A 55139-nucleotide genomic window follows, 5' to 3' on the forward strand; every position below is an offset into this window, starting at 1 on the left:
GTCCCCCCCGGGCTGGCGGGGGGCGTCGTCCTGCGTCTCGTCGTGGACGACCCCCCCCGGCGCGATGCCCTGCGTCGGCCGCCCGACCGTCTGGGACGGCGGCGGAGCAGGCGTGGGCGTGGGCGTCCCGGTCGCGGGCACACTCGTGGACGTCGTGGGTGTCTCAGGGCCCGCGCTGGTGCCCGCCGGGGCGCCGACGCCGGAATTCGCAGCGCAGGCCGTCGCCGAGAGCAGCATCAGGCCCGCGCCCAGCAGTTTCACCGTGGTACGCATACCTGCCAGACGGAATGAACGCGCGCCGGGTTGCATCGCGGCTCAGTCGGCCCGGCCGAGGCGGGTCGTGAAGCTGAGCCGGTCGCCGCGGTACAGCGAACGCACCCGTTCGAACGGCGCCCCGTCCGGGCCCCAGGAAATCCGGTGCAGCAACAGCATCGGCAGCGCCGGGTTCGTCCCGATCAGCAACGCCTCGCGCGGCGTGGCCAGCACCGTCTCGACCCGCTCCTCCGCCTCCTCGAACGCCGCGCCGAGCTTCTCGCTCAGGCACGCATACAGCGACTGTTCCGGGTCGAACACGTCGAGGAAGTCCGGGAACCGCGAAGCCAGGAGATATGTCGACTCGAGCCCGACGCGCTCCTCGTCGGCCAGCAGGACCCGCTCGAGGTGGAACACTTCGGCGTCCGACGTCACTTGGAGGTCGGCGGCCAGTGCGCTGCCCGCCAGGCGCCGCTCCAGGGTGATCACACTGCGGCCCGGCCGGATGCCCTGGCGCCGCAGCCCCTCGGTGTAGCTCACCAGTGCCAGCGGCTGGACGAGCTTCGGGCCGGCGACGTACGTCCCGCTTCCCTGGCGGCGGCTGAGCTTGCCCTCGAGCACCAGCTCGCCGACGGCTTGCCGTACGGTCGCCCTCGACACTTCGAACCGTTCGCACAATTCCCGTTCCGTGGGCAGCGTCGCACCTTCGCCGAGTTCCGCGATCACCGCCAGCAGTTCGACCTTGACCGCGTAGTAGCGCGGCACACGGCCGTGTTCGGGAATCCCGTCGAGAACGGGGCCGTCGGCGGACAGGCGGGAATGGTACGCAGGGGCGGGCACGGAATCGACCCTATTCGGTTCGCCGCACGCCGTGGTTCGCTGTGGTGCGCAACACGGCCGGCAACAGGAGGATCACCCGGATGCGTCCGACCCCGTTGGTCCGCAGGCTCGGCCTCGCCGACGCCGTTTTCCTCGGCCTCGGCTCGATGATCGGCGCCGGCGTGTTCGCGGCGTTCGGCCCGGCGGCGCGCGCCGCGGGGGCCGGGCTGCTGCTCGCGCTGGTCGTCGCGGCCGTCGTCGCCTACTGCAATGCGGCTTCTTCGGCGCGGCTGGCCGCGATTCATCCCGAATCCGGCGGCACCTACATTTACGGCCGGGAAAGGCTCGGTGAATTCTGGGGCTACCTCGCGGGCTGGGGATTCATCACCGGGAAGACGGCGAGCTGCGCCGCGATGACGCTGACCGTCGTCGCTTACGCCGCGCCGGGGCTCGGGCAGCCGTGGCGGAGCGGGTTCGCCGTCGCGGTGGTCGCCGCGCTCACCACCGTCAACTACTTCGGTGTCCACCGCTCGGCGCTGGCGACGCGGGTCATCGTGTCGGGCACCCTGCTCGTGCTCACCGCCGCGGCGGTGGCGATGGCCGCCGGGCCGTCCGCCGGCGGCCCGCTCGTCGCCTGGCCCGGCGGCGGAGGTGTCCTGGAGGCGGCCGGGCTGCTCTTCTTCGCCTTCGCCGGGTACGCCCGGCTCGCGACGCTCGGCGAGGAGGTCCGCGACCCGGCCCGCACCATCCCCCGCGCCATCCCGCTGGCCCTGGGCATCACCCTCGTGGTCTACGCCGCGCTGGCGGTGCTGCTGCTCGTCCGGCTCGGCCCGGCCGCGCTGGCCGCGAGCCCGGACCCGATCGCCGCCGCCGTCCCGGGGTGGCTCGCCCCGGCCGTCCGGGTGGGCGCGACACTGGCGGCGACGGGCTCGCTGCTGGCGCTCATCCTCGGCGTCTCGCGCACGACACTGGCGATGAGCCGCGACGGCCACCTCCCCCGGTTCCTGGCCGCCGTCCACCCGCGCTACCAGGTGCCGCACCGGGCCGAACTCGCCGTCGGGCTCGTGGTCGCCGTGCTCGCCGCGTCGCTCGACCTGCGCGCCGCGATCGGCTTCTCGTCCTTCGCCGTCCTGGCCTACTACGCGATCGCCAATGCCGCCGCGCTCACGCTGCCGGGGAAGACGCGGGCGGTCGCCGTCCTGGGCCTCGCCGGGTGCGTGGTGCTCGCCTTCAGCCTGCCGCTCCCGTCGGTGCTGGCCGGCTGCGCCGCGCTCGTGCTGGGCGGTCTGGCCTACGGCGTTCGTCGGCTCCGCCGGTGAGAAATCACCCAACCGCCCGAAAGATCCGAAGAAAGTCGGTTGTCCCGTCTGTGACCACCTGGTGTAGTCATGGGGCCGCTGACGGCAACGGCTTCCACTGTGGACACTGGAAGGACTGATCCCCTTGGCTCCCAAGCGCTGGTTCACCCTGCTCAGAAACGCCACCACCGCACTGGCCGCGGTCGCCGCGGCCGCGGCGTTCGCGACCCCCGCGATCGCCACCGCCGCCCAGCCGCCGTCCACCGACGTCGTCGGCGGCACCCGCGCCGCCCAGGGCGAATTCCCGTTCATGGTCCGGCTTTCCATGGGCTGCGGCGGGGCGCTCTACACCAAGCAGATCGTCCTGACCGCGGCGCACTGCGTGAGCCGGACCGGGTCGAACACCTCGATCACCGCGACCGTCGGCGTGGTCGACCTGCAGGGCTCCGGCGCGCAGAAGATCCGCTCGACGTACGTCTACCAGTCCCCCACCTACGGCTCCTCGACCGGCGGTGACTGGGCGCTGATCAAGCTCGCCAGCCCGGTGAGCGGGCTCTCGACGCTGCCGATCGCGTCGACCTCGGCGTACAACACCGGCACGTTCACCGTGGCCGGCTGGGGCGCGGCCCGCGAAGGCGGCGCGCAGCAGCGGTACCTGCTCAAGGCGACGGTCCCGTTCGTCGACGACGCCACCTGCGCCGCCCAGGGCGGCAGCTATCCCGACCTGATTCCGAGCGCCGAGATCTGCGCGGGCAACCTCGCCTCCGGCGGCGTCGACACCTGCCAGGGCGACTCCGGCGGCCCGATGTTCCGCCGCGACAACGCCGGCGCGTGGATCCAGGTCGGCATCGTCAGCTGGGGTGACGGCTGCGCCCGCGCCCACGCTCCCGGCGTCTACACCGAGGTGAGCACGTTCGCGGCGAAGATCGCCGCGGCCGCCTCCACGCTGTAACCGGTTACGCAAGAAGAAAGGGCCCCCGCCGCGGCGGGGGCCCTTTCGCTCGCGTTCAGCGGGTCTTGTCCAACCGGGACAGTGCTTCTTCGTAACCGGAAACCAGGTCGGCGACGACTTCGGCGACCGGGCGGACCCGGTTCATCCGGCCGACGATCTGCCCGACCGGCATCGAGACCACGCTCGGGTCGTTCGCCGCGTGGATCCGGTTGTGCGCCGGGGAAACCAGCAGGTTCTGCAGCGGCATCGGCAGCGGCTCGGGCGCGTCCGGCGCGGCCCACGCCTCGGTCCACCGGGTCTTGAGCAGCCGGGCCGGCTTGCCGGTGTAGATCCGGGTCCGCACGGTGTCCGACGACGACGCCGCGACGAGCGCCTGCTGCATCGCCACCGACTCGCCCATCGTCTGCAGGTACTCCTCGGTGGCGAGCCACATCGACCCCATCCAGACGCCGGCCGCGCCGAGCGCGAGCGCCGCGGCCATCTGGCGGCCGGAACCGATCCCGCCCGCGGCGAGCACCGGCACGTCGACGGCGTCGACGATCTCCGGCACCAGCACCATGGACGCGATCTCACCGGTGTGCCCGCCGGCTTCGTAGCCCTGCGCCACCACGAAGTCGACGCCGTTTTCGACGTGCCGGACCGCGTGTTCGGCCTTGCCGGCCAGCGCCGCCACCGGCACCCCGCGATCGTGGCACTGCGCGATGACGTCCGCCGGCGGTGAGCCGAGCGCGTTGGCGATCAGCTTGATCGGGTGGTTCAGCGCGACCTCGACGTGCGACCGCGCGACCGAGTGCAGCCAGCCGAGGACGCCGGCGCGCTCGTCGGTGTCGTCCGGCAGCGGCGGCACCGAAAGCTCCTTCAGCACGCGGTCGACGAACGCGCGGTGGCCGTCCGGGATCAGCTTCGCCAGATCGACCTGGGTGCCCTCGGCGGGCACCTTCGCCGGCATCACGATGTCGACGCCGTACGGTTTCCCGCCGGTGTTCTCGTCCATCCAGGTGAGCACCCGGTCGAGCTCGGCGGCGTCATTGAACCGCACGCAGCCGAGCACGCCGAGCCCGCCGGCGCGGCTGAGCGCCGCGGCGACGTGCTCCGACGGGGTGAACCCGATGATCGGCAGGTCGATGCCGAGCCGGTCGCACAGGGGTGTCCGCACTGTGTTGTCCTCCTCCCAGAAACGTCGCTTTCACGTGAAAGCGACGCTTCTGGATCAGTAGTCAGTGGGCTCAGACGGGCTGGGCCGCGGCCGGTTCGTGCCCAGCGGCGTAGCGCTGGGCCCACGGGTAGTCCGGCTTGCCGCTGGGCGAGCGGCCGATCTCGCCGGCCAGCCAGACCGTGCGCGGCACCTTGTACCCGGCGATCAAGCCGCGGACGTGCTCCTCGAGCGCGGCCAAGTCCGCTTCGGCCCCTTCGCGCAACTGGACGACGGCGGCGACGCGCTGGCCGAGCCGCTCGTCCGGGACGCCGATGACGAGCGCGTCGAAGACGTCGGGGTGGGACTTGAGCGCCCCTTCGACCTCTTCCGGGTAGACCTTCTCGCCGCCGGTGTTGACGCACTGCGAGCCGCGGCCGAGCAGCGTGACGGTGCCGTCCTCCTCGTAGCGGGCGTAGTCGCCCGGGACGACGTACCGGACGCCGTCGACCTCGACGAAGATCTTCTTGCTCTTCTCGGGATCGCCGTAGTAGCCGAGCGGGACGTGCCCGCGGCGGCCGATCAGGCCGATCGCGCCGGGCTTCTTCTCGACGACGTTGCCGTCCTCGTCGAGCAGGATGGCGTCCAGGCCGAAGGTCACCCGCGGGCCCGCGCTGTGGTCGGACCCCTTGGCCACCACGCCGATCCCGGTGAACCCGCTCTCCGACGAGCCGATCGCGTCGGTGATGAAGGCGTGCGGCACGAGCTCGACGAACTCCTGCTTCACCGACTGGGAGAACAACGCGGCGTGGCTCGAGATCGAGACGATCGACGACGCGTCGTAGCCACCCTCGCGGAGGGCCTCGATGAGCGGCCGGGCCATCGCGTCGCCGACGATCGTGAGGACCTGGACCTTGTGCTCCTGCACGGCCTTCCAGATCTCGTGGGCGTCGAACCGCGGCACGAACACCACCGGGCTGCCGGTGAACAGCGCGCCGAACGCGGCCCACTGCGCGGCGCCGTGGATCAGCGGCGCGGCGGGCAGCCTGCTCAGGCTCCCGGCCTTGCCCTGCTCGGCGAGCGTCCATTCGTCCGGGACGTACTCGCCGGTGACGAAGTTGATCCCGCCGCCGAGCGCGCGCCAGACGTCCTCCTGCCGCCAGAGCACGCCCTTCGGGTAGCCCGTGGTGCCGCCGGTGTAGAGGATGTAGAGGTCGTCGCCGGAACGCTCTTCGAAGTCGCGTTCGGGGGACTGCTCGGCGAGCGCGGTTTCGTAGTCGACGCCGCCGTAGCGTTCGTAGTCACCGTCACTGCCGTCGTCGATCACGACAACGTGTTTCAGTTTCGGCGTCTCCGGCAGCGCCGCGGCGACCTTGTCCGCGTAGCTGCGTTCGTGCACGAGGGCGACGAGCTCGGCGTCGTTGAAGAGGTAGACGAGCTCGCCGTGCACGTAGCGGTAGTTGACGTTGACGGCGATCGCGCGCAGCTTGTACGCCGCGATCATCGCCTCCAAGGCCTCGATCGAGTTGCGGGAGTAGACCCCGATGTGGGATCCGCGTCCCACGCCGTGCGCGGCGAGGTGGTGGGCGAGCCGGTTGGCCCGCGCATCCAGTTCGGCGAAGGTGACTCGCCGGTCGCCGCACACGACCGCGACGCGCTCCGGCACGGCGTCGACGGCGTGCTCCAGAAGATCCGCGATGTTGAGTGCCACGCCCTCAAAGTAGAACATGTTATCGTTCCGGGCAATGGCACTGCTCCTTCAGGAGGTCTTTCGTGGGCGAACCGCACGCGCTGGTCGAGCAGGACGGGCAGACCCTCGTCGTCACGATGAACCGGCCCGAGGCGCGCAACGCGATCACCGGCGAGATGATGTCGATCATGGTCGACGCCTGGGACCGGGTCGACGCCGACGACTCGATCCGCAGCTGCATCCTGACCGGGGCGGGCGGCGCGTTCTGCGCGGGCGCGGACCTGAAGTCGATGTCCCGCAACTCCCCGTCGGAGTCGTTCGCGTCGGGCAAGTTCGACCCCGCGCGCATCCCGGGTCTGCTGAAGGGCCGTCGCCTGACGAAGCCGCTGATCGCCGCGGTCGAGGGGCCGGCGATCGCGGGCGGGACCGAGATCCTCCAGGGCACCGACATCCGGGTGGCGGGCGAGTCGGCCCGGTTCGGGGTCTCGGAGGCCCGCTGGGGCCTGTTCCCGATGGGTGGCTCGGCGGTGCGGCTACCGCGTCAGATCCCGTACACGGTCGCCGCGGACATCCTGCTGACCGGCCGCCACCTCACGGCTTCGGAGGCGCTGGCCGTCGGCCTGATCGGCCACGTCGTCCCGGACGGCACCGCCCTCTCGAAGGCCCTGGAGCTGGCCGCGCTGATCAACGCGAACGGCCCCCTGGCCGTCCGGGCCATCCTCCGGACGATCCGGGACACCGAAGGCCTCCACGAGGAAGAAGCCTTCAAGCTCGACTCGCAGTACGGCATCGAGGTCTTCGCGTCGGAAGACGCCAAGGAGGGCCCGCGAGCGTTCTCGGAGAAGCGGAAGCCGGACTTCCACGGCCGCTGACCCACCCCGAAGACCGCCCAAGCCGTGACCCGGGCCGTAACTCGCGTGACCAGAGCCGTAACTCGCGTGATCCGAGCCGGAACTCGCGTGATCAGGGCCGGAACTCGCGAGTTACGGCTTCAATCACGCGAGTTACGGGTCCAGTCACGCGAGTTACGGCTTCCATCACGCGCGATCCGGTGCAGGCTTGCGCGGTGATGCCCGTGCGTGCACGGGATATCTAGAACGTGTTTCAGTTTTTGTCGGACCAGTCTGCTGGGGAATCTTGCCGCCGAATCGAGAACGTGTTTCACTCAAGGACGTGACCGAGACACCGTTAGCGGCACCGCTGAACGTCGGCTTCGACTACACCCGCTCGACCGGGCCGGTCCTCGGCCGGTTCGTCAACGGGCTGCGGGACCACCGCATCGAAGGCATCCGCGGCAGCGACGGCCGCGTGCACGTCCCGCCGGTCGAGTACGACCCCGTGACCGCCGAACAGCTCGGCGAGTTCGTCCCGGTGAGCGAAGAGGGCACCGTCGTCTCCTGGTCGTGGTGCCCGCGCCCGCTGGAGGGCCAGCCGCTGAACCGCCCCTTCGCCTGGGCGCTGATCCGCCTCGACGGCGCCGACACCGCCATGCTGCACGCGGTCGACGCCGGCTCGCCGGAGAACATCCACAGTGGACAGCGGGTGCGCGTGCGCTGGGCCGAGGAGGCCGTCGGGCACATCCGGGACATCGCCTACTTCCTGCCCGTGGACGCCGAGGACACCACGCCGACCGAGCCCGCGCCCCCGGTCGCCGAACGCGAAGAGGGCGCACCGGTCAGCGTCGTCATCACGCCGGTGCACCTGAAGTACATGCACTCCGCGTCGCCCGAGGAGAGCACCTACCTGCGCGGGCTCGCCGAGGGGAAGCTGATCGGCCAGCGCTGCCCCGCCTGCGGCAAGGTCTACATCCCGCCGCGCGGCGCCTGCCCGACCGACGGCGTGCCGACCACCGAAGAGGTCGAGCTCCCCGACACCGGCATCGTCACCACGTTCTGCATCGTCAACGTCCCGTTCCTCGGCCAGCGGCTCAAGCCGCCGTACGTCGCCGCGTACATCCTGCTCGACGGCGCCGACATCGCCTTCCTGCACCTCGTCCTCGGCTGCGCCGCCGAAGACGTCAAGATGGGCATGCGCGTGCGCGCCGCGTGGAAGCCGCGCGAGGAGTGGTGGACGTCGCTGGAGAACATCAGCCACTTCCAGCCGACCGGCGAGCCCGACGCGGCTTACGAAACCTTCGCCCACCACCTGTGAGGTCCTGATGCCAGACGTCGCGATCGCGGGCTTCGCGAAGGCCCCGAACGTCCGCGAAACCGCAGGTACCACCAACGGCGTGGAGATGCTCGTCCCGATCTTCGCCGAGGTCTTCGCGCAGACCGGCCTGTCCAAACAGGACATCGGGTTCTGGTGCTCCGGCTCGTCGGACTACCTGGCCGGCCGCGCGTTCTCCTTCATCGCCGCCGTCGACGCGATCGGCGCGTTCCCGCCGATCCACGAGTCGCACGTCGAGATGGACGCCGCCTGGGCGCTGTACGAGGCGTGGCTGAAGATCAAGATGGGCGAGGTCGAAACCGCGCTCGTCTACGGCTTCGGCAAGTCCAGCGCCGGGCAGCTGCGCCGGGTGCTGGCCCTGCAGCTCGACCCGTACGTCGTCACCCCCCTGTGGCCGGATTCGATCTCGATCGCCGGGATCCAGGCACGCATGGGCCTGGAGGCCGGGCGCTGGTCCGAAAAGGACCTCGCCGAGGTCGCCGCCCGCGGCACCGACCGGGACGTCACCGAACTGCTCGATGCACCGTACTTCGCGGACCCGTTGCGGCGGCACGACATCGCGCCGATCACGGACGGCGCCGCGGTGATCGTGCTGTCCACTGTGGAACGCGCCCGCGACATCGTCGAACGCCCGGCGGTGCTCACCGGGATCGAGCACCGCGTCGACTCCCCCGTGCTCGGGGCCCGCGACCTCACCCGGAGCCCGTCCACCGAGGCCGCGGCGAAGGCCCTCGACCTCGACGGCGTCGACCTCGCCGAGCTGCACGCGCCGTTCACGCACCAGGAACTCATCCTGCGGGCCGCGCTGGGCCTCGGCGCCGAAGTGAAGATCAACCCGTCGGGCGGGGCACTGGCCGCGAACCCGATGTTCTCCGCCGGGCTCGCCCGGATCGGCGAAGCCGCGATCCGGATCCACCGCGGCGAATCCCGCAAGGCCGTGGCGCACGCGACGAGCGGGCCTGCCCTGCAACAGAACCTGGTGACCGTGCTGGAGGCCCGATGACCAAGCAGCTCACCGCCGTGCTCGGCACCGGCCAGACGCACCACCGCGCCAAGCGCGCCGACGTCTCCATGCCCGGTCTGCTGCGCGAGGCGATCGACCGCGCGATGACCGACGCCCAGGTCGAATGGGCCGACATCGACGCCGTGGTGCTCGGCAAGGCGCCGGACCTGTTCGAGGGCGTGATGATGCCCGAACTGTTCCTCGCCGACGCGCTCGGCGCGACCGGGAAGCCGTTGCTGCGCGTGCACACCGCCGGGTCGGTCGGCGGGTCGACGGCGCTGGTCGCGGCTTCGCTGATCCAGTCCGGCGTCCATCGGCGCGTACTCACCGTGGCGTACGAGAAACAGTCCGAGTCGAACGCGATGTGGGGCCTGTCGATCCTGCCGCCGTTCCAGATGCCGGTCGGCGCCGGGGCGGGCGGCTACTTCGCCCCGCACGTGCGCTCCTACATCCGCCGCTCGGGCGCACCCGAGCACGTCGGGGCGATCGTCGCGGCGAAGGACCGGCGCAACGGCGCCCTGAACCCCTTCGCGCACCTGCGGCAGCCGGACATCACCGTCGAATCGGTGCGCAAGTCGCAGATGCTGTGGGACCCGATCCGCTACGACGAGACGTGCCCGTCGTCCGACGGCGCGTGCGCGATGGTGCTCGGCGACGAAGCCGCCGGGGACGCCGTCGAGGGCGGGGCCGCCTGGCTGCACGCGACGGCGATGCGCACCGAGCCGACCACGTTCGCCGGCCGCGACCAGGTGAACCCCCGGGCCGGGCGCGAGGCCGCGGCCGCGCTGTGGGCCGAGGCGGGCATCACCGATCCGATGTCCGAAGTGGACGTCGCCGAGATCTACGTGCCGTTTTCGTGGTTCGAGCCGATGTGGCTGGAAAACCTCGGCTTCGCCCCCGAGGGCGAGGGCTGGAAGGTCACCGAGAAGGGCGAGACGGCGATCGGCGGACGGCTGCCGTGCAACCCCTCCGGCGGGGTGCTGTCCTCCAACCCGATCGGCGCGTCCGGCATGCTCCGGTTCTCCGAAGCGGCGAAGCAGGTCATGGGCCGGGCCGGGGACTACCAGGTGGACGGTGCGCGCATCGCGCTCGGGCACGCCTACGGCGGCGGGTCGCAGTACTTCTCGATGTGGCTGGTGGGTTCGGAGAAACCCGCCTGAGCGTCACTTTCACGTGAAAGCTACGCCTCCAGGTCGGCACTTTCACGTGAAAGTGCCGCTTTGCGGCGCAAAGCGTAGCTTTCACGTGAAAGCGGCGGGTCAGCGGCGGGAGCGGCGCCAGCGGACGGCCAGCAGCGTGCCGATCACCCCGGTGACCACGCCGACCGCGGTGGGCACCGCGACCGGCGGGTCCACCACGACCACCGGCTTCAGCACCACCGGGGCCGGGGGCTGGACCGGCTTCGGGGGCGCGTCCGAGCCGGTCGCGGTCCACGCCGTGACGAACACGAGCAGCCGCGCGACGAGCGAGATGAAGAAGATCAGGCCGATGATCGAGCCGAACGCGATCCCGGTCGGCGAGTCGCCGATGAGGCGGAGGTAGAACCCGCCGGCCAGCTTCAGCGCCTCGAACCCGACGGCCAGGGCGACCGCGCCGCGGATCGCGCTGCGCACGCCCACCTTCTGCCGCGGCAGCCGGGTCAGCACCCAGAGGAACACCAGCCAGTCGGCGGCCAGCGCCAGCGGCACCGAGGACGCGGACACGAGCTGGTGCCCCCAGCTCGTGTCGTCGAGACCGGCGAGCCGGAGCAGGTAGCCGCCGAGCGCGGTGCCGGAGATGGTGAGCGTGAACGACACCAGCAGCGCCACGCTGAGGCCGAGCAGCGCGAGCAGGTCGACGAGGATGAGCCGCAGCAGCGACTGGTCGGACCGGTTCTGCCCCCACAGCGCCGTCAGCGAGTCCCGCAGCGCGTTCATCCAGTTCCAGCCGGAGTAGAGGCCGATGACCAGCCCGAACGCCCCGATGCTCGTCCGCTGCTCGACGAAGCCGGTCAGCAGGTCGGTGGCCTTGTCGCCGAGCCCTCCGGGCAGCGTGCTGACGATGGCGTCCACCAGCGTGTCGCGCAGGTGGGGCTGGGTGGCCAGCACGAACCCGGCGACCGACGAGGCGACCATCAGCAGCGGCACCAGCGACAGCAGGCTGAAGTAGGTGATCGAAGCGACGTAGTGGTACCCGCCGGAGTCGATGTAGCGGTTGGTCGCGCGGGCGATGTGGTCCAGCCACCGGTACCGGGCGCGCGCCCGGGCCCAGGGGCTCGGGGCCGTGGGGGAACTCTTCACGGACACTGTCTACCCAGCCCGCGGCCTGATGGCGCGGCCAACACGCGGGCTTGACACCTGATCACGGACCTGGCCGAATGTGAGTGAGTCCCCCTCGGCTCGCCGGGGGCGCTGACAACGATGTCACCTCTGGGAGGACAGCTCCATGCGCGCTCGCCTGCTCCTCGCTCCCGTCCTGGCCCTGTCCCTGGCCACCGCGGTGCCCGCGGACGCGCACCCGCGCGCCTCGAACGTCGACCTCGTCAACCCGCTGATCGGCACCACCGGCACCGATCCCAGCGAGTACGGCGGGATGATCCCGAGCACCGCGCCGCCGTTCGCGATGACGCGGTGGTCGCCGCAGACGCGGGTGAACTACGTCAGCCGGCTCCCCTACCACCACGACGACACCGCGATCACCGGGTTCATCGGCACGCACCAGCCGGCGATCTGGATGGGCGACTACGGCTACGTCTCGGGGATGCCGGGGCTCGGCGACGTCCGGGTCGGGCGGTCGATGCCGTTCACGCACGCCGACGAGCACGCGTCACCGTCCCGGTACTCGGTGAAGATGTCCACGGGTGTCGGCGCCGAGCTGACCGGGACCTCCCGGGTCGGGGTCATGCGGTTCACGTTCCCCGCGGACGCCTCGCCGAACTTCGTCCTCACCGCGACGCGCGCGGGCATCACCGGCGGGGTGCACGTCGACCCCGCGCGGCGCGAGATCTCCGGCTACAACCCGGATCGCCAGGACTCGAAGCTCGGTCCGTTCAAGGCGCCCGGCTTCAAGGGCTACTTCGTGGCGAGCTTCGACACGCCGGTCACCGGCTTCGGGACGGCGACCGGGACCGCCCTGCACGAGGGCGAGCGCGACCGCACCGACGCCGCCCTCGGCGCGTACGTCCGCTTCCCCGCCCGGACCCGGACCGTGCAGGTGCGGATCGCGACGTCGTTCATCTCCGTCGACCAGGCCCGCGAGAACCTGCGGCGCGAGGTGCCCGAGCCGCGCGGCTTCGACCGCGTCGCCGCGCAGACCAAGGCCGCGTGGAGCGAGAAACTCGACCGTGTCGACGTCGAAGGCGCGACGCCGGACCAGCTCGCGACGTTCTACACGAGCATGGTCCACGCGCTGCAGTACCCGTCGGAGATGTCGGAGTACGGCCGCTACTACAGCGCCTACGACGACCGTGTCCACAATGGAGTGAGCTACACCAGCTACTCCCTGTGGGACACCTTCCGGGCCGAGAACGCCTTCCTGACGCTGTTCGCGCCCGAGCGGATCGACGACATGGTGACGTCGATGCTGCACGACTACCGCGAAGGCGGCCGGCTGCCGATGTGGAAGAACCCGGCGGAGACCAACATCATGGTCGGCACCAACGCGGACTCGATCATCGCCGAGGACATCGCGAAGGGCTTCACCGGCTTCGACCGCCGGCTGGCTTACGAGGCCGTGTACAAGGACGCGATGACCCCGCCCGAGCGCGATACCGAGCTGCGCTTCGCCGACCGTGAGGAGGGGACACCGGTCGAAGCGCGGGCCGGCCTGACGACGTACAAGCAGAACGGCTGGGTCGCCGCCGACCGGACCGCCGAAGCCGCGTCGCGGGCCTTGGACTACGCCTACGAGGACTGGGCGGTGGCGCAGGTCGCCGCCGCGGTGGGCAAGCCCGACGACGCAGCCTTCTTCCGCAAGCGAAGCGAGAACTACCGGAATCTGTACAACCCGGCGACCGGCTTCATGCAGGCCCGGAACTTCGACGGCGCGTGGACGTCCGGCGGCTGGACCGAGGGTGACCAGTGGGTCTACACCTTCGACGTCATGCACGACGTGCCCGGCCTGATCTCGCTGATGGGGCGGGACCGGTTCGTCGCGCTGCTCGACCGGCACTTCGCCGAGGGCCACAACAACCACACCAACGAGCCCAGCCACCACATCGGCTACCTCTACGACTACGCCGGGCAGCCGTGGAAGACCCAGGCGCAGGTGCGCTCGCTCGCCGCGGCGAACTACGCGAACCGGCCGGACGGGCTGACCGGCAACGACGACTGCGGCCAGATGTCGTCGTGGTACCTGCTGTCGTCGATCGGGATCTACCCGGTCACGCCGGCGTCGGACACCTACGCGGTGGGCAGCCCGTTCTTCTCGAAGGTGACCCTGCGGCTGCCCGGGGCGCGGCGGCCGCTGGTCGTGTCCTCCCCCGGCAACTCGGCTTCGACGCCGTACGTGTCTTCGCTTTCGCTGAACGGAAAGCCGGTGACCCGGCCGGTGCTGACCCAGCGCGACCTGACCGGCGGCGGCGTCCTGCGGTTCGGGATGAGCGCGACGCCGTCCGCATGGGGCGTCAGCTGAGCACGACCAGCTCGGTCCAGTCTTCCTGGGGCAGTGCGGTGTCCGTCGTCGCGAACACCGTGCTGCCCAGGAAGTCGAGCTCGCAGCCGAGGGTGGCGAGGAACGCCGTGTCCGCGGCGTCCCGGCCGGTCGAGATCCGCAGCATCGTCCGCCGCGGGGCGAGGTGGGTGGCGTCGAAGACGTACCAGTGGCCGTCGATCGCGGCCTCGAAGACGGCGTGGAAGTCCATCGGGGACAGCCCGGGCGCGTAGACGCCGGCGTAGCGGGCGGGGATGTCGAGGAACCGGCACAGGGAAATGCAGACGTGCGCGAAGTCGCGGCAGACTCCCTGACCGGCCAGCAGGGTGTCGATCGCGTCGTCGGTCCCCCGGCTGGATCCGACCACATAGGACAGCCGCTCGTGGACGTGCCGGACGATGGTGTCCACCCGGGTCCTGCTGTCCTGGCCGGCGAACAGCTCCGGCGGGACCAGCCCGGCGATGCGGTCGGAGGGGCAGTACCGGCTCGGCCGGGTGAACACGGCGGCGTCGGCGAGGGTGACCGGCTCGGGTTCGGGCTCGGTCAGCGCGCGTTCGGCGTGGTAGGTGACGCGGTGCTCACCGGTGGGCAGCTCGAAGACCTCGGCGCGGGTCCCGTGCTCGAACTCGACGGACTCGCTCTCGCCGTGCCAGGAGACCTTGAGTTCCTCGGTGTCCGCCTGCGCCGCGGCGATCGAGATCGCCGCCGGCCCGGGCTCGGTGACGCGGACGGAGAACTCGACGTCGACGGTCGCTCGCGGGGCCATCGGCCCATGATGTCATGGTCCGGTGACCACCATCGCGCTCTTCCACTCCGTGCTGGGGCTGCGCGCCGCCGAACTCGGTGGCACCGAGCGGTTGCGGGCCGCCGGCCACCACGTCGTCACCCCCGACCTCTACGACGGCGTGACCGCTTCGACCCTCGACGAGGGCTTCGCGGTGAAGGACGCCGTCGGCTGGGAGACGATCGTCCGCCGGGCCCGGGACGCCGTGCGGGCGATGCCCGCGGACGCCGTCCTCGTGGGGGTTTCGATGGGTGCGGGCGTGGTCCACGAGCTGCTGCCCGGCCGGCCGCACACCGCGGGCGTCCTGCTGCTGCACGGCCTCGCGGGGCTGCCCGCGTCAGTCCGCGACGGGCTTCCGGTGGACGTGCACGTCGCCGACCCGGACGACCTCTTCGCACCGCCGGCCGAGGTCGCCGCGTGGCGCGCGGCGGCGGCCCGCGCGGGGGCCGACGCCCGGGTGTTCACCTACCCGGGCGCCGGCCACTTCTACACCGACGCGGACGGTCCCGACCACGACGAGCCCGCGGCGGAGCTCACCTGGGCACGCGTCGCGGACTTCCTCAGGCGTAGCGCACGGGGTAGTGCTTGATCCCGTTCAACCAGCTCGACCGCAGCCGGACCGGGGGCGCGACCTCGGTGATGTTCGGCATCACGTCGGCGATGGCGTTGAAGATCAGGTCGATCTGCAGCCGGGCCAGGTTCGCCCCGATGCAGTAGTGCGAACCGGTGCCGCCGAACCCGACGTGCGGGTTGTCCTCGCGGAGGACGTCGAACTTCTCCGGCTCGTCGAACACCTCGGGGTCGAAGTTGGCGGAGCTGTAGAACATGCCGACGCGGTCGCCCTTGCGGATGTGCGCGCCGCCGAGCTCGGTGTCCCGGGTGGCGGTGCGCTGGAAGGCGATCACCGGGGTGGCCCAGCGGACGATCTCGTCGGGCGCGGTCTTCGGCCGCTGGTCCTTGAAGATCTCCCACTGCTCCGGGTGGTCCAGGAGCGCCTTCATGCCGTGGGTGATGGAGTTGCGGGTCGTCTCGTTGCCGGCGACGGCGAGGAGGATGACGAAGAAGCCGAACTCGTCGGAGCCGAGCTCTTCGCCGTCGACGTCGGCCTGGATCAGCTTCGTGACGATGTCGTCCATCGGGCACTTGCGGCGGTCCTCGGCCATGTTCCAGGCGTAGCCGATGAGCTGGGTGGACGCCTCGAGCGGCTCGAGCTCGTACTCGGGGTCGTCGTAGGCGACCATCTGGTTGGACCAGTCGAAGATCTTGAGCCGATCTTCCTGGGGGATGCCGATCAGCTCGGCGATCGCCTGCAGCGGCAGCTCGCACGCGACATCGGTGACGAAGTCGCCGGTCCCCTTCTTGCGGGCCTCGGTGACGATCCGCTCCGCGCGGTCGCGGAGGGTGTCCTCGAGCTTGGAGATCGAGCGCGGGGTGAAGCCCTTCGACACGATCCGCCGCAGCTTGGTGTGCTGCGGGGCGTCCATGTTGAGCAGCACCAGGCGGTTCGCCTCGAGGTTGTCCTCGGTCATGTTCTCGTCGAAGCGGATGATGGCGGTCTTCTCGCGGGACGAGTAGAGCGTGCTGTCGCGCGAGACTTCCTTGACGTCCGCGTGGCGCGAGACGACCCAGTACCCGTCGTCGCGGAAGCCCGCGGTGTTGTGCTTCTGGGGGTTCCACCAGACCGGAGCGGTCCGCCGGAGTTCGGCGAACTCGGCGACGGGGAGTCGCTCGGCCAAGAGATCGGGATCGGTGAAGTCGAACCCGGCGGGGATGAGCGGAGCGGCCACGTTGCCTCCCACAGTTCGTGTTGGAACACGTTCTAGGTGGGATTAGAACATACGGTGTTAACCAGCGGAAGACCGCAAGTGAAACCCGTTTACTTGACCGATGGCGCCAGGTGAGCATGCGCTCACCTGGCAAAGATCAAGAAGTGTCCAAGCCTGCGCAGACTTGCCAGAAACAATAACTTGTTCTAGTTTTTGGTCAGTGAACAGTGTTTCCCGACGAAAGGGACGACATGGGCGTGCCGGTCATCGTCGAAGCCGTGCGGACCCCGATCGGCAAGCGGGGCGGGCTGCTGGCCGGCCTGCACGCGGCTGAGCTGCTGGGCATCGCGCAGCTCGCCCTGCTGGACCGCGCCGGGATCGACCCGGCCCTCGTCGAGCAGCTCGTCGGCGGCTGCGTCACCCAGGCCGGCGAACAGTCGAACAACGTCACGCGCACGGCGTGGCTGCACGCGGGCCTGCCCGAGACGGCGGGCGCGACGACGATCGACGCCCAGTGCGGCTCGGCGCAGCAGGCCACCCACCTGATCGCCGGCCTGATCGCGGCGGACGCCATCGAGGCCGGCGTCGCGTGCGGGGTCGAGGCGATGAGCCGGGTGCCGCTGGGCACGAACCGCGCCGGCGCGTCGCCGCGGCCGTCGTCGTGGTCGATCGACCTGCCCAACCAGTACGGCGCGGCCGAGCGGATCGCGGTCCGGCGCGGGTTGACGCGGGACGACGTCGACGCGTTCGGCGCCGCGTCACAGCAGAAGGCCGCGGCCGCCTGGGCAGCGGGTCACTTCGATCGTGAAGTGGTCCCGGTGAAGGCCCCGGTCCTCGCCGCCGACGGTGCGTTGACCGGGGAAACGCGCTTGGTCGCCCGCGACCAGGGCCTGCGCGAGACGACCGTGGAAGGCCTCGCCCGGCTCAAGCCGGTGGTCGAGGACGGGATCCACACGGCGGGCACGTCGTCCCAGATCTCCGACGGCGCGGCGGCGCTGCTCCTGCTGGACGCGGACCGGGCGGCGGCGCTGGGCCTGCGTCCCCGCGCCCGGATCGTCGCGCAAGCCCTGGTCGGCGCCGAACCCTACTACCACCTGGACGGCCCGATCCGCGCCACGGAACGCGTGCTCGCCCGGACCGGGATGACCGTGGCCGACCTGGATCTGTTCGAGGTCAACGAGGCGTTCGCTTCGGTCGCGTTGTCGTGGCAGCAGGTCGTTTCGCCGGATCCGTCCCGGGTCAACGTCAACGGCGGCGCCATCGCCCTCGGTCACCCGGTCGGCAGCACGGGAGCCCGGCTGCTGACGACGGCGTTGCACGAGCTGGAGCGCCGGGACGCGTCGACGGCGTTGGTGACGATGTGCGCGGGCGGCGCGCTGGCCACCGCGACGATCATCGAGCGGCTCTAGCCCGGCAGGTGGGCGTCGACCTCGATTTCGATCTTCATCCGCGGGTCCGCCAGGCCGCACTCCAGCATCGTCGCGGCCGGGCGGACGTCCGCGAACGCCTTGCGCAGCACCGGCCAGCACGGCTCGAAGTCCGCGCGCGAGGGCAGCAGGTAGCGGACGCGGACCACGTCCGCGAACGTGCAGCCCGCCTCGGCGAGCGCCGCCTCGATGTTCCGCAGGCACTGGGCCGCCTGCTCGACGACGTCGCCGGAGATGGTCATGGCCGCGTAGTCGAAGCCGGTCGTGCCCGAGACGTACACCCGATCGCCGTGCACGACAGCCCGGGCGTAGCCGATCCGTTCCTCGAAGGCAGACCCGCTGAGGATCGCCCGTCGTTCCGTCATACCGCGCACATTAGCTTGCGGCCCTTGTGCTTCACTTCGATGCATGATCTCGGAAAGCCGTTGCCCGGTGGAGGACGGTGAGCTCCTCGTCCGCCGCGGCGGCGAGGGCCCGGCGCTGCTGCTGATCGCGGGCGGCACCGGATCGGGCGATTCCTACCGCGCGCTGGCGAAGCAGCTGTCCGCGGACTACACCGTGATCACCTACGACCGGCGCGGCCACTTCGGCAGCACCGACACCACCACGGGCCCGGTCCCGGTTGCGCTGCAGGCCGACGACGCGCTCGCGGTGCTGCACCACGCGGCCGGCGGCCCCGCGCTGGTGTTCGGGTCGAGCGCGGGCGCGCTGATCGGCCTCGACCTCACCGCCCGCCACCCGGACCGCGTCACGACGCTGGTCGCGCACGAACCCCCGGCGGTGCACCTGATGCCGGACGCGGGCGGCTGGCTCGAAGCGGCGGCGGAACAGGTGCGGCTGGCCCGTTCGGGTGAGCTGATGACCGCGGTGACGCGGTTCGCCGAAGCGATCGCGGGCGCGGCGCTGCCCAACCTGCCGAACCTCCGCCTCCCGCACCAGACCGACTGGATCCGGCTGTTCGACCGCGAGCTGACGGAGTTCTTCGACTACCTCCCGGACCTGCGCGCGCTGCGCCGGTCGAGCACGGAGATCATCCCGGTGGCTGGCGAAGGCAGCCGGGGGCGCTACCACTACCAGCCGGCGAAGATCCTGGCGCTGGAGCTGGGCTTGCCGTTCACCGAGATGCCCGGCGCGCACCTGGCGCCGCAGCGGAACCCGGTGAAGTTCGCCGCGGCGCTGAAGGACCTGCTGACCCCGGAGCTCTGAGCGTCAGACGACCCGGATGCCGTCCTTCCAGACCTCCCGGATGTTCGACGCCAGCGCCGGGAAGTCGTACGGATTCCCGTCCACCACCACGACGTCCGCCCGCAGTCCCGGCTCGATCCGCCCCAGCTCCCCGTCGAGCCCCATCAGCCGCGCCGCCGACGAGGTCGTCGCCTCCAGGACGTCCCCCGGCGTCATCCCGCACGCCGCCATCAGCGCCAGTTCCTCGAGGTTCGTCCCGTGGGGCCCCACTCCGCTGTCGGTGCCCATGGCGATCCGGACCCCCGCCGCATACGCCCGGCGGACCGAGTCGCGGTGCGCCTCGACGACTTCGCGAGCTTTCGCCACCACCGCCGCCGGGAGATCGACGCCGGCGTCGGCCGCGCGGACCACGTTGACCGGGGCGATCAGCGTCGGCACCAGCCACGTGCCGTGGCCGAGCATCAGCTCGATCGCTTCGTCGTCGAGGTAGATGCCGTGTTCGATCGACCGCACGCCCGCGCGGACCGCGTTCTTGATGCCCGCCGCGCCCTGGGCGTGCGCCATCACCGGACGGCCCTGCATCGCCGCCTCGGTGACCAGGACCTCCAGTTCCTCCGGCGTGAACTGCGCGTGCCGCGGGTCGTCGCGCGGAGACAGCACGCCGCCGGTCGTGCACACCTTGAGCACGTCGGCGCCCGCGCGCAGCAGTGTCCTGGCCACGCGCCGCATTTCGTCGGGGCCGTCGGCCGTCGTGTCGGGCCGGCCGGGGTGCGGCACCAGCAGCGGCACGCACAGGCCCGACGGGTGCCAGCCGTCGCCGTGGCCGCCGGTCGGGCTGATCAGCCCGATCGAGATCTGCAGCCGCGGCCCCGGGATCAGCCCGTCGTCCACCGCCTGCTTGATGCCGAGGTCCGCGCCCGCGGCGTCGCGGACCGTCGTGATGCCCAGCCCGAGCGTCGCCCACAGGTTCCGCGCGGCTTCGTAGAACTGGTAGGAGAACGGCTTCTGCACGCGGGCCAGCAGCCCGATCTCCGACACCGTGACGTGCACGTGGCAGTCGAACAGCCCGGGCAGCAGCACCGCGCCGGCGCAGTCGACGCCCTCGTCGCCGTCCAGGTCCGTGCCGACGTCGACGATCCGGCCGTGCTCGACGACGACGTCGGCCGGGGCCGGATCCGCGCCGGAGCCGTCGAACACCGAACCGCCGGTGAACACCGTGCGCGTCACGCTGCCTCCCGCGAAGGTTCCGGAACCGCCCGCCGTCCGGCCCGGCGACAAGCGGATCCGGCCGGAAGATGCCGAGCACGAGGGCAAGGGTACTCGCGAGCACAACCGTCCCGGGGTTGATCCAGAACCGCCGGCGGCCCGTGCTCGGCACGAACCAGACGTGATCATCCATTCCACTGTGGACGATCGGCCCGCGCCCGGTGGTGGCCGCGTACGGCGTCACCCGGCCAGGAGCCCGAGCCGGCGGACGGCGAGTTCGGCCAGCAGCGCGGCGCCGTCGCCGAGCACCTGATCGTCGAACCGGGCGCGCGGCGAGTGGTTGTCCGGGGCGGTCGCCGGGTCCCCCGGGCACGCGCCGAGGAAGAGGTACGCGCCGGGAACCCGGTCGAGGACCCGGGAAAAGTCCTCCGACCCGGTGATCGGAACCGCCATCTCGGTGAAGCGCTCCTCGCCGAAGACGTCACGGACCGTGTCGGCCACGAAGTCGTAGGCCTCGGCGTCGTTGACCGTCGGCGGGTATTCGGGTTCGTAGGTGACGTCGATGTCGAGGCCGTGCGCTTGGGCGACGCCGCGGCAGACCTGCTCCGCCCGCTCGCCCACCCGCGCGGCAACTTCCGGCGAGAACGACCGCAGCGTCGCGTCGAACACCGCGTCGTCGGGGATGATGTTGGCCCGGGTGCCGGCGTGGAACGAGCCGACGGTGATCACGACCGGGTCGAAGACGTCGAAGGTGCGCGTGACCATCGTCTGCAGCGCGGTCACCATCTCGCAGGCAGCCGGAATGGGGTCGCGGGCGTCGTGCGGGGACGAGCCGTGACCGCCGTCGCCCCGCACGCGGACCGCGAGGGTCCCCGACGCCGCCATCAGCGTGCCCGGCCGGCTGGCGAACTGGCCCTTCGCGTAGCTCGCGGCCGAGACGTGCAGGCCGTAGGCGGCGTCGACGGGCCGGCCGGACGCCGTCAGCACGCCTTCGTCGATCATGTGGCCGGCGCCGTCGCAGCCCTCTTCGCCGGGCTGGAACATGAACACGACGTCACCGGACAGCTCGTCGCGCCGGGCGGCGAGGAGCCGGGCCGCGCCGACCAGGCCCGCGGTGTGCAGGTCGTGGCCGCAGGCGTGCATCGCGCCGTCGAGCGTCGAGGTGAAGTCCTCGCCGCTGGCTTCGGTGACCGGGAGCGCGTCCATGTCGCCGCGCAGCAGCACGGTGCCGCCCGGCTTCCCGCCGCGCAGGACCGCGGTGATCGACGACAGGTTCCTGCCGAGACCGAGTTCGAGATCGAGCCCGTCCAGCGCCGCGAGGACCCGTTGCTGGGTGCGCGGCAGGTGGAGACCGATCTCGGGGATGCGGTGCAGGTCGCGGCGCAGGGCGACCAGCTCGTCGAGGATGGCGGCGGCATCGGAGCGCAGGGTCATCCACCGATCATGCGCCCATGGTGACCGAACTGCAGGCGTGCCGCGGGTGTCTTGGTCGCCACCCGGCCACGCGCTCGGCCTGGGCGCGGTGGCCGCCGCCCGTCGCTGGGACGCCCGGTGTGCGCGGCACTGTCCGGACGGCGCTGTGGCTGCCTTGGGTGACGTGGGAAGCGGCGACGATGCCATGGCTGGAGATCACCGGCCGCGAGGTGACGCTGCGGAGCAGCAAGCCGACGGGCTGGTTGCTCGACGCGGCGGGGGTGCGGCACCAGGCGGCGGCCGCTGCTCGGCTTCCGGGCCGCGGTCCCCGTGCCGGAGCACGGGGACCGCAGCGTTGACCGGCCCGGAGGATGAGGGGGGTGAGGTGGAGGGAAGCATCCCCCGGGACCGGTGTTTCGGGGAGCGCCGCCGCCGAGGCCGGCCCGGTGACCGAGGGGCGGCCACCGGCCGGGGCTTCGGGACGGGTCTCGCGTCGATCCGGGACGTGACTCGCGTGATCAGCCGCGGATCTCGTGTGTCTGGCGACGGATCTCGTGTGTCTGGGGCCGGATCTCGTGTGTCTGGCGACGGATCTCGTGTGTCTGGGGCCGGATCTCGTGTGCTGGAACGGGCATCTCGCCTGATTGGACGGCTGGCTCGGGGGTTGGAGGTCGGGTTGGTGGTGGGGGAGGGTTCCGGCCGGTGGATGGGGGTGAGGTGGAGGAAGCGTCCACCGGACCGGAACTCGCGGGCGGGCGACTCCCGCCGTCTCCTCCTTCGCTGATCCGGCGGGGCCGGATCGGTGGGGGTGAGGAATCCCGGTCCGGCGGACTTGGGGTGAGGTGGAGGAAGCGTCCACCGGACCGGGACTTCAGTACGGGACCACGTCCCGCGATTTCCTGCAGTAAAACAACCGGCCCAGCAGACTGGGGGTGAGGTGGAGGGAAGCATCCACCAGGCCGGGACTTGAGTGCGGAACGAAAGCCCCGCGATTTCCTGCGGTAAAACAACCGGCCCAGCAGACTGGGGGGTGAGGTGGAGGGAAGCGTCCACCAGGCCGGGACTTGAGTGCGGAACGAAAGCCCCGCGATTTCCTGCGGTAAAGCAACCGGCCCGGCGAACGGGGGGGGTGAGGTGGAGGGAAGTGTCCGCCGGGCCGGGGTTCGTGGGGCGGGTCAGTACCCGCCGGGGGCCGAAGAGGTGGCGAGCGCCTGCCGGACTTCGGGCCGGCGCTGCGGGTCCGCCTTGCAGCCGTTGGGTTCCATGGCGTACCAGGTGCTGCCCGCGCCGTGGCCGTTCGCCTCGCCGGGCGTGGTGTCCTGGGCGTAGGTGTAGACCGGCCAGCCGCCGACCGTCACCTGGCTCGTGCCGTCCGGGCGGCGGATCCGGCCGATCAGCTTGGAGTCGATGTCGTCGGCGACGGTGACCCGGCCGTCGGCGGGCACCGGCGGCCACTTCTGCGCGCAGGTTCCGTCGCATGTGGACGTTCCGGAATCCTTGCCGTCCTTGGTGAAGAGGTAGAGCGTGCGGCCGTCGGCGTCCGTGAGGACGGGCCCGAGGCCGTCGACTTCGCCGGTGTCGACGGTGGCCGGCTCCACGCCCGCCTTCTCCCCCGCCGGCGTGATCGCCGCCCAGTCCGCGCTGACGTTCCGGCCGAGCGCGACGCCCGGCCCGGTGTCCTTCGCGTACCGGTAGACCGGCCGGCCGCCGACCGTCACCTGCTTGCGGCCGTCGGGCCGGGTGACCAGGCCGACCAGCCGGGCGTCGACCCCGGCGGCGAGCGCCGGGACGTCGGAAGTCAGCGGCGGCCAGGTTTCCGCGCAAGCGCCGGCGCAGGTGGCCTTCGGCGGCTCGGCCGTGTCCTTGGCGTAGCGGTAGAGCGTGTGGCCTTCGGCGTCGGCCAGCACCGCGCCCAGACCTTCCACAGTGGACGCGACCAGCTGGGCCTGTCCGGTCGCGGAGCCGGCCGGAACCGCGCTCGCCGGCTGCTGCTGCGCGCCGAGCACCACCGGCTGGACGGCTCCGGTCTTGGCGTACGGGTTGGTCCCGCAGGCCGCGACCAGCGCGAGTCCGGCGATGGCGAGCGGCAGAGCAGCGGCCGGGCGAGCACGGTTCATCGGAAGTTCTCCTTCCTGCGTTTCAGGTGGCCGGGTGCGATTATTCGGCGCAGGCCTGGCCGGAGTTGACGCAGTTGACCAGGCGGCCCATGATCTGGTTGCTCATCACGTTCGCAAAGTCGTCGTGGTCGGACTTCGGGTTGTGCTTTTCCTGGGCGAAGGCGTCCACTTTGTACTGCTTGTTCTGCTGGACGTCCAGCGGGACGTCGTACACCAGGGTGACCTGCAGCTGGGGCACGTTCTTGAACCCCTGGGGGCACTTGCCCTGCTTGTCGGCGAACACGATGTGCGTGCGGTGGTTCGCGCTGTCGGTGTTCTTGCCGTCCCAGCAGTTCGGGAAGGCGTGGATGCGCTCCACCTTGCTGCCCGCCGGGCAGATCGGGTAGAGGTCGGTCAGCCGGTCCTCGAACCCGGTGCAGGTCCAGCTCGGCCGCGCGTTCGCCGGGCCGTTGGTGCTCTGCTTGGCGTCACCGTAGAGGATCTTCAGGCCGAGCGGCATCGCGACGACGTTCTGCGCGCCGCCGCCGATGAACTTCAGCGTCGCGGACTCCGGCTCGATGATCGTGCCGTCGTTGTCGCCGACCTCCTTGTTCGCACCCTGGATGCCACCGAGCGCGTCCTGCTGGGCCTGGGCGGCCTGATCCTGGGCGGCCTGGTTCTGCTGGCCGTTCTGGTTCTGGCCGTTCTGGTTCTGGCCCTGCTGGTTGTTCTGATTCTGGTTCTGCTGCTGCTGGTTCTTGTTCTGGCCTTGCTTGGCCTGGTTGTTCTGGCCCTGCTGGTTGTTCTGGCCCTGCTGGTTGTTCTGGTCCTGACTGCGCTGACGCTGCTGCTGGCCGGCCTGGTTCTGGCCGGTCTGCTGCTGGCCGGCCTGGTTCTGGCCGGTCTGCTGCTGCCGCTGCTGCAGTCCGCTCTTGCCCGAGCGGCCGCCACCCTGGGCCTGGCTGCTGCGCTGCTCCTGGGCGTCCTTGGCGTCCTGGGCGGTCTTGTCCTGCTGGACGTCGCCCGTCTTGCCCTTCTGCTGCTGCTGGGCCTGCTGGTTCTTCTGCTGCGCAGCCTCCGCGTCTCCCCGGTCGATGCGGATGACGGGCCAGAAGTAGGCGGACTTGTCACCGTTTTTGCAGGTGGTACCGCCGGCGAGGAGGCTCTTGAGACTCGAGTCGGCATTGGTGGTCAGGTTGCCGACGTAGTCGTGCAGGTGCTGGGCACCGTTCTTGATCCCGGGCTGGGCGATGAAGTTGTCCGGGTTCTGGTGTCCACCGTCCGCGTCGGTTCCACAGTCGACGGTGAAGGAACCCTGGGCACCCTTCTGCTGCAAGGCCGCGTTGACGTTGGTACCGGCGGCAACCTTGTTGATGTCGATGAAAAGCGACGGGTCCGCCGGGTCCGCGCTGGCTTCGCCCGTGCGGCCCGCACTGACCGCGACGGCGAGTGCGCCGACGGCGATCGCCAGGCCGATCGCACCCATTGCGATCTTGGTTCGACGGGCAATACGGTGCTTGCCCGTCGCGGGGGGCCGAGAATTCCGGGCCATAGACTAGTTCACCTCGTTCGTTATTCCGGGCGCGCCGAACAGCGCCGCAGCCCGGGCAAGAACTACCGTTGATTGAGCTTGAGATCGCACGGAACCTGTGGGGGAGGCTTGCGGTTCCGGCTGTCGGATGCATCGGGGGATGCATTGGGGGATACGGACATGAGTGGCGCGAGGTTCAAAAGCGACCGGCCCGTTATCTGTTCGTTATCAAACGGAACGCAACCGGACGGCATTCACCCAGGTCACGGCGTTCCGCCGGAAAGGGGAAACTTCAGCGCTGAACGACGACGAGGACCGTGCCGTCGTCGCCGCGGACCTCGAACCGGCTGATCCGGTCCATCGCCAGGGAGATGGAACCCTGCAGCCGCAACGGTTCGGGCGAGCCGGGGATGCCGAACCCCTTGGGCGGCACCGACCAGCTGGAGACCACGCGTTCGTCACCGGCCGTCGGGATGGCGACCAGCTGGCAGTTCACCGGTCCGACGATCCCGCGCAGCTCGAGGTCGACGCGGCTGCCCCACTCCACCGGCGAGACGGTGACCAGCGCGCTGACCGCGGACCCACCACTGCCGCGGCCGTAGGTCTGGCCGCCGCCGGGCACCGGGGTGCCCGCGGACGGCGGTGCGGTGGACGTCGCCGGGACGCTCGTCGCCGGCGGCGGCTGCTTGCTGCTCGGGGCGGCGAGCGAAGCGGGCGGCACGGCGTCGGCCGGCCGGACCGCGAGGGTCACCAGCGGGCCCGCGATCACGGCGGCAGCGGCCGCGGCCCCGGCGAGGATGCCGATGCGCCGGCGGCGGCGGCGCTTGACGGAGGCCTCTTCCATGAGGCCACGAAGCACCCGGGGACCCGGCGAGAGGGTGCGCGGGCTGGGCGCGGGCATCGGGGGCTCCGGCCAGCTGCGCTTCACCAGGTCGAGGACGTCCGGCAGCTGGTAGAGCTCGATCAGGTCGAGCTGGCAGTGCGGGCAGTTCATCAGGTGGGCTTCGAACTGGGTGCTCTCGGCCTCGCTGAGGACGCCGAGCACGTACGCGGCGACGTCGGTGTGTGCGGATCCGGCCACGCTCAGTTCACCCCCGCTCGCGCAGGGCCCGGCGCAGCGCGCGGACGGCGTGGTGGATACGGGACTTGACGGTGCCCGGGGGCACGCCGAGGGTCGCCGCGACCTCGTTCACGGTCCGATCGCGCAGGTAGGTCTGCTGGATGGCCTCGCGTTGCTCGGGCGACAGGCCCTGCAACGCCTCGTAAACGATCATCGCGGCGAGCGTCCGGTCCGACTCGTCGGACACCGCGATCGCGTCGGATTCGATCTCCTCGATCTCCTGGGGCCGGACGCTGCGGCTGCGCCAGCCGTCGATGACGGTACGCCGGGCGACCGTGAACAACCAGGCACGCAGCATCTCGGGCTGGCGGTCGAGCTTGTCGGCGTTCCGCCACGCCTTGATCAGGGTCTCCTGCACGACGTCCTCGGCCCACTGCCGGTCGTGGCCGGTCAGCCGCAGCGCGAACGCCATCAGCGACCCGCCGAACTCCTGGTAGAGCGCCTTCGCCAGATCGTCATGGGCGTCGTTGGGCTCATCAACGACTTCCTGATCTTCGAGGGGTCTCAGCGCTCGAGTGTGCCGTCCCACGCGGGACATCCTGGTGGGCCGGACGGCCTACGTCCAGTACTTCGGGCACGCAAACCGGGAGCAAAACTTTTTTGAACCGTTTCCGGACCGTGTCCGTATCCCCTACCGAAGACCCCCGACCAGGCGTTGTCCCCCGCAACGCTCCACATCCACTCCGGACCGATGTCCACTGTGGATCTTTCGCGCCCTTTTCCGTTGCACTACCGGCAACAGCGCGTAGTCATGCCCCACGGAGGAGCAGTGATCCGCATTCCCCGACCGGTGGTCCCCGCCGCCGTGTGCCTCACCGCACTCACCCTGCTCACCGCCTGTACCGCCGGCGCGGCCACCACGTCCGGCGGCGGCTATGCCGCCGCGGGCGGAGCCGGTATGCAGATGCCCGGGATGCAGCAGGGGCAGGTCGTCCTGCCGATGCCGCAGTCCATCACCGGTGACCCGAACAACCCCGCGAAGAGCCAGCTCAGGGCAGCGAAGACGTTCGACCTCGGTCTCCTGCTCGTCGACGGGACCGGCTACACGATCTACCGCTACGACCGGGACACGACCAACCCCCCGCGGTCGAACTGCATCGGTGCGTGCGCCACCAAGTGGATCCCGGTCAAGGCAGGCGGCAACCTGGCGCCGATCGACGTCGACCAGTCGCTGATCGGGCAGATCACCCGCGACGACGGCAGCGAGCAGCTCACCCTCGCCGGCTGGCCGCTGTACCACTTCACCGGCGACACCGAACCGGCCGACACCTCCGGCCAGGGCCTGGACCAGGCGTGGTACCCGATCGCGCCGGATGGCAAGAAGATCACGTTGACCCAGGACCAGTGGAGGCAAGATGCGTTCGGCGTCTGAGCTCGCCGGGCTCGAGTACGAGCCCCCATCCGTTCTCGAGTTCACCCGGCCGCTGGTCCGGATCCTGTTCGTGCTGGTCGCGATCCTGACACTGCTCGCGCCGGGCTCGACCTCGCTGGCCCAGACCACGGTGTCCGACACCGACGCGGTCCTGCTGACCAAGGTCCGCCAGGCCGGTCTGTGGGAGATGCCCTCCGGCATGATGGCGATGCAGAAGGGTAGCCCGATCGTCCAGAAGATCGGCTTCGCGATCATGATGGACCACGGCCGCCTCGACGTGGCCACGCGCGCGCTCTCCCAGAAGCTGAACTCGCCGGTCCCCGACCAGCCCTCCGCGGAACAGCGCGGCTGGCTCGCCGAAGAGATGAACGCCTCGCCAGGACCGGAGTTCGACCGCATCTTCGCCAACCGGCTGCGCGCGGCGCACGGCCAGGTGTTCGCCGTGCTCGCGCAGCTACGGGCCGGCACCCGCAACGACGACGTGCGGGCCTTCGCGACCGTCGGCAACCAGGCCGTGCTGCGGCACATGACGATGCTCGAGAGCAGCGGGATGGTCGACTACACCGCGCTGCCCACCCCGGCCGTCTCCACCACCGCGGCACCGACCGGCATCCAGCTCGGCCTCGACAGCTCCCAGATGGCCGTGGTGGGCGCGTTGTTCCTCCTGGTCGGCGGTGGTCTGTTCTACGTGCTCCGCCAGGTCAAGAGCAACCGCGGCCGCGCCAGGGCCGCCCGGCCGGCCGCCGCGAGAACCGGGGGTAGCCATGGTTGAGACCTGGCACGACGCGACGATCTTCCTCACCCAGCAGTTCCAGCCGAAGACCGACCCGGCGGCCCGCGGCCTCGCGGCCTTCGCCGCCCGGACGTCGTACGCGGCGATGATGCTGACGCTCACCTGGGGTGTGCTCACCGCGACCGGCTGGATCCGTTCGGTCACCGGCCGGAAGGGCCTGCGCAGCACGCACATGGTGCTGGCCACCGCGACGCTGATCTTCGGCGGCATCCACGCGCTCGGCTTCACCTTCCTGACCATCCAGCCCTACAGCTTCCAGTACATGTTCGTCCCGTTCCTGTCCGGCCAGGAGACCCGCCACATCATCGGCATGGTCGGCTTCGAGATCATGGTGGCGATCTTCCTCACCGCGGGCCTGCAGCGGTTCACCTCCTACCGCCGCTGGCTGTGGCTGCACCGGTGCGCGTACCCGGCGGTGGCGCTGACCGCGCTGCACTCCTGGTTCGGCGCCATCGCCAACGGCCACCTCGCGACCGTCTGGCTGGGCGGCATCACGCTGCTCGTCCCGGCGGTGACGGTGTCCCTGCTGCGGTTCATGCCGGCCCGCACCCTCGAACGCATCGGACTCGTGGAAGAACAGGTGGTCTGACGTGCCCTTCCGTTTGCCCGGTGGCGGGCCCCGGATCAGTGTCGACAACGACCGGTGCGAGCTCTACGGCATCTGCGCCATGGAGGCGCCGGACGTGTTCGACCTCGGCCAGGACGGCCGCCTGCGCTTCCACACGCGACTGCTCGACGAAACCACCATTGAACAGGCGAAGATGGCCGCCCGCTGCTGCCCGATGCAGGCGGTCGTGATGAGAGGGGACCTCGATGGCTGACGGCGACCGGATCGTCATCGTCGGTGCGGGCGTCGCCGGGCTGCGTGCCGCGGAACGCTTGCGGGAACAGAAGTTCGACGGGGAGATCGTCCTGATCGGCGACGAGGCCCGGCGGCCCTACCACCGGCCGATGGTCTCCAAGGCGCTGGTGATGGGGACCGAGCGCCCCAGCGACGTGGGCCTTTCGCACTACCTGCCGGACCTCGACGTGCACTGGCGGCTCGGGGCGCGGGTCACGCACCTGGACACCACCGAGCGGGTCGTGCACCTGCCCGGCGGCGAGTCCCTCTGGTACGACGGCCTGATCGCCGCGACCGGCGTCTACCCGCGACACCTGCCAGGGGCACCGCGGCACGACCCGCGGGTGCGGATCCTGCGCACGGTCGAGGACTCGATGGCGGTGCGGCGCTGCCTCAACGCCAGCAAGAAGCCGGCCGTCGTGATCGGCGCCGGCCTGATCGGCAACGAGTTCGCCGCGAGCATGCGGCACATCGGCCGGGACGTCACCCTGGTCGGGCACGCGAAGGCACCGCTGCACCGCTTCGGCGACCGCGTCTCGAGCGGCATCGTCGAGGCGCACCACGAACACCGCGCGAACCTCGCCATGCGGAGCGAAGTCCGGCACTGGATCAGCACGAAGGACACCGTCGGGCTGCACCTGACGAACAACCAGCTGCTGGTCGCCAGTGTCGTCGTGCTCGCCATCGGCAGCGTCCCGTCGGTGGACTGGATGCGCGGCTCCGGCCTCGACATCAGCGACGGCGTCCTCTGCGACTCGAAGCTGTTCGCCGAGGGCGCCTCCGACGTCGTCATCGCCGGCGACATCGCGCGCTGGCCGAACCTGCGGTTCGACGAGACCCCGCGGCGGGTCGAGCACTGGATCAACGCCGTCGAGTCGGCCCGGCACGCGGCGGACAACCTGCTGATGGGGCACTCGAGCGCGATCCCGTTCACCCCGCTCCCCCGCGCCTGGTCGACGCTGTACGACACGCGCCTGCAGATGTGCGGGATGCCGTCACTGGCCGAGGACACCGTGTCGCTGGCCGACGGCATCACCGGCTTCGTCCGCGACGGCAGGCTCGTCGGCATTTCCTGCTGGGACAAGCCGCGGGCGATGCTCGACTGGATGGCCGAGCTCGACCGGCGGCTGCCCGCCCCCGACTACGTGCCGGAGCCGGAGCCCGCGCCCGTCGCCGAGGTCCCGCAGGTGCCGATGGTCGAGCCGGCGCTCGCCGCGATGGCGGCCGAGGTGCCGCCGGAGTTCGACAGCGGGTTCGACGCGCAGGCCTTCGAGCGCGAGTTCGAGAGCGAGTTCGCCAACGACATCCCGACCACGGCGTTCCCCGCGCAGTCGCCCCCCACGACGGCGCTGCAGGCACAGTCGCTGCCCGCCGGAGCGCTGCCGACGATGGCCATCCCGATGGGGAGGTAGAAGCCGGGACGGGGCTGCGCGCGGCGGCTCCGTCCCTTGCCGGCCACCACACCCCCTCCGCGGCTGGGCGGTGTGGTGGCCGGCCCCAGCGTCCCCCTGCCCGCCTCGCGTCCGTGCCTCCCGCCAGGGAGGCGGACCGAGCGCCCGGCGGGCCAGGAGAGGGCCATCCCGAGGGAACCCGACGCCCCCGGGGTGGCCTTCTTCCGGCGCACCGGGCGGGGGCCCGGGGTCGAGCGCCGCGGCGGGCCCGACCCGCCGTGGCGGACGGGCCGTGGAGACCGTTCCGGCGGACGGGTATGCCACCGGAAGGGGCTCCACGGTCTTCAGCACCGGTGCACGGCCGTCCCGGGGGCACGGGAACCCCCGGGACGGCCTCCACCCCCGTGAGGTCCCGCCGATCGCGGGCGCCGCCCTTCGCGGACGGACACCGCGGCAGCTCCGCCGAAGCCCGTCCGATATGGCAGGATCCATCCGTGACCAGCACCGCCGCCACGGCGCAGTACCTGCGCGACCTCGCGTTGCTGCGCCGCGTCCGGGACCGGATCGACCGGGAGTACGCGCAGCCGCTCGACGTCGAGGCGCTGGCCCGTGGGGTGAACATGTCGGCCGGGCACCTCAGCCGCCAGTTCCGGCGAGCCTACGGAGAGTCACCGTATTCGTACCTGATGACGCGGCGGATCGAACGGGCGATGGCCCTGCTGCGCACGGGCGAGCTGAGCGTCACCGAGGTCTGCTTCAGCGTCGGCTTCTCGTCGCTGGGCACCTTCAGCACCCGGTTCGCCGAGCTGGTGGGCATGCCCCCGAGCGTCTACCGCGAGCAGCAGGCCGAGGCCACCGTCGGGATGCCGCCGTGCGTGGCCAAACAGGTCACCAGACCGATCAGGAATCGAGAAGCACGACCCCCGGCGCACACCTAGGGTGACGACCATGGACGTCACCATTCACTCGAGCTTCCTCCCGCACACCGACCCGGAGGCCTCGCTCGGGTTCTACCGCGACCTGCTCGGCTTCGAGGTCCGCCAGAACGTCAAGTACGGCGACCTGCAGTGGATCACCGTCGGCCCCCCGAACCAGCCCGACACCTCGATCGTGCTGACCCCGGTGGCCGCGACGCCCGGCGTGACCGACGACGAGCGCCGCACCATCAACGAGATGATGGCCAAGGGCACGTACGCCAGTGTCAACCTCGCCACCAAGGACCTCGACGCCCTCTTCGCGAAGCTCGAGGCCGGGAACGCCGAGGTCGTCCAGGAGCCGGTAGAGCAGCCCTACGGCATCCGTGACTGCTCGTTCCGCGACCCCGCCGGCAACCTGCTCCGCATCCAGGAACTGCGCTGACGACGACCGCCGCGGTGCTCGGCCACCGCGCGATCCGGCGCCCACCGGAAGGGGATCGACCATGTGCCTGAGCCTCAAAATCGCCGCACACCAGCACTTCCGCGAGCTGGCGCAGCTGCGGCGCGTCCGCGACCGCATCGACCGCGAGCACGCCGGGCCCCTCGACGTCGAAGCGCTCGCCCGCAGCGTGGACCTGCCGGTCACGCTGTTCGTCGAGCGGTTCCGGCAGGCGTACGGCCAGACCCCGCAGGACTACCGGCGCGCCGCCGGAGCGGTCAGCGCACTGAACCGAACGAACGCTGCCTGAACGAACGCTGGAGAACCCCGATGAGCAAGCCCACGAGGAAGACCGCTCCGCACGTCGCGGACAGCCATGACCTGATCCGCGTCCACGGCGCGCGCGTGAACAACCTCAAGGACGTCCACGTCGAGCTGCCCAAGCGGCGGCTGACGGTGTTCACCGGCGTCTCCGGCTCCGGCAAGAGCTCCCTGGTGTTCAGCACGATCGCCGCCGAGTCGCAGCGGCTGATCAACGAGACCTACAGCACCTTCGTGCAGGGGTTCATGCCCACGCTGGCCCGGCCCGACGTCGACGTCCTGGACGGGATCACCACCGCGATCATCGTCGACCAGGAGCGGATGGGCGCCAACGTGCACTCCACCGTCGGCACCGCGACCGACGCGAACGCGATGCTGCGCATCCTCTTCAGCCGGCTCGGGCAGCCGCACATCGGCTCGCCGCAGGCGTTCTCGTTCAACGTCGCCTCGATCAGCGGCGCCGGCGCGGTCACCATCGAGAAGGGCGGGCGGCAGCTCAAGGAGCGGCGCAGCTTCAGCATCACCGGCGGCATGTGCCCGCGCTGCGAGGGCCGGGGCAAGGTCAACGACATCGACCTGACCGCGCTGTACGACGAGAACAAGTCGCTCAACGAAGGCGCGATCACCATCCCCGGCTACAGCATGGAGGGCTGGTACGGCCGCATCTTCCGCGGCGCCGGCTTCTTCGACCCGGACAAGCCGATCAAGAAGTACACCAAGAAGCAGTTCGCCGATCTGGTGTACAAGGAACCGACCAAGATCAAGGTCGACGGCATCAACCTGACCTTCTCGGGGCTGGTCCCGGCGATCCAGAAGTCCATGCTGTCCAAGGACGTCGACTCGCTGCAGCCGCACATCCGGGCGTTCGTGGAGCGGGCGGTGACCTTCCAGACCTGCCCGGACTGCGCGGGCACGCGGCTGTCCGCGGAGGCCCGGTCGTCCAAGATCGGCGGGATCAGTATCGCCGACGCCTGCGCGATGCAGATCAGCGACCTCGCCGCCTGGGTGGGGAAGCTGGCCGAGCCGTCGGTCGCGCCGCTGCTGGACGCGCTGAAGCACACCCTCGAGTCCTTCGTCGAGATCGGCCTCGGCTACCTCTCGCTCGACCGGCCGTCGGGCACGCTGTCGGGCGGGGAAGCCCAGCGCACCAAGATGATCCGGCACCTCGGGTCGTCGCTCACCGACGTCACCTACGTCTTCGACGAGCCGACGATCGGGCTGCACCCGCACGACATCCAGCGCATGAACGAGCTGCTGCTGCAGCTGCGCGACAAGGGCAACACGGTGCTGGTCGTCGAGCACAAGCCGGAGGCGATCGCGATCGCCGACCACGTCGTCGACCTCGGGCCGCGCGCCGGCACCGACGGCGGCGAGGTGGTGTTCGAGGGCACGGTGGACGGGCTGCGCAGGAGCGGGACGCTGACCGGGCGGCACTTGGACGACCGCGCGTCGCTGAAGCCGTCGGTGCGCTCGCGGTCGGGGGTGCTCGAGGTGCGCGGGGCGGCCACGCACAACCTGCAGGACGTCGACGTCGACCTCCCGCTCGGCGTGCTGGTCGTCGTGACCGGGGTCGCGGGTTCGGGCAAGAGCTCGCTGATCCACGGTTCGGTGTCCGGCGGCGAGGGCGTGGTGACGGTCGACCAGACCGGGATCCGCGGCTCACGGCGGAGCAACCCGGCGACGTACACCGGGCTGCTCGAGCCGATCCGCAAGGCGTTCGCCAAGGCCAACGGCGTGAAGCCGGCGCTGTTCAGCGCCAACTCCGAAGGCGCGTGCCCGAACTGCAACGGCGCCGGCGTCGTCTACACCGACCTCGGGATCATGGCCGGCACCGCCACCCCGTGCGAAGTGTGCGAGGGCAAGCGGTTCAACGCCGACGTGCTGGAATACACCTTCGGCGGCCGCGACATCAGCGAGGTGCTCGGGATGTCCGTGGCCGAGGCGCAGGCGTTCTTCGAGTCCGGTGACGCAGCATTGCCGGCGGCGCACAAGATCCTCACGCACCTGTCCGACGTCGGCCTCGGCTACCTCACGCTCGGCCAGCCCCTCACGACCCTGTCCGGCGGCGAGCGGCAGCGGATCAAGCTGGCCACGCACATGGCGGAGCAGGGCGGGGTGTACGTCCTCGACGAGCCGACGGCGGGCCTGCACCTCGCGGACGTCGAGCAGCTGCTGGGCCTGCTGGACCGGCTTGTGGACGCGGGCAAGTCGGTGATCGTCATCGAGCACCACCAGGCGGTGATGGCCCACGCGGACTGGATCGTCGACCTCGGCCCCGGCGCGGGTCACGACGGCGGTCGCGTGGTGTTCGAGGGCACGCCGGCGGAGCTGGTCAAGGCGCGGAAGAAGACGCTGACCGGCAAGCACCTCGCGGAGTACGTCGCCTGACGCCCGGACAGCCGGGCTCGCATACCAGCGCGGCCGGTAGGGCTGGCCCCCGCAAAGCGGCTGGGGCGCGCAGGATTCCGGTAGGGGCGGCGGTGCCGAAGACTCGGGGGCGTGACCACCACAGAGAACCTCGCCGGCAGCGACTTCGCCCGGCTGAGCCACCGCATCTCCGCCGCCGGCCTGCTGGTCCGCCGTCCCGGCTACTACACCGCCCGGATCGCCGTGGTGACCGGGTTGTTCGCCGGCGGCTGGGTGGCTTTCGCGTTGCTCGGGAACTCGTGGTGGCAGCTCGCCGTCGCCGCGTTCCTGGCGGTGATGTCCGGCCAGATCGCGTTGCTGTCCCACGACCTCGCGCACAAGCAGGTGTTCCGGCGGCGGCGGCCCACCGAGATCGCCGGGTTGCTCGCGGGCAACCTCGGGGCCGGGATGAGCTACGGCTGGTGGATGGACAAGCACACCCGCCACCACGCCAACCCGAACCACGAGGAGCTCGACCCCGACGTCGACCCGGACATTCTCGTCTGGTCGAAGGACCAGGCCCGCGCGGATCTCGGACCAGTGCCCCGGTTCATCGGGCGGTACCAGGCGTTCCTGTTCTTCCCGCTGCTCACCCTCGAAGGGCTGAACCTGCACTGGTCCGGCATCCGTGCCGTGCGCAAGCCGGGCCTGCGCCGCCGCACCACCGAAGCCGCGTTGCTCGCCGCGCACTTCGTCCTCTACTTCGGCGCGTTGCTCACCGTTCTCAGCCCCGGCATGGCGTTGCTGTTCTTCGCCGTCCACCAGGGACTCTGGGGTGTCTACATGGGATCGATCTTCGCGCCCAACCACAAGGGCATGCCGACGCTGACCGGGCGCACCGAGCTCGACTTCCTCCGCAAGCAGGTGCTCACCTCGCGCAACGTCCGCGGCGGCGCCGTCACCGACGTCGCCCTCGGCGGCCTCAACTACCAGATCGAGCACCACCTGTTCCCGAGCATGCCGTCGCCGCACCTGCGGCGGGCGCAGCCGATCGTCCAGGCCTACTGCGCCGAGCTCGGGATCCCGTACCTGCAGACGAGCCTGGTCGAGTCCTACCGGCAGGCCCTCACCCACCTGCATGAAGCTGGGGCGCCTCTCAGGAAGCGTTCGTAGACTCGGGGCATGAGGAAGAGCGGAACATGAAAAAGACGGTCGCGGCCCTTCGGGACCTGCCGGCGGCGTTCGGCGCGAAGGCCACCGGCGCGCGGGCCGAGCGGGTCCGCTCCTCGCCGCAGTTCGACGGCAAGGTGTTCCGCAACGCCGCGCCGCGGCACCCGATGACCGCGGCGTCGATGCGGACCATCTTCCGCGAGATGTTCTTCGGCGAGCACCGTGAGCTGCGCAAACCCGCCCACGCGGTGCCGCTGGTCGCGGCGGAGCCGGTGCTGTCGGCCGACGGCGTGCACCTGACCTGGTACGGCCACGCGTCCACGCTGGTCGAGCTCGACGGCGCCCGCGTGCTGCTCGACCCGGTGTGGAGCGAGCGGGTCTCGCCCGCGGCGTTCGCCGGGCCGCGGCGGCTGCACGAGCCGCCGGTACCGCTGTCCGGCGTCGGCCGGGTCGACGCCGTGGTGATTTCGCACGACCACTACGACCACCTGGACCTGGGCACGGTCCGCGCGCTGGTGGCATCGTCGCAGGCGCCCTTCCTGGTGCCGCTCGGGGTCGGTGCGCACCTGGAACGCTGGAACGTCCCGGCTTCGCGGATCATCGAGCTCGACTGGCACGAAGAGGCGACGGTGGCGGGCGTCCGGTTCGTCGCGACCCCGGCCCAGCACTTCTCCGGCCGCGGCATCTCGAACGACGACACGCTGTGGACGTCCTGGGCGCTGCTGGGGCCGTCGCACCGGGTGTTCTACAGCGGTGACACGGGCTACTTCGCCGGCTTCACGGCGATCGGCGCGGAGCACGGCCCGTTCGACGCGGCGCTCATCCAGATCGGCGCGTACGCCCCGCAGTGGCCGGACATCCACATGACCCCGGAGGAAGGCGTCGCGGCGGGCCTCGACGTCCGGGCGAAGCTGCTGGTCCCGGTGCACTGGGCGACGTTCCAGCTGGCGATGCACCCGTGGGGCGAGCCCGCGGACCGCGTGTGGAGCGAGGCGAAGGAAGCCGACCTCCCGGTGGCGATCCCCCGCCCGGGCGAGCGCATCGACGTGGCCGCCCCGCCTGCGGTGGACGGCTGGTGGCAGGCACTGTGATCGACGAGCACGAGCGGTACGCGCGCTACCTGCTCGAGTTCGCGAACGTCGCCGACGACGGCGACCTGGGTGTGGCTGCGGGTCCGCGCTTCGCGAATGGGTCATGGGACACCTCGCACGATGTCGCCGGCGAATCCAAGCCGCAACTCACCGGCCGCAGGGGCCAACTCACCGGCCGCAGGGGCCAACTCGCCGCCCGGAACGGCCAACTCACCGCAGCGATCGACCTTGCCGGAACCCTTGAGCTCGGGAGTGCGCGTGAAGCTGAAACTGGACCTGCACGACGTCTACAACCGCGGCGGCGAGATCGACCGGGCCCTGCGCGCGATCATCGACGAGGCCGTCGCCAAGAAGGCGCCGCTCGTCGAGATCATCCCGGGCAAGGGCTCGGGGCAGCTGAAGAAGCACGTCCTGCGGTTCCTCGAGCGCAAGGACGTCAAGGCGCTGTACCACCGGGTCGAGAAGGACAAGGACAACTTCGGCCGGGTGTTCGTGCACTTCCGCTGGAAGTGACGGCTCAGAAGCGGCTGTCGTGGCGGGCTTCGGACCAGGCTCGGTCCCAGGCCGCCGCGTGGAGGCGGGACAGGACGAACCGGGCGGCGCCGTAGAGGCCGGCCAGCACGCCGGTGACCGCGGCCCAGAGCAGGATCGCCGCATAGATGCCGTCGACCGCCGAAGTGAACCCGGACCGGGGTTCGCCGGTCAGCTCGCCGCGCTGGTCGAGCCACACGGGCACGCGGGTGCCCGCGGGGCTGCCGGCGTCGGTGAGGACGTCGCCGGTGTGGCGGGCGCCGCGCGCGTCGAACCAGGCGGCCGGGACCGTCGTCTGGTCGACCGGGACACCGGCGCCGTCGGTGCCGTAGGACTGGCCGGACGCGGCGGCGAGCGAGACGGCCGTCGCCGGGTGGCGGGTACCGCGCTCCTGCTCGGCGCGGGTGGTCTGGGCGGCGTAGGTCTCGGAGCCGAGAGCCGCGGCGAACGGCACGGCGAGGAACGCGCCGGCGACGGCCAGGAGCAGCAGGACGGCTTCGACGCGGTCACCCGCTCGCGCGAGTGGGTTGCGGCCGGGGCGCACTCGCCGTCCGAACCGGGCGATCCGTCCGCTGGGCCCACGCATGCGCGACTCACTCCTCCCGGGAAGGTGCCTTCTCGGTGGGAGTGTGCGCGCCGACGCTCGGCTTTCTCTTGTGAATGGGATGCGGCCCACTTGTGAACCGCTGCACAACCAGACGACTGCCGGCACCGACCGCGACGGCCGATCACAGCCAGTCGTCGGGGCGGGGCCAGGGCATCAGGGCCGAGAACGCGTCCCGGACCGGTTCGGTGACCGCGTACCGGCCGCGGTGGAACAGCAGCGGGCGGACGTCCGACGGGGCGCCGAGTGCGGTGACCCGGCCGATCACGACGTAGTGGTCGCCTCCCTCGTGCACCGCTTCCAGCTCGCAGTCGATCCACGTGAGCGCCCCGTCGAGCAGGGGCGCCCCGGACGGCGCGGGCGTCCAGGCGCAGCGGGCGAACTTGTCCTCGCCGCGGGCGCCGAACACCGCGCTGACCTCCTGCTGGTCCTCGGCCAGCACGTTGACGGCGAACCGGCCGGCCGCGGCGAGCACCGGCCAGGTCCGCGAGGTCCGGGCCGGGCAGAACAGCACCAGCGGTGGGTCGAGCGACAGCGCGGCGAACGATTGGCAGGCGAATCCGGCGAGGGTGTCGCCGTCACGGCCGGTGACCACGGTGACGCCGGTGCAGAAGTGCCCGAGGACGCTGCGGAACGCGGTCTGGTCGACCGCCACCGACGTCATGAGCCGGGGGGCCGCGCGCCGACCGAGAAGTCGTGCCCCCACAGCGAAACCGCGGTGCTCTCGCGGGCGATCCAGTTGTCGTCGTCGACCTGGCGGCCTTCGCAGCCGAACTCGACGTCGAAGCCGCCCGGCGTCTTCATGTAGAACGACAGCATCAGGTCGTTGACGTGCCGGCCGAGCGTGGCCGACAGCGGCACCTTCCGCCGGATCGCGCGGTCGAGGCACAGCCCGACGTCGTCGGTGTGCTCCACCTCGACCATCAGGTGCACGATCCCGCTCGGTGTCGGCATCGGCAGGAAGGCCAGGCTGTGGTGGCGCGGGTTGCAGCCGAAGAACCGCAGCCACGCGGGCGCGCCGTCGGCGGGCCTGCCGACCAGCTGCGGCGGCAGGCGCATCGAGTCGCGCAGCCGGAAGCCGAGCACGTCTCGGTAGAACCGCAGCGACGCCTCGTCGTCCTTGGTGGACAAGACGACGTGGCCGAGTCCCTGCTCGCCGGTGACGAACTTGTGGCCGTACGGGCTCACCACACGCCGGTGCTGCAACGCGACGCCGTGGAACACCTCCTGGGTGTTGCCGGACGGGTCGTCGAAGCTGATCAGCTCGTCGACGCGCCGGTCGGCCAGCTCGTCGGGCGTGCCCTCCTTGTACGGCACCGACGCACTGTCCAACCGGGACCGCAGTTCGGCGAGCTCTCCCGCGTTGGCGACCTCCCAGCCGGTGCGCGCGAGCCGATCGGCGTCGCCGGGCGAGATGACCAGCCGCGCCGGGAAGTCGTCCATGCGCAGGTACAGCGCGTCCGGGTCGGTGCCGCTGCCTTCGACCATGCCGAGCACCTTGAGCCCGTACTCGCGCCAGGCCGCCATGTCGGTGGCTTCGATGCGGAGGTAGCCCAGTGACCGGATGCCCATCAGGAACTCCCGAGGAAATCGAGGGCCAGCCGGTTGAACTCGTCGAACTTCTCCAGCTGGGCCCAGTGCCCGCAGCCGCCGAACACGTGCAGCTGCGCGCGCGGAATCGTCTTCAGCGCGACGAGCGCGCCGTCGAGCGGGTTGACGCGGTCCTCGCGTCCCCAGATCAGCAGGACGCGCTGGCGCAGCCGGTGGGCTTCGCGCCAGAGCATGCCCTCTTCGTAGGTGTCCGGCTGTGCGAACGACATCCCCATCGCCCGCATGGCGGCCAGGGACTCCGGGGTGTTCGCGGCGGCGAACCGTTCGTCGATCAGTTCGTCGGTGATCAGCGCCTGGTCGTGGACCATGATGCGAAGGAAGGCTTCCATCCGCTCGCGCGACGGCTTGACCGCGAACCGCCCGAGGTTCTTGACGCCTTCGGTCGGATCGGGCGCGAACAGGTTGACGCTCAGCCCACCCGGCCCCATCAGCACCAGCCGCCCGGCCCGCTTGCCGTGGTTGAGCGCGAACCGCACCGCCGCGCCCCCGCCCAGGGAGTTGCCGACGAAGTGGGCCCGTTCGATGCCGAGGGCGTCCATCAGTCCGGCGACGGCGTCCGCGCTGTGCCGGAAGTACTGCGGGTGCTCGGCCGGCTTGTCCGACCGGCCGAAGCCGGGCTGGTCGACGGCGATCGTCCGGTAGTGCTTGGCGAACTCCGGCAGGTTGCGCCCGAAGTTGCTCCACGCCGATGCGCCGGGCCCGCCGCCGTGCAGCAGGATCACCGTCTCGGCGTGTTCCGCACCGGCTTCGTGGTAGTGCAGCTTCAGCGAGCCCGCCTGGACGTACTTGCCTTCGGGAGCGGCCATCAGTACATCGAGTTCTCGACGGGGAGCCCGAAGGCGCCGGTACCGTACATGACGTACGCGCGCTCGGCGTCGTTGGCCGCGTGGACGCGGCCCGCGTGCGCGTCGCGCCAGAAGCGCTGGATCGGGGTGCCGCGCTGGATCGCGCGGCCGCCGGAGTTCTCGAAGAGCCGGTCGATCGCGGAGATGGCCCGTTCGGTGCCGCGCACCTGGTCGCGCCGGACGCGCAGCCGCAGGTCCACGGGCAGCCGCTCCTCGCGCTTGGCGAGCTCGTACAGCTCCTCGATGTTGCGGGTCAGCTGCAGCCAGGCGGCGTCGATCTCACTGGCCGCCTCGGCGATCCGCACCTTGGCGAACGGGTCCTCTTTGGACTGCTCACCGGCGTACGCGGCCCGCACGCGCTTGCGCTGGTGCTCCACGTGCGCGTCGTAGGCGCCCTGCGCCATGCCGATGATCGGCGCGGTGATCGTGGTCGGGTGCACCGAACCGTACGGCAGCCGGTACAGCGGACCGGGGTTGACGGCCTGGCCGGGCACCCGGCACTTCGACGTCGCGATGAAGCTCAGCGCCCGGTGCTGCGGGATGAAGACGTCCTCGACGACGATGTCGTTCGAGCCGGTGCCGCGCAGGCCGATCGTGTCCCAGACGTCCACAATGGAGTAGTCGGCGATGGGCAGCAGGTAGGAGCAGAAGTCCACCGGCTTGCCGTCCTTGAAGGCGGGGCCCCCGAGCAGCACCCACGTGCAGTGGTCGGAGCCGGAGGAGAAGCTCCACCGGCCCGACAGCCGGTAGCCGCCCTCGACCACCTCGGCCTTGCCCATCGGCGCGTACGACGAGGAAATCCGCACTTCCTGGTCCTCGCCCCACACCTCCTGCTGCGCCTGCGCGTCGAACAACGCCACGTGCCACGGGTGGACGCCGAGGATGGAGGCGACCCAGCCGGTGGACCCGCACGCGCTCGCGATCAGCTTCACCGCGGTGTAGAAGCTCACCGGGTCGGTTTCGAAGCCCCCGTGGAGCTTCGGCTGCAGCAGTTTGAAGAACCCGGTCTCCTGCAGGGCCTTGACGGACTCCTCGGGGACGCGCCGCGCGTCCTCGGTGTCCTGGGCCCGTTCCCGCAGGACCGGCAGGAGGTCCCGGACCCCGGCGATCACCGGCTCACTCATGCGCAGTCCTCTCTCGCGTTCACTCCCGCAAGACTAGAACACGTTCTCGTTTTTGTCGAGAACGCCCTGCGCCAGAGCACTGTTGATCCCCGCTCTGCGGCCGGAAAACACGCAGTCGGCCAGCGACAGGCCGCTCACGTACGACCTGGAACAGATTCCCACCGCGGTGCGACCGGCGGCGTACAGGCCGGCGATCGGCTCCCCCGCCGTGTTCCGGACCGCGCCGGAGTCCTCGTCGACCACCAGCCCGCCGAGGGTGAGCATCGGGGTCGGGTAGCCGAGGTTCGGCCGTACGGAGATGTCGATGAGCGAGTACGGCGGGAAGTCCAGGCGCCGCCGGAACTCGTCCGGCTTGCCCACCGGGTCTTCGGCGCCGTGGTAGGCCTCGACGCTCGCCCGCAGCCCCTGGGGATCGACGCCGGCCTTGCGCGCGGCTTCCTCGACCGTCGACGCGACGACCCGTCCGCGCCGCAGCAGGTAGCGCAGCTGGAGCCATTGGAACCACTGGCTTTGCTTCCGGCCGTCCCGGCGGGCCTCCGCGACGATCGGCGCGTCGACGAGCAGCCAGCCCTTGCTCGCGTGCTCCTCGATCAGCTTCTCGCCCACAGCGGCGCCGTAGCGGGACTCGTCGATGACCCGCCGCCCGCCGGCGTCCACGATGATCCCCCCGAGGAACGCGCTGGGCGGCGTGACGAACCGCCACGCGGAGATCCGGCCCAGTTCCCCGGTCGCCGCGCCGGCTTCGACGCCGAGCCGGATGCCCGAACCGTCGTCCGCGGACGTGCCGAGCGCCAGGCCGCCGCGGTAGGCCGGCGCGTGCTCGCGCACCATCTCCCGGTTGGCGATGAACCCGCCCGCGGCGAGGACCACCCCGCGCCGGGCGGAAATCCGCAGTTCACGGCCGTGCTGCCGCTCGAAGCGCTCGACCCGGCGGTGCAGCGACCTGCGCAACGAGGGCACGTAGATGCCGGGTTTGGCGGCGTACTGCGCGAGCCGCCGGTGCCGGGCCCGGACCCCCGCGGAGGCGTCGCCCAGCGTGTCGGCGACGAGCCCGGTCACGCGGCCCTCGCCGTCCCGGATCAGGGCCCGCGCCGTCGTCTGCGTCAGCACCCGGATGCCGTGGGCGCGCACGGCCGCCTCGAGCCGGGCCATCAGCGTCTTCCCCGAAGTCCCCGGGCCCTTGACGCGGTGGCCGCGCGCCGCCGGCTTCGCCGCATCGCGGAAGCCGCCGGCGGCCTCGCTGCCGGAGTAGTAGAGGTAGTGCCGGTCGCTCGGGTACGACGTCTTGTACGGGCACAGGCTGCCTTCGAACGGCACGCCGTTGGTCTCCAGCCAGGTGATCATCTCGCGGCTGCCCTCGCAGAACCGCCGCAGCGTCGCCTCCGAGACGACGTCCCCGGTTTCGAGCCGCAGGTAGGCGTACATCGCGTCGACCGAGTCGTCGACACCCGCGTCGAGCTGCTGGCGCGTCCCACCGCCGGCGTAGACCACGCCACCGCTGACCGCGCTGGCCCCACCGCCGGCGAAGCGCTCGACGATGACCACGTCGGCGCCCGCGTCGGCCGCTTCGAGGGCGGCACAGGCGCCGGCCGCCCCGAACCCCACGATGACCACGTCCGCGACGAGTGCGTCCATGGTCACTACCCTAGAACTGAAACACGTTCTCGTCTATGGTGACCGAAAGCGGCTCTCAACTGGAGACTCGTCCTGTGGAACACGTTACAAGTGTTCCGCAGAACGCCCTACAAGTGAGGTGGCATGACGGAGCAGTTCGACGTCGTCGTCGTCGGCAGCGGTGCCGCTGGGATGACCGCCGCGCTGGCTGCGGCGAAAGCCGGTCTGAGTGTCGTCGTCTTGGAGAAGGCAGCCTGCTTCGGCGGCTCGACCGCGCGCTCCGGCGGCGGCGTCTGGCTGCCCGGCAACCACGCGCTGCGCGCCGCCGGGATCGACGAGCCGCCCGAGCGGGCGCGCGCGTACCTGGCCGCGATCGTCGGCGACGTCGTCCCGGCCGTCCGGCGGGACACGTTCCTCGCGCACGGCCCCGAGGTGCTGCGGTTCGTCTGCGACCACACCCCGCTGGAGTTCCGCTGGGTCCGCGGCTACAGCGACTACCACCCCGAAGCTTCCGGCGGGCGCTCCGGCGGCCGGTCGGTCGAGCCGGCCGCCCTCGACGGCAAGCTGCTCGGGCCCGAACTGGCCCACCTCGAACCGCCGTACAGCGCTCCCCCGCTCGGCGTGCCGATCACCCAGGCCGACTACCGCTGGCTGAGCCTCCTGGCCCGGCACCCCCGCGGCGCGGTCCGGCTGGTGTCGCTGGGCTTCCGGTGGCTCGCCGGGCGGGTGCGCGGGCAGCAGCTGCTGAGCATGGGGCAAGCGCTTGCGGCCGGCCTGCGGGTGGGCCTGGCGCGGGCCGGGGTCGACGTCCGGCTGAACACCCCCCTGGCCGACCTGCGGACCGACGGCGACCGCGTCACCGGTGTCGTCCTCGAGGACGGCTCGGTCATCGGCGCCGGGCGGGGCGTGATCCTCGCCAGCGGCGGCTTCGAACGGAATCTGGAGATGCGCGAGAAGTACCAGCGCGCGCCGATCGGCGTCGACTGGACCGTCGGCGCGGAGGCCAACACCGGCGACGGCATCACCGCCGGCCTCAAGCAGGGTGCGGCGCTCGACCTGATGGACGACGCCTGGTGGGGGCCGACGCTGCCGCTCACCGGCGGCCCGTGGTTCGCGCTGGCCGAGCGGTCGCGGCCGCGCTGCATCATGGTCGACGCCCGCGGCGAGCGGTTCGTCAACGAATCGGCGCCCTACGTCGAGGCCGTGCACGCGATGTACGGCACGGGGGACGGGCCGGGCGAGCACATCCCGACCTGGCTGGTGTTCGACCAGCGCTACAAGGACCGGTACATGTTCACCGGCATCGGGCCGCGCCGGCCGCTGCCCGGCCGCTGGTTCAAGGCCGGGATCGCGGCGAAGTCGTCGTCACTGGCCGGGCTGGCGGCGAAGATCGACGTCCCGGCCCAGTCGCTGGAAGCCACCGTCGAACGCTTCAACGGCTTCGCACGGCAGGGCTTCGACGAAGATTTCCACCGCGGGGTCAGCAAGTACGACCACTACTACGGCGACCCGCGCAACAAACCCAACCCCAGCCTCGGCCCGCTCGACAAGGCGCCGTTCTACGCGGTGAAGATCGTGCCGGGCGACCTGGGCACCAAGGGCGGGCTGCGCACCGACGAGCACGCGCGGGTGCTGCGCGAGGACGGCTCGGTCGTCCCGGGCCTGTTCGCCGCGGGCAACGCCAGCGCGGCCGTGATGGGCCGGACGTACGCCGGGCCCGGCGCGACCATCGGCCCCGCCATGGTGTTCGGCTACCTTGCGGCGACGCGGCTGGCGCACGAGGATCAGGAGACCACGGGAGGGCAGCGATGACGCAGGATTCGGTACGCACCATCCACGCCGGCGAGCCACCGGCCCGGTTCGCCCGCGGCTGGCACTGCCTGGGGCTGGCGCGGGACTTCCGCGACGGGAACCCGCACGCGATCACCGCGTTCGGCACGAAGCTCGTCGTGTTCGCCGACTCCCGCGGCGAGCTCCACGTGCTCGACGGCTACTGCCGGCACATGGGCGGCGACCTCACCCAGGGCACGGTCAAGGGCGACGAGGTGGCCTGCCCGTTCCACGACTGGCGCTGGAACGGCAAGGGCAAGTGCGTCTCGATCCCCTACGCCAAGCGGGTTCCGCTGCGCGCGCGGACGCGGTCGTGGACGACGGCCGAGCAGAACGGGCAGCTGCTCGTGTGGCACGACCCGGAGGGCAACCCGCCTGCCGACGAGCTGGCGATCCCGCGGATCGAGGCCGACGGCAGCCCCGAGTGGAGCAACTGGACGTGGGACTCGATCTTCATCGAGGGCTCGAACTGCCGCGAGATCATCGACAACGTCGTGGACATGGCGCACTTCTTCTACATCCACTACGCCTACCCGACGTACTTCAAGAACGTCTTCGAAGGCCACATCGCCACGCAGTACCTCAACACCAAGGGCCGCCCGGACATGGGCATGGCGTCGAACTACGGCGGCGAGGAGAACCTGCTCCGGTCGGAGGCGTCGTACTTCGGGCCGTCGTACATGATCAACAAGCTGGTGAACTCGTTCCAGGGCTACGAGATCGAGAGCGTGCTCATCAACTGCCACTACCCCGTGACGCCGACGTCGTTCGTGCTGCAGTACGGCATGAAGGTCAAGAAGGTGCCGGGGATCTCGGACGAGCACGCGGACAAGATCGCGGCGAAGCTGGCCCGCGGGATCGGCGCCGGCTTCCTGCAGGACGTCGAGATCTGGAAGCACAAGACGCAGATCGACAACCCGCTGCTGTGCGAAGAGGACGGTCCGGTCTACCAGCTTCGCCGGTGGTACCAGCAGTTCTACGTCGACGCCGCCGACGTCACCGAGGACATGACCCGGCGGTTCGAGTTCGAAGTGGACACCACGAAGGCCAACGAGGCGTGGTCGGCGGAGGTCGCGGAGAACCTGGCGCGGCAGAAGACCGAGGCGGAAGTGTGACGACCGCCGAGCAGACGGAGTTCCTGTCGGGCGGGCTGCGGCCGCACGAGTGCCGCAGCTGCGGGACCTGCGTGCTGGTGAAGAAGAACAGCGTCCAGCACACGAGCATCCAGTGGACGTCCCACCCCGCCGACAGCTGCCCGGTGTTCGCGGGGGCCGGCACCCCGACAGCGCTGCTCGACACCTGCCCGAAGCTGGCCGACAGCATCTCCGACGCCGTGCGCGAAGGCACGCTGGCGGTGGCCGATGGGTGACCGGGTCTACACGCTGACGGTCGCCGACGTCGTCGTCGAGACGCCGGACGCGCGGTCGGTGGTGTTCGAGGTCCCGCCGGAGCACGCTTCCGCGTTCCGGTACGCGGCGGGCCAGTTCCTCACCCTGCGGATCCCCAGCGAACGCACGGGTTCGGTGGCGCGGTGCTATTCGCTGTCGAGCGCACCGCACGAGAACCGCCTGCAGGTGACGGTCAAGCGGACCGACGGCGGGTACGGCTCGAGCTGGATCTGCGAGTCGCTGAAACCGGGGATGACCCTGGACGTGCTGGCGCCGGCGGGGGTGTTCTGCCCCTCGTCGGTCGACGAGGACTTCCTGCTGTTCGCCGGCGGCAGCGGCATCACCCCGGTGATGGCGATCCTCAAGACGGCGCTGGAGCAGGGATCCGGCCGGGTCGTGCTGGTCTACGCGAACCGCGACGAGCGTTCGGTGATCTTCGCGGGTGAGCTGGCGTCCCTGGCAAAACGCCACGGAGACCGCCTGGTCGTCGTGCACTGGCTGGAAAGCGTCCAGGGCCTGCCGGATGTCGCCCAGCTGCGCGGGCTGGCGTCGGTGTACACGTCGTTCGAGGCGTTCCTCTGCGGCCCGGCGCCCTTCATGGTGGCGGTGCGGGAGGCGCTCGGGCAGCTCGGGGTGCCCCGGAACCGGGTGCACGTCGAGAAGTTCGCGTCGCTGTCGGGCAACCCGTTCGAAGAGGTCGCCCTCGTCGAGGAGGAACCGGCTTCGGACGTCGCCCCGGCGTCGCTGACGGTGTCGCTGGACGGCTCCACCCGGACCCTGTCCTGGCCGCGGCAGCGGAAGCTCCTCGACCGGCTGCTGGACGAGGGGATGGACGCGCCGTACTCGTGCCGCGAGGGACAATGCAGCGCGTGCGCGTGCCGGATCGTCTCGGGTGAGGTGAAGATGCTGCACAACGAGGTCCTGGACGCCGAGGACATGGCGGACGGCATCGTGCTGGCCTGCCAGTCGCTGCCGGTCACCGACGAGGTCTCGATCAGCTACGAATAGGAGCACCCGTGCCCATCGATCCCGCGGTCGCCATCGGCGCCGAGATCGGCGAGGTGAGCTTCGCCTGGACGTCGTCGGACGTCCTGCTGTACCACCTGGCGCTCGGCGCCGGCCCGGACGAGCTGCGCTACACCTACGAGCAGGACCTGGTGGTGCTGCCGACGTTCGCGACGGTCGCGGCCAACCTGCGGGTGTTCGACCCGCCGGCGGTGTCGTTCCCCGGTGTGGAGATCGATCTGGCCAAGGTGCTGCACGGCAAGCAGGAGATCACCCTGCACGGCCCGATCCCCGCTTCGGGGAAGGCGGTGGCGCGGTCGCGGATCGCCGACGTCTTCGACAAGGGGAAGGCGGCGGTGGTGGTCCAGGAGGTCGCCGTGACGTCGTCCGCCGGTGATCCGCTGTGGACGGCCCGGTCGAGCATCTTCGCCCGCGGGGAAGGGGGTTTCGGCGGTTCCCGCGGGCCGTCGGACCGGATCGAGTGGCCGTCCCGGGAGCCGGACGTCGTGCTGGAGACGCCGACGTTGCCGCAGCAGGCGCTGCTGTACCGGCTGTGCGGCGACCGGAACCCGCTGCACGCGGACCCGGCGTTCGCGCACGCGGCCGGGTTCGAGCGGCCGATCCTGCACGGGCTGTGCACGTACGGGATCGTGGCGCGGGTACTGGTGAACGAGTTCCTCGACGGCGACCCGTCCCGGGTGGCGTCGTTCGCGACGAAGTTCGCCGGCGTGGTGTTCCCGGGCGAGACGCTCCGGATCCGGGTCTGGCGCTCGGACGACCGGCTGCTGGTCACGACGTCGGCGGTGGAACGGGACGACGCGCCGGTGCTGGCGGACACGGTGCTGGTGTCCACTTCCTGAGCGACGCGCCGCCCGCCCGCTACCGTGATGGGGAGAGACCTCGGGAGGACGGAAGACGATGCCGGAATACTTCGTGGTGCGGGGCACGGTCGAGCCGGGCGACCAGCGAGGTCGTGAGCTGGGCTTTCCCACGGCGAACATCGCACTGCGGGACCAGGCGGGCTCACTGGGCGACGGAGTGTGGGCCGGCTGGGCCGGCCGCGCGGACGGATCGCGCATCCCGGCGGCGATCTCGGTCGGCCGCCGCCCGACGTACTACGGCGCCGACGGCTACCGCCTGCTGGAGGCCCACCTGCTGGACTTTTCGGGTGACCTGTACGGCGAGACGCTGGTCGTCTGGCTCGGCTCCCACCTGCGGGACCAGGAGAAGTACGCCTCGGCGGAGGACCTGATCACGGCGCTGAAGAAGGACATCGCGGCGGCGGCCCAATGGACGACCGACCACCCGGCCGCCGCACTCCCGGCGGCCGAGCTCCCCGCCCCGGGCGAAGTGCGCCGCCTGGAGGTTTGAGCGCTTCCGCCGCGGCTGGTCGTGAACGACGGCGTCAGAGGGCCGAGGCCAGCAGGAGGTAGCCCATCCCGGCCCCCATCACCGTCCGGCACAACGCGCGCGAGGTCCGCCCGGGGGCCGGTCCCGCGACCGGCGATCCCCGGACCGCGAGCACTCCGGACCAGGCGGCGTCCAGCACGAAGTACCCCGCCGCCGCCACCGCGACCAGCGGCAACGCCAGCCGGGACTCCATCGTGGCCATCGTCAGCCACGGCCCGTGGTCCATGCCGGTGTGGGGCATCGCCGTGACCATGTAGAACATGGCCGCCGCCGAAAGGGCGTGGTGCGCGCAGCCCGGGCCGCGCCGCCACCACGCCACCGCGAACCAGCCCGCCGTCAGTGCCAGCACCGCCTGCCAGCCCGCCGCCGGGATCGGGCCGCCGACCGGCGAGAGCATCGCCACCATCGCGACCACCAGCAGCAGTTCCGCGAGGTCGCCGTGGCGGACGCCGGGCCCGAGCCGCGCGTAGTCGAGGCGGGCGAGCCGCAGCACGCACGGCAGCGCCAGCGCGGCGAACACCGCCGTGAGCGCCCAGTCCACCAGCATCGCGCAGCGACCTCACTCTCCGTCGTGGATGGTGTCTCCACCGTGACATCCACGACGGCTGCGCACCAGCCGTCAATGAGGTGACGGGTTACCGTGGCCGGATCAGTGGTCACCCGCCAGCACGAGTCCGCTCGTCGGCACGCCGGTGCCCGCCGTGACCAGCACCCGGGACGCGCCCGCGACCTGGTTGGCCGCCGTGCCGCGCAGCTGGCGGACGCCCTCCGCGATGCCGTTCATGCCGTGGATGTAGGCCTCGCCGAGCTGGCCGCCGTGCGGGTTGAGCGGTAGCACGCCGTCGAGCTCCAGCGCCCCGTCGGCGATGAAGTCCTTCGCCTCGCCGCGGCCGCAGAACCCCAGTTCTTCCAGCTGCAGCAACACGTACGGCGTGAAGTGGTCGTAGAGCACCGCGACGTCCACATCGGGCGGGCCGAGACCGGACTGCGCCCACAGCTGCCTGCCGACGACCCCCATCTCCGGCAGCGCGGCCAGGTCGTCGCGGTAGTAGCTGGTCATCACGTACTGGTCCGGCCCGCTCCCCTGCGCCGCCGCCGCGATCACCGCCGGCGGACGCGCCAGGTCGCGCGCCCGTGCCAGGCTCGTGACGACCAGCGCGACCCCGCCGTCGCTCTCCTGGCAGCAGTCGAGCAGGTGCAGCGGCTCCGCTACCCAGCGCGACGCCTGGTGCTCCGCCAGGGTGATCGGCCGTCCGTGGAACCACGCGTTCGGGTTGGTCGCCGCATGCTTGCGGTCGATCACCGCGACGCGCCCGAAGTCTTCGCTCGTCGCGCCGTAGTCGTGGAGGTAACGCCGGGCCACCATGGCCACCGTCGCCGCCGGGGTCGCGATGCCCATCGGGTAGTGGAACGCGTTGTCCACCCCGGACGAGTTGACCTGCCCCGCGGCGGCCGTGGACACCTGGCCGAAGCGCATCCCCGAGCGTTCGTTGAACGCCCGGTAGGCGACGACGACGTCCGCGACGCCGGTCGCCACCGCCATCGCGGCCTGCTGCACGGTCGCCGCCGCCGCACCGCCGCCGTAGTGGACGCGGCTGAAGAACTTGAGCTCCGGAATCCCCAGCTCCCGCGCCACCGCGATCTCGGCGTTGCCGTCCATGGTGAACGACACCAGTCCGTCCACATCGGACGGAGACAGCCCCGCGTCGGCGAGTGCGTGCGAGATGCATTCGGCCGCCAGCCGCAGTTCACTGCGCCCGGAGTCCTTCGAGAACTCCGTCGCGCCGATCCCGGCGATCGCCGCCTGCCCCGAGAGGGTCATGGCAGGGTCACCTCCACGGTGCCGGCGACGTGCTCGCCGAGACTGTCCACACCGGACACCGAGACCACGACGTCGTGGCCGTCGGCGGAAACCACGCGCCCGGTGAACGTCAACGTGTCGTAGGCGTAGCAGGGCACGCCGAGCCGGATCTTGATCGACCGGATCAGCGCCTCGGGGCCGGCCCACTCCGAGACGAACCGCTGGACCAGGCCCGTGTCGGTGAGGATGTTGAGGAAGATGTCCTTCGAACCGCGGGCCACGGCCGCGTCGCGGTCGTGGTGCACGTCCTGGAAGTCGCGGGTGGCCAGCGCCGTGCTGACGACGAACGTCGGCGTCGCCTCGATCGTCAGCGGCGGCAGCTCCGTCCCCTCGGTCACGGTCATCGGGCCACCTTCCAGGCGGGCAGGGTCAGGTCGTCGTCGACGCGGACGAACGCCGCGACCACCGGCAGTCCGATGTGGACCTCGGCCGGGGACGCGTCCAGGAGCTCGGCCATCACCCGGACCCCTTCTTCCAGCTCCACCAGGGCCACGACGAACGGGAGTTCCTTGCCCGGCACCGGCGGGTGGTGGTGCACGACGTAGGAGTACACGGTCCCCCGGCCACTGGCGACGACGTAGTCGGGCTTGGTGTCCAGCGAGCCGTCGGGCGGCATCGGCCCCGGCGGGTGCCGGAGCGTCTCGCCCCAGCGCTGGATCCGGAGCTCGCCTTCCTTCAGGCCTTCCCAGAAGAACTCCGTGTCCCGGCTGATCACCGGCCTGAGCACCGGCGCCGGTGGCGGTTGCGGGGCGGGTGGCCGGAACTTCAGCACCCGGAACATCATCTCCGCCACCGCTTCGGACCCGACGTACCAGGTCATCCGCGTGGTGACGAACCAGCCCTCGCCCAAGGCGGTCCGCTTCGGGCCGACGACGCTCTCCAGGCGGGTCCGCGCCTCGACCTGTTCGCCGGGCCGCAGGTAGCGGTGGTAGGTCTGCTCGGAGTTCGTCGCGACGACGGAGGTGAACCCGGCGTCGTCGAGCAGTTCCATCATCAGGCCGAGCGGGTCGTCGCTGCCGCGGGGGACGTTCAGGCCGCCCATCGTCCACACCTGGGCCATCGCGGGCGGCGCGACGAGTCCCTGGTGGACACTGCGGGCGGCGAACTCCGGGTCGGTGTAGACCGGGTTGCGGTCCCCGATGGCCTCGACCCAGTTGTTCACCATGGCCTGGTTGACCGGGTCCCGCGCCAGGCGCGGCGCGCATTCCCCGCGCGCGGCGATCTCCTTCGCCACTTCTTCGATGGTCATCGCGGCACCCTCGGCAGGCCCAGGCCGATCGACGCGATCAGCTCCCGTTGGATTTCGCTGACGCCGCCGCCGAACGTCAGCACGATGTTGCGTTTCGCCGTGACGTCCAGCCATTCGGCCAGCTCGGCGGTGTCGGGGTCGGCCAGGTCGCCGTGGCGGGCGACGACTTCCTCGAGGCTCCGGCCGATCCGCTGGATGGCCTCGGAGCTGAACACCTTGGTCGCCGACGCGTCGGCGACCCCCACCGGCGCGCTCGCCGAGGACACCGCGACCTGCCAGTTCAGCAGTTCGTTCACCCGCGTCACGGCCAGCGCGTCGGCGAGCACGGCCCGCACGTCGGCGAGATCCAGCAGGCCGTGGGCGGAAGCCCAGGCGCGCACGCGGTCGTACAGCCCGCCGATCCGCCCGGCCGGCCCGAGCATGACGCGCTCGTGGTTGAGCTGCGTGGTGATCAGCCGCCAGCCCGCGTTTTCCTGACCCACCAGGCGGTTCACCGGTACGCGGACGTCCGAGTAGTACGTCGCGTTGACGTGGTGGGCGCCGTCGCACGTGATGATCGGCGTCCAGGAGTAGCCGGGATCGCTCGTGTCCACGATGAGGATCGAGATGCCCTTGTGCTTCGGCGCGTCCGGCGCGGTCCGCACGGCGAGCCAGATGTAGTCGGCGTCGTGCCCGCCGGTGGTGAAGGTCTTCTGGCCGTTGACGACGTACTCGTCGCCGTCGCGCACCGCCGTCGTCCGCAGCGAGGCCAGGTCGGTTCCCGCTTCCGGTTCGGTGTACCCGATCGCGAAGTGGATCTCGCCCGCCAGGATGCGGGGCAGGAAGAAGGACTTCTGTTCGTCCGTGCCGAACTCCTGCAGCGTCGGCCCGACCGTCTGCAGGGTCACCGACGGCAGCTGGACGTCGGCGCGCGCGGCCTCGTCGACGAAGAGGTGCTGCTCGATCCCGCCGAACCCCTGGCCGCCGTATTCGACCGGCCAGCCGACGCCGAGCCTGCCGTCGCGGCCCATCCGGCGGACGATCTCGCGGAACACCGGCCCGTGCCGCTCGCGCCGCATCGCCCGGCGTTCCTCGGTGCTGATCAGCCCGGCGAAGTACTCGCGCAGCTCGGCGCGCAGTTCCCGCTGCGCCGCGGTCAGTTCGACGTGCATCCGCTCACCCCGCCACTCGTTCGCCGAGCCTGCCGAGCCGGTGCGCGGCCCCGCCGAGCGTCCGGCCGAGATCCTTGACCGCCGACGAATACCGGTGCAGCGGGTAGGTTTCGTCGACGCCGACGCCGCCGTGCAGGTGGTGGCAGGTCGCCAGCGCTTCCGGGGCCCGGGAGGCGAACCAGTAGGCGGCGATGTCCAGTTCGGCGTCCGCGTCGAGCCCCGAAGCCAGCCGCCACACCGCGGACGTCACGGCGAGGTGGACGGTCCGCGCGGCCACGTAGACGTCGGCGATCTGCCCGGCCACCGCCTGGAACGTCGCGAGGGGGCGGCCGAACTGGGTGCGCTCGCCGACGTGCCGCACGGTCAGCGCGAGCGCGCCGGCCAGCAGCCCGTCACCCAGCGCCAGCGCGCCGGCCAGCGCGAACCGGTGCAGGACCGCGACGGCGTCCCGGTCGGCCAGGAGGTCCGTCTCCTCGACGGCGACGTCGTCCAGGCGCACGGTGCATTCCGGGGTACCCGCGGAATTGCGCGTCGGGACCAGCGTGACGCCTTCGGCGTGCGGGTTCACGAGGTAGACGGCCGTGCCGTGCGGAGTGGACACCGGCGTGAGGATCCGGGTGGCTTCGGCGGCGTACGGCACCGCGGACTTCACCCCGGTGAGGACCCAGTGACCGCCGGCGGCGCGGGCGGTCGTCGCGGGTGCGGCGGCCGGCGGCGCGGATGGTTCGTGGAGGGCCGCGGTGAGCACCGCTTCCCCGGCTGCGACCGGCGGCAGGAGCCCGGCGCGCTGCCGGGGCGTCCCGAGCGTCTCGACCGGCAGGACGCCCAATGCCAGCGCGGCCCAGGCGGGAACCGGCGCGGCGGCCCGGCCGACCTCGGTCAGGACCTGCGCGACCTCGGCGACCCCCAGACCGTCGCCCTCCAGGTCCGGCGGCAGCGCCAGTGCGAGCAGGCCCGACGAGGCCAGGGCGCGCCACGGGTCGCCTTCCGACCCGAGCACCTTCGCGGCGAGGGCGGCGATCTCGGTCTGCGTTTCGTCAAGGGTGAAGTCCACGCGCACCCTCCGGATCGACGCAATACTGAAACATGTTCTAGTCTTAACCGGAAAGCACCGGCACGGCAACCCCCGAGGGCGGGCGGAAAGGCGGCGATGTGGCGGGTCTGCGCACCGTGCCGCCGACCGCCGGCGTGCCCGAGCCCGTCCCCCTCGACCTGCCCGGCCGCGGCCGCACCGTGGTCACCGACGTCGGCCCGCGGGACGCGCCCGCACTCCTCCTGCTGCATTCCGTCGCCTGCACCGGCCTGCTGACCTGGTATCCGGCGCTGACGCGGCTGGCGCGGCAGCACCGGGTCGTCGTGTTCGACCAGCGGTGGCACGGCCGGGGCATCCGCTCCCCCGAGTTCCGGCTCGCCGACTGCGCCGCCGACGTCACCGCCCTCGCCGACACGCTCGGCATCGGCCGCTTCGCCGTCGCCGGACATTCGATGGGCGGGCTGGTCGGGCAGCTCGTCGCCCGCGCCGAACCAGAACGTGTTACCGGACTGGTGCTGTGCTCGACCGCGGCCCACTTCGGCCGGGGGCTGCGCCAGCGCGTCGCCCTCGACGTATTCGGCCGGACGCTGCGGCGGCTGCGCGAACACGCGCGGCCGCCCGCCGTACCCGCCGCGGTTACTCGCGCACGTCTCGCGGACCACCGGTGGGGGCTGCGGGAGTTCCGGCCGGGCACGCCGCGCGCGTCCTCGCCGCCGACCGCTGGGTGCCC

54 protein-coding genes and 2 pseudogenes are annotated in these 55139 nt (G+C 71.1%); 30 read left to right on the plus strand and 26 right to left on the minus strand.

Translation table 11 applies throughout. The features are described 5' to 3' along the window. A pseudogene (locus AB0F15_RS21790) lies at positions 1-273 on the minus strand (hypothetical protein); the annotation flags it as partial. Positions 274-315: 42 nt separating this feature from the next. After that, on the minus strand, positions 316-1092 hold the full coding sequence (locus tag AB0F15_RS21795; RefSeq protein ID WP_360273022.1) for a GntR family transcriptional regulator: 777 nt from the start codon (positions 1090-1092) through the stop codon (positions 316-318). Positions 1093-1172: 80 nt separating this feature from the next. Between AB0F15_RS21795 and AB0F15_RS21800 the strand changes: the two genes are divergently transcribed. Both AB0F15_RS21800 and AB0F15_RS21805 read left to right on the plus strand, forming a co-directional pair. Beyond that, positions 1173-2390, plus strand: a complete 1218-nt coding sequence (locus AB0F15_RS21800; RefSeq protein WP_360273025.1) for an amino acid permease — start codon at positions 1173-1175, stop codon at positions 2388-2390. A gap of 124 nt (positions 2391-2514) precedes the next feature. Further along, the gene (locus AB0F15_RS21805; protein WP_360273028.1) at positions 2515-3321 is read left to right on the plus strand and encodes a serine protease; all 807 of its coding nucleotides are present in this window, start codon (positions 2515-2517) and stop codon (positions 3319-3321) included. Between the two features lie 55 nt (positions 3322-3376). Here the strand turns inward: AB0F15_RS21805 and AB0F15_RS21810 are convergent, their stop codons facing one another. Both AB0F15_RS21810 and AB0F15_RS21815 read right to left on the minus strand, forming a co-directional pair. Then, the gene (locus AB0F15_RS21810) at positions 3377-4477 is read right to left on the minus strand and encodes a nitronate monooxygenase family protein (protein WP_360273031.1); all 1101 of its coding nucleotides are present in this window, start codon (positions 4475-4477) and stop codon (positions 3377-3379) included. A gap of 70 nt (positions 4478-4547) precedes the next feature. Further along, positions 4548-6164 (minus strand): acyl-CoA synthetase, encoded by a 1617-nt coding sequence (locus tag AB0F15_RS21815; protein WP_360273034.1) that lies wholly within the window; start codon positions 6162-6164, stop codon positions 4548-4550. Positions 6165-6226: 62 nt separating this feature from the next. Here AB0F15_RS21815 and AB0F15_RS21820 point away from each other — a divergent pair, with 62 nt between their 5' ends. The 4 genes from AB0F15_RS21820 (at position 6227) to AB0F15_RS21835 (ending at position 10475) form a co-directional block, all read left to right on the plus strand. Next, entirely contained in the window at positions 6227-7015 is a 789-nt protein-coding gene (locus AB0F15_RS21820) for a crotonase/enoyl-CoA hydratase family protein (RefSeq protein WP_360273037.1), read from the plus strand. 301 nt (positions 7016-7316) lie between these two features. After that, positions 7317-8294, plus strand: a complete 978-nt coding sequence (locus AB0F15_RS21825) for an OB-fold domain-containing protein (protein ID WP_360273040.1) — start codon at positions 7317-7319, stop codon at positions 8292-8294. Between the two features lie 7 nt (positions 8295-8301). Beyond that, a complete protein-coding gene (locus tag AB0F15_RS21830) occupies positions 8302-9315 on the plus strand; it encodes a thiolase domain-containing protein (RefSeq protein ID WP_360273043.1) in 1014 nt (337 codons plus the stop codon). Next, complete coding sequence (locus AB0F15_RS21835) at positions 9312-10475, plus strand: thiolase domain-containing protein (RefSeq protein ID WP_360273046.1); 1164 nt, start codon at positions 9312-9314, stop codon at positions 10473-10475. The genes AB0F15_RS21830 and AB0F15_RS21835 overlap by 4 nt, the downstream gene beginning before the upstream one ends. A 99-nt stretch (positions 10476-10574) precedes the next feature. On the opposite strand, the gene AB0F15_RS21840 is transcribed toward AB0F15_RS21835, so the two are convergent. Next, positions 10575-11594, minus strand: a complete 1020-nt coding sequence (locus tag AB0F15_RS21840) for a YhjD/YihY/BrkB family envelope integrity protein (RefSeq protein ID WP_360273049.1) — start codon at positions 11592-11594, stop codon at positions 10575-10577. Between the two features lie 145 nt (positions 11595-11739). Here AB0F15_RS21840 and AB0F15_RS21845 point away from each other — a divergent pair, with 145 nt between their 5' ends. Then, a complete protein-coding gene (locus tag AB0F15_RS21845) occupies positions 11740-13926 on the plus strand; it encodes a GH92 family glycosyl hydrolase (RefSeq protein ID WP_360273052.1) in 2187 nt (728 codons plus the stop codon). Here the strand turns inward: AB0F15_RS21845 and AB0F15_RS21850 are convergent. Beyond that, positions 13919-14710 (minus strand): transglutaminase family protein, encoded by a 792-nt coding sequence (locus AB0F15_RS21850; RefSeq protein WP_360273055.1) that lies wholly within the window; start codon positions 14708-14710, stop codon positions 13919-13921. The two genes, AB0F15_RS21845 and AB0F15_RS21850, sit on opposite strands and share 8 nt — an antisense overlap. Before the next feature lie 22 nt (positions 14711-14732). Between AB0F15_RS21850 and AB0F15_RS21855 the strand changes: the two genes are divergently transcribed. Further along, positions 14733-15317 carry a dienelactone hydrolase family protein gene (locus AB0F15_RS21855; RefSeq protein ID WP_360273058.1) on the plus strand — a complete coding sequence of 195 codons (585 nt, stop codon included), beginning with the start codon at positions 14733-14735 and terminating at the stop codon, positions 15315-15317. Here the strand turns inward: AB0F15_RS21855 and AB0F15_RS21860 are convergent. Next, the gene (locus AB0F15_RS21860; RefSeq protein WP_360273061.1) at positions 15289-16515 is read right to left on the minus strand and encodes a cytochrome P450; all 1227 of its coding nucleotides are present in this window, start codon (positions 16513-16515) and stop codon (positions 15289-15291) included. The genes AB0F15_RS21855 and AB0F15_RS21860 overlap by 29 nt on opposite strands. A gap of 230 nt (positions 16516-16745) precedes the next feature. Between AB0F15_RS21860 and AB0F15_RS21865 the strand changes: the two genes are divergently transcribed. Next, the gene (locus tag AB0F15_RS21865; protein WP_360273064.1) at positions 16746-17903 is read left to right on the plus strand and encodes a steroid 3-ketoacyl-CoA thiolase; all 1158 of its coding nucleotides are present in this window, start codon (positions 16746-16748) and stop codon (positions 17901-17903) included. Here the strand turns inward: AB0F15_RS21865 and AB0F15_RS21870 are convergent. Then, a complete protein-coding gene (locus AB0F15_RS21870) occupies positions 17900-18286 on the minus strand; it encodes a RidA family protein (protein WP_360273067.1) in 387 nt (128 codons plus the stop codon). The two genes, AB0F15_RS21865 and AB0F15_RS21870, sit on opposite strands and share 4 nt — an antisense overlap. A gap of 43 nt (positions 18287-18329) precedes the next feature. Between AB0F15_RS21870 and AB0F15_RS21875 the strand changes: the two genes are divergently transcribed. Next, a complete protein-coding gene (locus tag AB0F15_RS21875) occupies positions 18330-19127 on the plus strand; it encodes an alpha/beta hydrolase (protein ID WP_360273070.1) in 798 nt (265 codons plus the stop codon). A gap of 3 nt (positions 19128-19130) precedes the next feature. Here the strand turns inward: AB0F15_RS21875 and AB0F15_RS21880 are convergent, their stop codons facing one another. Beyond that, complete coding sequence (locus AB0F15_RS21880) at positions 19131-20333, minus strand: amidohydrolase family protein (protein WP_360273073.1); 1203 nt, start codon at positions 20331-20333, stop codon at positions 19131-19133. Between the two features lie 219 nt (positions 20334-20552). Continuing rightward, positions 20553-21746 carry a M20 family metallopeptidase gene (locus AB0F15_RS21885; RefSeq protein WP_360273076.1) on the minus strand — a complete coding sequence of 398 codons (1194 nt, stop codon included), beginning with the start codon at positions 21744-21746 and terminating at the stop codon, positions 20553-20555. A gap of 17 nt (positions 21747-21763) precedes the next feature. Here AB0F15_RS21885 and AB0F15_RS21890 point away from each other — a divergent pair, with 17 nt between their 5' ends. Next, on the plus strand, positions 21764-22084 hold the full coding sequence (locus AB0F15_RS21890; protein WP_360273079.1) for a hypothetical protein: 321 nt from the start codon (positions 21764-21766) through the stop codon (positions 22082-22084). Between the two features lie 816 nt (positions 22085-22900). Here the strand turns inward: AB0F15_RS21890 and AB0F15_RS21895 are convergent. The 4 genes from AB0F15_RS21895 to AB0F15_RS21910 all read right to left on the minus strand — a co-directional run bounded on the left by AB0F15_RS21895 (position 22901) and on the right by AB0F15_RS21910 (position 27001). Beyond that, positions 22901-23842, minus strand: a complete 942-nt coding sequence (locus AB0F15_RS21895) for an SCO0930 family lipoprotein (protein ID WP_360273082.1) — start codon at positions 23840-23842, stop codon at positions 22901-22903. Positions 23843-23882: 40 nt separating this feature from the next. After that, positions 23883-25373: a DUF1996 domain-containing protein gene (locus AB0F15_RS21900; protein WP_360273085.1), complete on the minus strand. Its 1491-nt coding sequence runs from the start codon at positions 25371-25373 to the stop codon at positions 23883-23885. Positions 25374-25644: 271 nt separating this feature from the next. Continuing rightward, positions 25645-26433 carry a zf-HC2 domain-containing protein gene (locus tag AB0F15_RS21905; protein WP_360273088.1) on the minus strand — a complete coding sequence of 263 codons (789 nt, stop codon included), beginning with the start codon at positions 26431-26433 and terminating at the stop codon, positions 25645-25647. A gap of 7 nt (positions 26434-26440) precedes the next feature. Next, the gene (locus AB0F15_RS21910) at positions 26441-27001 is read right to left on the minus strand and encodes a sigma-70 family RNA polymerase sigma factor (protein WP_360273092.1); all 561 of its coding nucleotides are present in this window, start codon (positions 26999-27001) and stop codon (positions 26441-26443) included. 240 nt (positions 27002-27241) lie between these two features. Between AB0F15_RS21910 and AB0F15_RS21915 the strand changes: the two genes are divergently transcribed. The 12 genes from AB0F15_RS21915 (at position 27242) to AB0F15_RS21970 (ending at position 37666) form a co-directional block, all read left to right on the plus strand. Then, positions 27242-27844 (plus strand): hypothetical protein, encoded by a 603-nt coding sequence (locus AB0F15_RS21915; RefSeq protein WP_360273095.1) that lies wholly within the window; start codon positions 27242-27244, stop codon positions 27842-27844. Further along, positions 27828-28616: a DUF4142 domain-containing protein gene (locus tag AB0F15_RS21920; RefSeq protein ID WP_360273098.1), complete on the plus strand. Its 789-nt coding sequence runs from the start codon at positions 27828-27830 to the stop codon at positions 28614-28616. The genes AB0F15_RS21915 and AB0F15_RS21920 overlap by 17 nt, the downstream gene beginning before the upstream one ends. Further along, on the plus strand, positions 28609-29226 hold the full coding sequence (locus tag AB0F15_RS21925) for a ferric reductase-like transmembrane domain-containing protein (protein WP_360273101.1): 618 nt from the start codon (positions 28609-28611) through the stop codon (positions 29224-29226). Before AB0F15_RS21920 ends, AB0F15_RS21925 begins: the two co-directional genes overlap by 8 nt. Position 29227: 1 nt before the next feature. Next, positions 29228-29458 (plus strand): ferredoxin, encoded by a 231-nt coding sequence (locus AB0F15_RS21930; protein ID WP_013224408.1) that lies wholly within the window; start codon positions 29228-29230, stop codon positions 29456-29458. After that, positions 29451-30890: an FAD-dependent oxidoreductase gene (locus AB0F15_RS21935; protein ID WP_360273104.1), complete on the plus strand. Its 1440-nt coding sequence runs from the start codon at positions 29451-29453 to the stop codon at positions 30888-30890. Before AB0F15_RS21930 ends, AB0F15_RS21935 begins: the two co-directional genes overlap by 8 nt. Positions 30891-31363: 473 nt before the next feature. Beyond that, positions 31364-31807: a helix-turn-helix transcriptional regulator gene (locus AB0F15_RS21940; RefSeq protein ID WP_360273107.1), complete on the plus strand. Its 444-nt coding sequence runs from the start codon at positions 31364-31366 to the stop codon at positions 31805-31807. 10 nt (positions 31808-31817) lie between these two features. After that, positions 31818-32228 carry a VOC family protein gene (locus tag AB0F15_RS21945; protein WP_360273110.1) on the plus strand — a complete coding sequence of 137 codons (411 nt, stop codon included), beginning with the start codon at positions 31818-31820 and terminating at the stop codon, positions 32226-32228. Between the two features lie 61 nt (positions 32229-32289). Then, entirely contained in the window at positions 32290-32535 is a 246-nt protein-coding gene (locus AB0F15_RS21950; RefSeq protein WP_360273113.1) for an AraC family transcriptional regulator, read from the plus strand. A gap of 20 nt (positions 32536-32555) precedes the next feature. Beyond that, positions 32556-34934, plus strand: a complete 2379-nt coding sequence (locus tag AB0F15_RS21955) for an excinuclease ABC subunit UvrA (RefSeq protein ID WP_360273116.1) — start codon at positions 32556-32558, stop codon at positions 34932-34934. Positions 34935-35045: 111 nt separating this feature from the next. Then, positions 35046-36065: an acyl-CoA desaturase gene (locus AB0F15_RS21960; RefSeq protein WP_360273119.1), complete on the plus strand. Its 1020-nt coding sequence runs from the start codon at positions 35046-35048 to the stop codon at positions 36063-36065. 26 nt (positions 36066-36091) lie between these two features. Then, positions 36092-37153, plus strand: coding sequence for an MBL fold metallo-hydrolase (locus AB0F15_RS21965; RefSeq protein ID WP_360273122.1), 1062 nt, complete (start codon positions 36092-36094; stop codon positions 37151-37153). 258 nt (positions 37154-37411) lie between these two features. Further along, positions 37412-37666 carry a Smr/MutS family protein gene (locus tag AB0F15_RS21970; protein ID WP_013224398.1) on the plus strand — a complete coding sequence of 85 codons (255 nt, stop codon included), beginning with the start codon at positions 37412-37414 and terminating at the stop codon, positions 37664-37666. A 4-nt stretch (positions 37667-37670) separates the two neighbouring features. On the opposite strand, the gene AB0F15_RS21975 is transcribed toward AB0F15_RS21970, so the two are convergent. From AB0F15_RS21975 to AB0F15_RS22000, 6 genes are all read right to left on the minus strand, one after another. Continuing rightward, entirely contained in the window at positions 37671-38270 is a 600-nt protein-coding gene (locus tag AB0F15_RS21975; protein WP_360273125.1) for a hypothetical protein, read from the minus strand. A 142-nt stretch (positions 38271-38412) separates the two neighbouring features. Then, the gene (gene hsaB, locus AB0F15_RS21980) at positions 38413-38952 is read right to left on the minus strand and encodes a 3-hydroxy-9,10-secoandrosta-1,3,5(10)-triene-9,17-dione monooxygenase reductase subunit (RefSeq protein WP_360273128.1); all 540 of its coding nucleotides are present in this window, start codon (positions 38950-38952) and stop codon (positions 38413-38415) included. Further along, positions 38949-39860: an iron-dependent extradiol dioxygenase HsaC gene (gene hsaC, locus AB0F15_RS21985; RefSeq protein WP_360273131.1), complete on the minus strand. Its 912-nt coding sequence runs from the start codon at positions 39858-39860 to the stop codon at positions 38949-38951. The genes hsaB and hsaC overlap by 4 nt, the downstream gene beginning before the upstream one ends. Next, complete coding sequence (hsaD, locus tag AB0F15_RS21990) at positions 39860-40705, minus strand: 4,5:9,10-diseco-3-hydroxy-5,9,17-trioxoandrosta-1(10),2-diene-4-oate hydrolase (protein ID WP_360273134.1); 846 nt, start codon at positions 40703-40705, stop codon at positions 39860-39862. The genes hsaC and hsaD overlap by 1 nt, the downstream gene beginning before the upstream one ends. After that, positions 40705-41868, minus strand: a complete 1164-nt coding sequence (gene hsaA / locus AB0F15_RS21995; protein ID WP_360273137.1) for a 3-hydroxy-9,10-secoandrosta-1,3,5(10)-triene-9,17-dione monooxygenase oxygenase subunit — start codon at positions 41866-41868, stop codon at positions 40705-40707. The genes hsaD and hsaA overlap by 1 nt, the downstream gene beginning before the upstream one ends. Before the next feature lie 33 nt (positions 41869-41901). Next, complete coding sequence (locus AB0F15_RS22000) at positions 41902-43503, minus strand: FAD-binding protein (protein ID WP_360273140.1); 1602 nt, start codon at positions 43501-43503, stop codon at positions 41902-41904. A 123-nt stretch (positions 43504-43626) separates the two neighbouring features. Here AB0F15_RS22000 and kstD point away from each other — a divergent pair, with 123 nt between their 5' ends. The 6 genes from kstD to AB0F15_RS22030 are packed head-to-tail and all read left to right on the plus strand — an operon-like array spanning position 43627 to position 49076. Further along, on the plus strand, positions 43627-45294 hold the full coding sequence (gene kstD / locus AB0F15_RS22005; protein ID WP_360273143.1) for a 3-oxosteroid 1-dehydrogenase: 1668 nt from the start codon (positions 43627-43629) through the stop codon (positions 45292-45294). Next, positions 45291-46427, plus strand: a complete 1137-nt coding sequence (locus AB0F15_RS22010) for a Rieske 2Fe-2S domain-containing protein (protein ID WP_360273145.1) — start codon at positions 45291-45293, stop codon at positions 46425-46427. The genes kstD and AB0F15_RS22010 overlap by 4 nt, the downstream gene beginning before the upstream one ends. Continuing rightward, complete coding sequence (locus AB0F15_RS22015) at positions 46424-46681, plus strand: hypothetical protein (RefSeq protein WP_360273148.1); 258 nt, start codon at positions 46424-46426, stop codon at positions 46679-46681. The genes AB0F15_RS22010 and AB0F15_RS22015 overlap by 4 nt, the downstream gene beginning before the upstream one ends. Beyond that, positions 46674-47708, plus strand: a complete 1035-nt coding sequence (locus tag AB0F15_RS22020; protein ID WP_360273150.1) for a ferredoxin--NADP reductase — start codon at positions 46674-46676, stop codon at positions 47706-47708. The genes AB0F15_RS22015 and AB0F15_RS22020 overlap by 8 nt, the downstream gene beginning before the upstream one ends. 8 nt (positions 47709-47716) lie before the next feature. After that, on the plus strand, positions 47717-48565 hold the full coding sequence (locus AB0F15_RS22025) for a MaoC/PaaZ C-terminal domain-containing protein (protein WP_360273153.1): 849 nt from the start codon (positions 47717-47719) through the stop codon (positions 48563-48565). 58 nt (positions 48566-48623) lie between these two features. Then, complete coding sequence (locus AB0F15_RS22030; protein WP_360273156.1) at positions 48624-49076, plus strand: riboflavin kinase; 453 nt, start codon at positions 48624-48626, stop codon at positions 49074-49076. Between the two features lie 34 nt (positions 49077-49110). Here AB0F15_RS22030 and AB0F15_RS22035 read toward each other — a convergent pair whose 3' ends face one another. The 6 genes from AB0F15_RS22035 to AB0F15_RS22060 all read right to left on the minus strand — a co-directional run bounded on the left by AB0F15_RS22035 (position 49111) and on the right by AB0F15_RS22060 (position 54430). Beyond that, positions 49111-49662, minus strand: coding sequence for a DUF5134 domain-containing protein (locus AB0F15_RS22035; protein ID WP_360273159.1), 552 nt, complete (start codon positions 49660-49662; stop codon positions 49111-49113). Between the two features lie 102 nt (positions 49663-49764). Beyond that, a complete protein-coding gene (locus AB0F15_RS22040; RefSeq protein WP_360273162.1) occupies positions 49765-50937 on the minus strand; it encodes a lipid-transfer protein in 1173 nt (390 codons plus the stop codon). Continuing rightward, positions 50934-51320: a MaoC family dehydratase gene (locus AB0F15_RS22045; RefSeq protein WP_360273165.1), complete on the minus strand. Its 387-nt coding sequence runs from the start codon at positions 51318-51320 to the stop codon at positions 50934-50936. The genes AB0F15_RS22040 and AB0F15_RS22045 overlap by 4 nt, the downstream gene beginning before the upstream one ends. Continuing rightward, a complete protein-coding gene (locus AB0F15_RS22050) occupies positions 51317-52225 on the minus strand; it encodes an OB-fold domain-containing protein (RefSeq protein ID WP_360273168.1) in 909 nt (302 codons plus the stop codon). Before AB0F15_RS22050 ends, AB0F15_RS22045 begins: the two co-directional genes overlap by 4 nt. Further along, on the minus strand, positions 52222-53376 hold the full coding sequence (locus AB0F15_RS22055) for an acyl-CoA dehydrogenase family protein (RefSeq protein WP_360273171.1): 1155 nt from the start codon (positions 53374-53376) through the stop codon (positions 52222-52224). Before AB0F15_RS22055 ends, AB0F15_RS22050 begins: the two co-directional genes overlap by 4 nt. Before the next feature lie 4 nt (positions 53377-53380). After that, entirely contained in the window at positions 53381-54430 is a 1050-nt protein-coding gene (locus AB0F15_RS22060; RefSeq protein WP_360273174.1) for an acyl-CoA dehydrogenase family protein, read from the minus strand. 179 nt (positions 54431-54609) lie between these two features. Here AB0F15_RS22060 and AB0F15_RS22065 point away from each other — a divergent pair. Then, positions 54610-55035 (plus strand): annotated as a pseudogene (locus AB0F15_RS22065) (alpha/beta fold hydrolase); the annotation flags it as partial. Positions 55036-55139 lie beyond the last annotated feature (104 nt).

Source organism: Amycolatopsis sp. NPDC026612 (assembly GCF_040638285.1).
GTDB lineage: Bacteria > Actinomycetota > Actinomycetes > Mycobacteriales > Pseudonocardiaceae > Amycolatopsis.

What these genes read in the sequence shown, in the direction of transcription:
- AB0F15_RS21800 (WP_360273025.1), top strand. Translation starts at nt 1,173, where the DNA reads ATGCGTCCGACCCCGTTGGTCCGCAGGCTCGGCCTCGCCGACGCCGTT.
- AB0F15_RS21830 (WP_360273043.1), top strand. Translation starts at nt 8,302, where the DNA reads ATGCCAGACGTCGCGATCGCGGGCTTCGCGAAGGCCCCGAACGTCCGC.
- AB0F15_RS21835 (WP_360273046.1), top strand. Translation starts at nt 9,312, where the DNA reads ATGACCAAGCAGCTCACCGCCGTGCTCGGCACCGGCCAGACGCACCAC.
- AB0F15_RS21845 (WP_360273052.1), top strand. Translation starts at nt 11,740, where the DNA reads ATGCGCGCTCGCCTGCTCCTCGCTCCCGTCCTGGCCCTGTCCCTGGCC.
- AB0F15_RS21850 (WP_360273055.1), bottom strand. Translation starts at nt 14,710, where the DNA reads ATGGCCCCGCGAGCGACCGTCGACGTCGAGTTCTCCGTCCGCGTCACC.
- AB0F15_RS21865 (WP_360273064.1), top strand. Translation starts at nt 16,746, where the DNA reads ATGGGCGTGCCGGTCATCGTCGAAGCCGTGCGGACCCCGATCGGCAAG.
- AB0F15_RS21870 (WP_360273067.1), bottom strand. Translation starts at nt 18,286, where the DNA reads ATGACGGAACGACGGGCGATCCTCAGCGGGTCTGCCTTCGAGGAACGG.
- AB0F15_RS21875 (WP_360273070.1), top strand. Translation starts at nt 18,330, where the DNA reads ATGATCTCGGAAAGCCGTTGCCCGGTGGAGGACGGTGAGCTCCTCGTC.
- AB0F15_RS21885 (WP_360273076.1), bottom strand. Translation starts at nt 21,746, where the DNA reads ATGACCCTGCGCTCCGATGCCGCCGCCATCCTCGACGAGCTGGTCGCC.
- AB0F15_RS21890 (WP_360273079.1), top strand. Translation starts at nt 21,764, where the DNA reads ATGGTGACCGAACTGCAGGCGTGCCGCGGGTGTCTTGGTCGCCACCCG.
- AB0F15_RS21895 (WP_360273082.1), bottom strand. Translation starts at nt 23,842, where the DNA reads ATGAACCGTGCTCGCCCGGCCGCTGCTCTGCCGCTCGCCATCGCCGGA.
- AB0F15_RS21900 (WP_360273085.1), bottom strand. Translation starts at nt 25,373, where the DNA reads ATGGCCCGGAATTCTCGGCCCCCCGCGACGGGCAAGCACCGTATTGCC.
- AB0F15_RS21920 (WP_360273098.1), top strand. Translation starts at nt 27,828, where the DNA reads ATGCGTTCGGCGTCTGAGCTCGCCGGGCTCGAGTACGAGCCCCCATCC.
- AB0F15_RS21925 (WP_360273101.1), top strand. Translation starts at nt 28,609, where the DNA reads ATGGTTGAGACCTGGCACGACGCGACGATCTTCCTCACCCAGCAGTTC.
- AB0F15_RS21935 (WP_360273104.1), top strand. Translation starts at nt 29,451, where the DNA reads ATGGCTGACGGCGACCGGATCGTCATCGTCGGTGCGGGCGTCGCCGGG.
- AB0F15_RS21945 (WP_360273110.1), top strand. Translation starts at nt 31,818, where the DNA reads ATGGACGTCACCATTCACTCGAGCTTCCTCCCGCACACCGACCCGGAG.
- AB0F15_RS21950 (WP_360273113.1), top strand. Translation starts at nt 32,290, where the DNA reads ATGTGCCTGAGCCTCAAAATCGCCGCACACCAGCACTTCCGCGAGCTG.
- AB0F15_RS21955 (WP_360273116.1), top strand. Translation starts at nt 32,556, where the DNA reads ATGAGCAAGCCCACGAGGAAGACCGCTCCGCACGTCGCGGACAGCCAT.
- AB0F15_RS21965 (WP_360273122.1), top strand. Translation starts at nt 36,092, where the DNA reads ATGAAAAAGACGGTCGCGGCCCTTCGGGACCTGCCGGCGGCGTTCGGC.
- AB0F15_RS21975 (WP_360273125.1), bottom strand. Translation starts at nt 38,270, where the DNA reads ATGCGTGGGCCCAGCGGACGGATCGCCCGGTTCGGACGGCGAGTGCGC.
- hsaB (WP_360273128.1), bottom strand. Translation starts at nt 38,952, where the DNA reads ATGACGTCGGTGGCGGTCGACCAGACCGCGTTCCGCAGCGTCCTCGGG.
- hsaC (WP_360273131.1), bottom strand. Translation starts at nt 39,860, where the DNA reads ATGGGCATCCGGTCACTGGGCTACCTCCGCATCGAAGCCACCGACATG.
- hsaD (WP_360273134.1), bottom strand. Translation starts at nt 40,705, where the DNA reads ATGGCCGCTCCCGAAGGCAAGTACGTCCAGGCGGGCTCGCTGAAGCTG.
- hsaA (WP_360273137.1), bottom strand. Translation starts at nt 41,868, where the DNA reads ATGAGTGAGCCGGTGATCGCCGGGGTCCGGGACCTCCTGCCGGTCCTG.
- AB0F15_RS22000 (WP_360273140.1), bottom strand. Translation starts at nt 43,503, where the DNA reads ATGGACGCACTCGTCGCGGACGTGGTCATCGTGGGGTTCGGGGCGGCC.
- kstD (WP_360273143.1), top strand. Translation starts at nt 43,627, where the DNA reads ATGACGGAGCAGTTCGACGTCGTCGTCGTCGGCAGCGGTGCCGCTGGG.
- AB0F15_RS22010 (WP_360273145.1), top strand. Translation starts at nt 45,291, where the DNA reads ATGACGCAGGATTCGGTACGCACCATCCACGCCGGCGAGCCACCGGCC.
- AB0F15_RS22020 (WP_360273150.1), top strand. Translation starts at nt 46,674, where the DNA reads ATGGGTGACCGGGTCTACACGCTGACGGTCGCCGACGTCGTCGTCGAG.
- AB0F15_RS22030 (WP_360273156.1), top strand. Translation starts at nt 48,624, where the DNA reads ATGCCGGAATACTTCGTGGTGCGGGGCACGGTCGAGCCGGGCGACCAG.
- AB0F15_RS22035 (WP_360273159.1), bottom strand. Translation starts at nt 49,662, where the DNA reads ATGCTGGTGGACTGGGCGCTCACGGCGGTGTTCGCCGCGCTGGCGCTG.
- AB0F15_RS22040 (WP_360273162.1), bottom strand. Translation starts at nt 50,937, where the DNA reads ATGACCCTCTCGGGGCAGGCGGCGATCGCCGGGATCGGCGCGACGGAG.
- AB0F15_RS22045 (WP_360273165.1), bottom strand. Translation starts at nt 51,320, where the DNA reads ATGACCGTGACCGAGGGGACGGAGCTGCCGCCGCTGACGATCGAGGCG.
- AB0F15_RS22050 (WP_360273168.1), bottom strand. Translation starts at nt 52,225, where the DNA reads ATGACCATCGAAGAAGTGGCGAAGGAGATCGCCGCGCGCGGGGAATGC.
- AB0F15_RS22055 (WP_360273171.1), bottom strand. Translation starts at nt 53,376, where the DNA reads ATGCACGTCGAACTGACCGCGGCGCAGCGGGAACTGCGCGCCGAGCTG.